At 58.2% G+C, this 53,966-nt stretch carries 54 protein-coding genes and 2 rRNA genes; 23 read left to right on the top strand and 33 right to left on the bottom strand.

Features of this window, described 5'->3' with window-relative positions; translation table 11 throughout:
- The 5 genes from DA373_RS12970 to DA373_RS12990 form a co-directional block, all read left to right on the top strand.
- Nucleotides 1-302, top strand: a 302-nt coding sequence (locus DA373_RS12970) for a helix-turn-helix domain-containing protein (protein ID WP_198650314.1), incomplete at its 5' end; no start/stop codon positions are given.
- A gap of 4 nt (nt 303-306) precedes the next feature.
- A complete protein-coding gene (locus tag DA373_RS12975; RefSeq protein WP_107852258.1) occupies nt 307-825 on the top strand; it encodes an IS630 family transposase in 519 nt (172 codons plus the stop codon).
- Nucleotides 826-968: 143 nt separating this feature from the next.
- Nucleotides 969-1,388 carry a PGPGW domain-containing protein gene (locus DA373_RS12980; protein ID WP_107852733.1) on the top strand — a complete coding sequence of 140 codons (420 nt, stop codon included), beginning with the start codon at nt 969-971 and terminating at the stop codon, nt 1,386-1,388.
- Between the two features lie 452 nt (nt 1,389-1,840).
- Nucleotides 1,841-2,935: an adenine-specific methyltransferase EcoRI family protein gene (locus tag DA373_RS12985; protein WP_107852734.1), complete on the top strand. Its 1,095-nt coding sequence runs from the start codon at nt 1,841-1,843 to the stop codon at nt 2,933-2,935.
- Complete coding sequence (locus DA373_RS12990; RefSeq protein WP_107852735.1) at nt 2,932-4,062, top strand: HNH endonuclease family protein; 1,131 nt, start codon at nt 2,932-2,934, stop codon at nt 4,060-4,062. The genes DA373_RS12985 and DA373_RS12990 overlap by 4 nt, the downstream gene beginning before the upstream one ends.
- 152 nt (nt 4,063-4,214) lie before the next feature.
- On the opposite strand, the gene norR is transcribed toward DA373_RS12990, so the two are convergent.
- The gene (norR, locus tag DA373_RS12995) at nt 4,215-5,747 is read right to left on the bottom strand and encodes a nitric oxide reductase transcriptional regulator NorR (RefSeq protein ID WP_107852736.1); all 1,533 of its coding nucleotides are present in this window, start codon (nt 5,745-5,747) and stop codon (nt 4,215-4,217) included.
- A 156-nt stretch (nt 5,748-5,903) separates the two neighbouring features.
- On the opposite strand from norR, the gene ytfE reads away from it, so the two are divergent.
- The 3 genes from ytfE (at nt 5,904) to DA373_RS13010 (ending at nt 9,877) form a co-directional block, all read left to right on the top strand.
- Nucleotides 5,904-6,581 carry an iron-sulfur cluster repair protein YtfE gene (gene ytfE / locus DA373_RS13000; protein WP_107852737.1) on the top strand — a complete coding sequence of 226 codons (678 nt, stop codon included), beginning with the start codon at nt 5,904-5,906 and terminating at the stop codon, nt 6,579-6,581.
- On the top strand, nt 6,574-8,874 hold the full coding sequence (locus DA373_RS13005; protein ID WP_107852738.1) for a nitric-oxide reductase large subunit: 2,301 nt from the start codon (nt 6,574-6,576) through the stop codon (nt 8,872-8,874). Before ytfE ends, DA373_RS13005 begins: the two co-directional genes overlap by 8 nt.
- Before the next feature lie 121 nt (nt 8,875-8,995).
- Nucleotides 8,996-9,877 carry a pirin family protein gene (locus tag DA373_RS13010; protein WP_107852739.1) on the top strand — a complete coding sequence of 294 codons (882 nt, stop codon included), beginning with the start codon at nt 8,996-8,998 and terminating at the stop codon, nt 9,875-9,877.
- 10 nt (nt 9,878-9,887) lie between these two features.
- Here the strand turns inward: DA373_RS13010 and DA373_RS13015 are convergent, their stop codons facing one another.
- The gene (locus DA373_RS13015) at nt 9,888-10,883 is read right to left on the bottom strand and encodes a sensor domain-containing diguanylate cyclase (protein WP_107852740.1); all 996 of its coding nucleotides are present in this window, start codon (nt 10,881-10,883) and stop codon (nt 9,888-9,890) included.
- Nucleotides 10,884-11,091: 208 nt separating this feature from the next.
- Between DA373_RS13015 and DA373_RS13020 the strand changes: the two genes are divergently transcribed.
- From DA373_RS13020 to DA373_RS13045, 6 genes are all read left to right on the top strand, one after another.
- Nucleotides 11,092-12,072 carry an NAD(P)/FAD-dependent oxidoreductase gene (locus DA373_RS13020; RefSeq protein WP_107852741.1) on the top strand — a complete coding sequence of 327 codons (981 nt, stop codon included), beginning with the start codon at nt 11,092-11,094 and terminating at the stop codon, nt 12,070-12,072.
- A gap of 96 nt (nt 12,073-12,168) precedes the next feature.
- The gene (locus tag DA373_RS13025; RefSeq protein WP_107852742.1) at nt 12,169-12,582 is read left to right on the top strand and encodes an arsenate-mycothiol transferase ArsC; all 414 of its coding nucleotides are present in this window, start codon (nt 12,169-12,171) and stop codon (nt 12,580-12,582) included.
- Nucleotides 12,576-12,932, top strand: coding sequence for a metalloregulator ArsR/SmtB family transcription factor (locus tag DA373_RS13030; RefSeq protein ID WP_107852743.1), 357 nt, complete (start codon nt 12,576-12,578; stop codon nt 12,930-12,932). Before DA373_RS13025 ends, DA373_RS13030 begins: the two co-directional genes overlap by 7 nt.
- A gap of 18 nt (nt 12,933-12,950) precedes the next feature.
- Nucleotides 12,951-13,472, top strand: a complete 522-nt coding sequence (locus tag DA373_RS13035; RefSeq protein WP_107852744.1) for a M48 family metallopeptidase — start codon at nt 12,951-12,953, stop codon at nt 13,470-13,472.
- 132 nt (nt 13,473-13,604) lie between these two features.
- Complete coding sequence (locus DA373_RS13040; protein ID WP_107852745.1) at nt 13,605-14,219, top strand: c-type cytochrome; 615 nt, start codon at nt 13,605-13,607, stop codon at nt 14,217-14,219.
- Between the two features lies 1 nt (nt 14,220).
- The gene (locus DA373_RS13045) at nt 14,221-15,288 is read left to right on the top strand and encodes a c-type cytochrome (protein ID WP_107852746.1); all 1,068 of its coding nucleotides are present in this window, start codon (nt 14,221-14,223) and stop codon (nt 15,286-15,288) included.
- 61 nt (nt 15,289-15,349) lie between these two features.
- Here DA373_RS13045 and DA373_RS13050 read toward each other — a convergent pair whose 3' ends face one another.
- The 7 genes from DA373_RS13050 to DA373_RS13080 all read right to left on the bottom strand — a co-directional run bounded on the left by DA373_RS13050 (nt 15,350) and on the right by DA373_RS13080 (nt 21,150).
- Nucleotides 15,350-16,333, bottom strand: coding sequence for a transporter (locus tag DA373_RS13050; RefSeq protein ID WP_107852747.1), 984 nt, complete (start codon nt 16,331-16,333; stop codon nt 15,350-15,352).
- Nucleotides 16,330-17,583, bottom strand: a complete 1,254-nt coding sequence (locus DA373_RS13055) for a VpsR-related response regulator (RefSeq protein ID WP_107852748.1) — start codon at nt 17,581-17,583, stop codon at nt 16,330-16,332. Before DA373_RS13055 ends, DA373_RS13050 begins: the two co-directional genes overlap by 4 nt.
- Before the next feature lie 347 nt (nt 17,584-17,930).
- Nucleotides 17,931-18,389, bottom strand: a complete 459-nt coding sequence (locus DA373_RS13060) for a hypothetical protein (RefSeq protein WP_107852749.1) — start codon at nt 18,387-18,389, stop codon at nt 17,931-17,933.
- Between the two features lie 10 nt (nt 18,390-18,399).
- Nucleotides 18,400-19,074: a C39 family peptidase gene (locus DA373_RS13065; RefSeq protein ID WP_107852750.1), complete on the bottom strand. Its 675-nt coding sequence runs from the start codon at nt 19,072-19,074 to the stop codon at nt 18,400-18,402.
- 1 nt (nt 19,075) lies between these two features.
- Nucleotides 19,076-19,387, bottom strand: a complete 312-nt coding sequence (locus tag DA373_RS13070; protein WP_107852751.1) for a hypothetical protein — start codon at nt 19,385-19,387, stop codon at nt 19,076-19,078.
- Between the two features lie 52 nt (nt 19,388-19,439).
- Entirely contained in the window at nt 19,440-20,030 is a 591-nt protein-coding gene (locus tag DA373_RS13075) for a hypothetical protein (protein ID WP_157953726.1), read from the bottom strand.
- Nucleotides 20,031-20,463: 433 nt separating this feature from the next.
- Nucleotides 20,464-21,150: a glutathione S-transferase gene (locus tag DA373_RS13080; RefSeq protein ID WP_107852753.1), complete on the bottom strand. Its 687-nt coding sequence runs from the start codon at nt 21,148-21,150 to the stop codon at nt 20,464-20,466.
- 183 nt (nt 21,151-21,333) lie between these two features.
- Between DA373_RS13080 and DA373_RS13085 the strand changes: the two genes are divergently transcribed.
- Complete coding sequence (locus tag DA373_RS13085) at nt 21,334-22,797, top strand: DUF3360 family protein (protein WP_107852754.1); 1,464 nt, start codon at nt 21,334-21,336, stop codon at nt 22,795-22,797.
- A gap of 75 nt (nt 22,798-22,872) precedes the next feature.
- On the opposite strand, the gene DA373_RS13090 is transcribed toward DA373_RS13085, so the two are convergent.
- Both DA373_RS13090 and sbcD read right to left on the bottom strand, forming a co-directional pair.
- A complete protein-coding gene (locus DA373_RS13090) occupies nt 22,873-26,271 on the bottom strand; it encodes an SbcC/MukB-like Walker B domain-containing protein (RefSeq protein WP_107852755.1) in 3,399 nt (1,132 codons plus the stop codon).
- Nucleotides 26,268-27,485: an exonuclease subunit SbcD gene (gene sbcD, locus DA373_RS13095; RefSeq protein ID WP_107852756.1), complete on the bottom strand. Its 1,218-nt coding sequence runs from the start codon at nt 27,483-27,485 to the stop codon at nt 26,268-26,270. The genes DA373_RS13090 and sbcD overlap by 4 nt, the downstream gene beginning before the upstream one ends.
- A gap of 125 nt (nt 27,486-27,610) precedes the next feature.
- Here sbcD and DA373_RS13100 point away from each other — a divergent pair, with 125 nt between their 5' ends.
- Nucleotides 27,611-28,507 carry a DMT family transporter gene (locus DA373_RS13100; protein ID WP_107852757.1) on the top strand — a complete coding sequence of 299 codons (897 nt, stop codon included), beginning with the start codon at nt 27,611-27,613 and terminating at the stop codon, nt 28,505-28,507.
- 7 nt (nt 28,508-28,514) lie between these two features.
- Here DA373_RS13100 and DA373_RS13105 read toward each other — a convergent pair whose 3' ends face one another.
- Nucleotides 28,515-29,135: a glutathione S-transferase family protein gene (locus DA373_RS13105; protein WP_107852758.1), complete on the bottom strand. Its 621-nt coding sequence runs from the start codon at nt 29,133-29,135 to the stop codon at nt 28,515-28,517.
- 179 nt (nt 29,136-29,314) lie between these two features.
- Entirely contained in the window at nt 29,315-29,836 is a 522-nt protein-coding gene (locus DA373_RS13110) for a MarR family winged helix-turn-helix transcriptional regulator (RefSeq protein ID WP_107852759.1), read from the bottom strand.
- A gap of 173 nt (nt 29,837-30,009) precedes the next feature.
- On the opposite strand from DA373_RS13110, the gene DA373_RS13115 reads away from it, so the two are divergent.
- Nucleotides 30,010-30,471: a c-type cytochrome gene (locus DA373_RS13115; RefSeq protein WP_107852760.1), complete on the top strand. Its 462-nt coding sequence runs from the start codon at nt 30,010-30,012 to the stop codon at nt 30,469-30,471.
- 107 nt (nt 30,472-30,578) lie between these two features.
- On the opposite strand, the gene rep is transcribed toward DA373_RS13115, so the two are convergent.
- Complete coding sequence (gene rep, locus DA373_RS13120; RefSeq protein ID WP_107852761.1) at nt 30,579-32,603, bottom strand: DNA helicase Rep; 2,025 nt, start codon at nt 32,601-32,603, stop codon at nt 30,579-30,581.
- A gap of 122 nt (nt 32,604-32,725) precedes the next feature.
- Here rep and DA373_RS13125 point away from each other — a divergent pair, with 122 nt between their 5' ends.
- Both DA373_RS13125 and csdE read left to right on the top strand, forming a co-directional pair.
- Nucleotides 32,726-33,940, top strand: a complete 1,215-nt coding sequence (locus DA373_RS13125; RefSeq protein ID WP_107852781.1) for an aminotransferase class V-fold PLP-dependent enzyme — start codon at nt 32,726-32,728, stop codon at nt 33,938-33,940.
- Nucleotides 33,940-34,362, top strand: coding sequence for a cysteine desulfurase sulfur acceptor subunit CsdE (csdE, locus tag DA373_RS13130; protein WP_107852762.1), 423 nt, complete (start codon nt 33,940-33,942; stop codon nt 34,360-34,362). Before DA373_RS13125 ends, csdE begins: the two co-directional genes overlap by 1 nt.
- 231 nt (nt 34,363-34,593) lie before the next feature.
- Here the strand turns inward: csdE and DA373_RS13135 are convergent, their stop codons facing one another.
- The 3 genes from DA373_RS13135 to ilvC all read right to left on the bottom strand — a co-directional run bounded on the left by DA373_RS13135 (nt 34,594) and on the right by ilvC (nt 37,426).
- Nucleotides 34,594-34,875 carry a GIY-YIG nuclease family protein gene (locus DA373_RS13135; protein ID WP_198650315.1) on the bottom strand — a complete coding sequence of 94 codons (282 nt, stop codon included), beginning with the start codon at nt 34,873-34,875 and terminating at the stop codon, nt 34,594-34,596.
- Nucleotides 34,876-34,935: 60 nt separating this feature from the next.
- The gene (tcdA, locus tag DA373_RS13140) at nt 34,936-35,730 is read right to left on the bottom strand and encodes a tRNA cyclic N6-threonylcarbamoyladenosine(37) synthase TcdA (protein ID WP_107852763.1); all 795 of its coding nucleotides are present in this window, start codon (nt 35,728-35,730) and stop codon (nt 34,936-34,938) included.
- 211 nt (nt 35,731-35,941) lie between these two features.
- Nucleotides 35,942-37,426: a ketol-acid reductoisomerase gene (gene ilvC, locus DA373_RS13145; protein ID WP_107852783.1), complete on the bottom strand. Its 1,485-nt coding sequence runs from the start codon at nt 37,424-37,426 to the stop codon at nt 35,942-35,944.
- A gap of 136 nt (nt 37,427-37,562) precedes the next feature.
- On the opposite strand from ilvC, the gene ilvY reads away from it, so the two are divergent.
- Together ilvY and ubiK are read left to right on the top strand one after the other, a co-directional pair.
- Nucleotides 37,563-38,462, top strand: coding sequence for an HTH-type transcriptional activator IlvY (gene ilvY / locus DA373_RS13150; RefSeq protein ID WP_107852764.1), 900 nt, complete (start codon nt 37,563-37,565; stop codon nt 38,460-38,462).
- A 48-nt stretch (nt 38,463-38,510) separates the two neighbouring features.
- A complete protein-coding gene (gene ubiK, locus DA373_RS13155) occupies nt 38,511-38,777 on the top strand; it encodes a ubiquinone biosynthesis accessory factor UbiK (protein WP_107852765.1) in 267 nt (88 codons plus the stop codon).
- 172 nt (nt 38,778-38,949) lie between these two features.
- On the opposite strand, the gene fre is transcribed toward ubiK, so the two are convergent.
- The 4 genes from fre to trxA all read right to left on the bottom strand — a co-directional run bounded on the left by fre (nt 38,950) and on the right by trxA (nt 43,405).
- Nucleotides 38,950-39,645 (bottom strand): NAD(P)H-flavin reductase, encoded by a 696-nt coding sequence (gene fre, locus DA373_RS13160; RefSeq protein ID WP_107852766.1) that lies wholly within the window; start codon nt 39,643-39,645, stop codon nt 38,950-38,952.
- A 2-nt stretch (nt 39,646-39,647) separates the two neighbouring features.
- Entirely contained in the window at nt 39,648-41,147 is a 1,500-nt protein-coding gene (gene ubiD, locus DA373_RS13165) for a 4-hydroxy-3-polyprenylbenzoate decarboxylase (RefSeq protein WP_107852767.1), read from the bottom strand.
- A 484-nt stretch (nt 41,148-41,631) separates the two neighbouring features.
- Nucleotides 41,632-42,897: a transcription termination factor Rho gene (rho, locus tag DA373_RS13170; RefSeq protein WP_107852768.1), complete on the bottom strand. Its 1,266-nt coding sequence runs from the start codon at nt 42,895-42,897 to the stop codon at nt 41,632-41,634.
- Between the two features lie 181 nt (nt 42,898-43,078).
- On the bottom strand, nt 43,079-43,405 hold the full coding sequence (trxA, locus tag DA373_RS13175) for a thioredoxin TrxA (protein ID WP_107852769.1): 327 nt from the start codon (nt 43,403-43,405) through the stop codon (nt 43,079-43,081).
- A gap of 115 nt (nt 43,406-43,520) precedes the next feature.
- On the opposite strand from trxA, the gene rhlB reads away from it, so the two are divergent.
- On the top strand, nt 43,521-44,825 hold the full coding sequence (rhlB, locus tag DA373_RS13180) for an ATP-dependent RNA helicase RhlB (protein ID WP_107852770.1): 1,305 nt from the start codon (nt 43,521-43,523) through the stop codon (nt 44,823-44,825).
- 7 nt (nt 44,826-44,832) lie between these two features.
- The gene (gppA, locus tag DA373_RS13185) at nt 44,833-46,314 is read left to right on the top strand and encodes a guanosine-5'-triphosphate,3'-diphosphate diphosphatase (protein WP_107852771.1); all 1,482 of its coding nucleotides are present in this window, start codon (nt 44,833-44,835) and stop codon (nt 46,312-46,314) included.
- A gap of 28 nt (nt 46,315-46,342) precedes the next feature.
- On the opposite strand, the gene hemB is transcribed toward gppA, so the two are convergent.
- The 12 genes from hemB to DA373_RS13245 all read right to left on the bottom strand — a co-directional run.
- Nucleotides 46,343-47,356 carry a porphobilinogen synthase gene (hemB, locus tag DA373_RS13190; RefSeq protein ID WP_107852772.1) on the bottom strand — a complete coding sequence of 338 codons (1,014 nt, stop codon included), beginning with the start codon at nt 47,354-47,356 and terminating at the stop codon, nt 46,343-46,345.
- A gap of 2 nt (nt 47,357-47,358) precedes the next feature.
- Nucleotides 47,359-48,144: a 3'-5' ssDNA/RNA exonuclease TatD gene (tatD, locus tag DA373_RS13195; protein WP_107852773.1), complete on the bottom strand. Its 786-nt coding sequence runs from the start codon at nt 48,142-48,144 to the stop codon at nt 47,359-47,361.
- Nucleotides 48,141-48,887, bottom strand: a complete 747-nt coding sequence (gene tatC / locus DA373_RS13200; RefSeq protein ID WP_107852774.1) for a twin-arginine translocase subunit TatC — start codon at nt 48,885-48,887, stop codon at nt 48,141-48,143. Before tatC ends, tatD begins: the two co-directional genes overlap by 4 nt.
- Complete coding sequence (tatB, locus tag DA373_RS13205; RefSeq protein ID WP_107852775.1) at nt 48,884-49,237, bottom strand: Sec-independent protein translocase protein TatB; 354 nt, start codon at nt 49,235-49,237, stop codon at nt 48,884-48,886. The genes tatC and tatB overlap by 4 nt, the downstream gene beginning before the upstream one ends.
- Before the next feature lie 3 nt (nt 49,238-49,240).
- Nucleotides 49,241-49,495 carry a Sec-independent protein translocase subunit TatA gene (tatA, locus tag DA373_RS13210; protein WP_107852776.1) on the bottom strand — a complete coding sequence of 85 codons (255 nt, stop codon included), beginning with the start codon at nt 49,493-49,495 and terminating at the stop codon, nt 49,241-49,243.
- Between the two features lie 83 nt (nt 49,496-49,578).
- The gene (gene ubiB, locus DA373_RS13215) at nt 49,579-51,216 is read right to left on the bottom strand and encodes a ubiquinone biosynthesis regulatory protein kinase UbiB (protein ID WP_107852777.1); all 1,638 of its coding nucleotides are present in this window, start codon (nt 51,214-51,216) and stop codon (nt 49,579-49,581) included.
- A complete protein-coding gene (locus DA373_RS13220; RefSeq protein WP_107852778.1) occupies nt 51,213-51,830 on the bottom strand; it encodes a ubiquinone biosynthesis accessory factor UbiJ in 618 nt (205 codons plus the stop codon). The genes ubiB and DA373_RS13220 overlap by 4 nt, the downstream gene beginning before the upstream one ends.
- The gene (gene ubiE, locus DA373_RS13225; RefSeq protein ID WP_107852779.1) at nt 51,830-52,585 is read right to left on the bottom strand and encodes a bifunctional demethylmenaquinone methyltransferase/2-methoxy-6-polyprenyl-1,4-benzoquinol methylase UbiE; all 756 of its coding nucleotides are present in this window, start codon (nt 52,583-52,585) and stop codon (nt 51,830-51,832) included. The genes DA373_RS13220 and ubiE overlap by 1 nt, the downstream gene beginning before the upstream one ends.
- A 58-nt stretch (nt 52,586-52,643) precedes the next feature.
- On the bottom strand, nt 52,644-53,030 hold the full coding sequence (gene crcB / locus DA373_RS13230) for a fluoride efflux transporter CrcB (protein ID WP_107852780.1): 387 nt from the start codon (nt 53,028-53,030) through the stop codon (nt 52,644-52,646).
- 70 nt (nt 53,031-53,100) lie between these two features.
- Complete coding sequence (locus tag DA373_RS13235) at nt 53,101-53,301, bottom strand: tautomerase family protein (protein WP_019935205.1); 201 nt, start codon at nt 53,299-53,301, stop codon at nt 53,101-53,103.
- Between the two features lie 223 nt (nt 53,302-53,524).
- Nucleotides 53,525-53,639, bottom strand: a 5S ribosomal RNA gene (gene rrf / locus DA373_RS13240).
- 85 nt (nt 53,640-53,724) lie between these two features.
- A 23S ribosomal RNA gene (locus DA373_RS13245) occupies nt 53,725-53,966 on the bottom strand; the annotation flags it as partial.

Here is a 53,966-nt window from a genome sequence, read left to right on the forward strand (position 1 = left end):
GCCATCCACCCAAACTGCCAGACGCCGCTGTCCCGCTGATCCTGAAAGCATTGGAAGAGTTGGGCCCAGAAGGCTTTGGCTATGAAGATCAGCGCTGGACGACACAGCGGATCGCCGATGCCATTGCTACTCTGACCAAGATTCAGTACAGCCAGTCACACATGAGCAAGTTGCTGCGACGCTGGGGATGGTCCTGGCAGAAACCGAAACGCCGTGACATTCGGCGTGATGAGACCGCCATTACCCATTGGCAGCAGCAGATCTGGCCGGCGTTAAAAAAAACAGGCGAAGGAACAGGATGAAACCTTGGTATTCATTGATGAGTCCAGCTTTCACCTGTGCTCGCATCATGCCAAGACCTTCGCTCCGATAGGACAGACGCCGGTTGTAAAAGGCAAGCGAGGGCAAACACCCCGCTTTATGGTCACGGGCGCCGTTTCTCCCGAAGGACGAACGTATTTTAGCTGGACGACCGAGCATGTGACCGGTGAGACCGTGGTCGAGTTTTTGAAGAAACTGCTTCGTTACTGGCCTGGTAAGCTACGGGTCATCTGGGATAACGCTCCCGTGCATAGAAGCAAGGCCGTTAAATCCTGGTTATCGATGCCTGAGGTTCAGCAGCGTTTGTCGCTGGAAGCGTTGCCACCGTACGCCCCGGAGCTGAACCCGGCAGAAGCGCTATGGAGTTGGCTCAAACGGCAACGTGCGAACCTGGCCTTCAAAGACGGCTTGGCCTTACGGCAATGGTTGGAGCAGAAAACGAAGTGGCTAAAACGGCAGCGCAGTTTTGTAACGAAATTGATGAAGGCTTCGCCAATATATTAATCAGTAATAATTAGGTCAGTAGTCGCAACAACAGTACCGGCGCGCCACTTGGCCGCCGTTTTTTTTGTGCCTTTAATCCGTGCTCTTTTCACGCATAATGGCACCATTCAACGGGCATGTTTACGTTAAAGAGCAACCGATACGTGGATGAACTTCTTCAATTATTCAGCAACCCAACCCTGCTATGGGCACTGGGCATCTCCAGCCTGGTGTGCTTTATCGGCTCCCTGCTGCTGATCCCCTGGCTGGTGGTGCGCATTCCGGTAAATTACTTTTGCGATGAATACCGCCACCGGGTGCCCTGGGCCAGACGGAATCCGCTGCTGCGCTGGCTGCTGCTGATCCTGAAAAACCTGCTGGGGCTGGTGTTTCTGCTGATGGGCATCGCCATGCTGGTGTTACCGGGGCAAGGGCTGCTGACCATACTGATCGCCATGGTACTGCTGAACTTTCCGGGAAAATACCGGCTGGAACGCCGGCTGTTCAGGGTGCCCTCGGTGCGCAATGCCGTGAACTGGCTGCGCAAAAGGGCCGGACGGCCGCCGTTAAGGTTTGATGGTTAAGTATCAGAACGTGCTTCTTCGCTTTCCGCCTCTCGCCTTCCCCTCAATGTTTCGCCGGCCGGCACGCACTTCTGGCGACAGTGCAAGGAAATCTCTTACCCCCTTATGATTAGAAAATCACCGGCCGAGCGTTTTGCATCCTGAATCCCGCCTTTTGCAATTGCCCTTATCCAACCCAGCGGCCAAAATAGACGCGTTTGAACACAGTCGTGGCTGGGATTAGCGACATGAAACACCCGAACGGTAGCCCTCTGGACCCGAACAATAGTTCTATGACAACCCACACCGTAAAGGGGCATAAAGATTTACTTTGTGTTCTTCGCTGAAATGCGAGGGGAAATAGGATGGGGCGATGGGATTCATTTTTCCGCCATTGCTAAATTCAGGCCGAGAGTTATCGAAGTCGGCCGGTCGTTTTTATTCAACTGTAGGCGAAGAAGGACTCTACACGAATGGCAGGTAATAAGGCGCTTAGCGCGAGAAACCGGAACTCGGCAGATGAGTTCTACACCCAACTTACAGATATAGAGGACGAACTGAGGCACTACCGTTCCCAGTTTCAGGGCAAGGTCGTGCTGTGCAACTGCGACGACCCGTTTGAGAGCAACTTCTTCAAGTACTTCGCCATGAACTTCAATCACCTCGGTCTGAAGAAGCTCATATCCACCAGCTATGCAGGTTCGCCTATCACCGGCAAACAACTGCCCCTCTTCGATGTTGAAGGGCTGCGCGCCACTCGATCTGTACGCGACGTCTACAAAGTCGAGATTACAGAAGTACCTGATCTCAACGCCGATGGCGCTATCGATCTCCTCGATGTTGAGCATCTCCTGCGCCACGACTCCAATGCGGTCACTCCACTGGAAGGTGATGGTGACTTTCGCAGTCCTGAGTGCGTCGCTCTGCTGGACGAGGCTGACATCATCGTAACGAATCCACCCTGGAGCCTGATACGCGATTTCATCCCGCTGATTGCTGAAAGCAAAAAACAGTTCTTAGTTATCGGTGACCAAAATTTCATCACCTACCGAGAGGTCTTCGAGCAGATTATGGCTGACAACCTCTGGTTTGGTTACAACAACGGCGGTACTAAATGGTTTCGGGTCCCCGATGACTACGAGATCAAAACAGAATCGCGCAAGAAGATTGTTGATGGCGTCAAATACTTCAGCATGGGTCGGGCCTACTGGTTCACAAACCTCGATACCACCAAGCGTCACGAGCCTCTGACCTTATTCAAGCGATACACCCCTGAGGAGTATCCGACCTACACGAACTACCCGGCAATCGAAGTATCGAAGGTAGCGGAAATTCCTATGGACTATGACGGCGAGATGGGAGTGCCAATAACATTCTTGGATAAGTACAACCCAGAACAATTCAAGATCATCGGAAACAGCAAATGGCTCGGTAAACCAATGTCGGAGGTTGCAGAGAAAGGTACTTACCAGGCTGGAGGAATTAGGTTCTACGTCCCCAATGGCGACGGAACTCACCGACGCTTGTACGAACGAGTTGTCATCCAACGGATTGGAGCTACATCATGAAAATAGAGCTAAAAAGAGTGACCGTCCGCGACGTCAGTGAGAACTTCGTCGATAACGACGAACAGGGCGTGATCGGCTACGACGGCAAGCTTAACATCAGACCCAAGTACCAGCGCGAGTTTGTATACGATGAGAAGAAACGTGGCGCAGTCCTGGATACCATCCGCCGTGGTTTCCCGCTCAACGTCATCTACTGGGCTCTTAACGAGGATGGATCTTACGAAGTCCTTGATGGTCAGCAGCGGACGATATCGTTCTGCCAATATGTCGCCGGCGATTTCTCGATCATGATCGACGGCCACCCGATGGCCTTCCACAATCTCAATCAGTCGCAGAAAGACGCAATTCTCGACTACGAACTGATGGTTTACGTTTGCGAAGGTAACGAGACTGAAAAGCTCGACTGGTTCCGCACAATCAATATCGCCGGAGAGAAGCTTACCGACCAAGAGCTGCGCAATGCCGTCTACACCGGCCCTTGGCTGACCCACGCCAAATCTATCTTCAGCAAGTCCAGCGGCCCGGCCTACGGTCTGGCCAGCAAGTACGTCCCCGGCTCACCAATCCGTCAGGAGCTACTGGAGAAGGCTCTAAAGTGGAGATCAGAGGGCAAGATCGAACACTACATGTCGGACCACCAGCACGATGCCACTGCCAACGAACTGTGGACCTACTTCCAGAACATCATCTGGTGGGTGCAGCAAACCTTTACGACCTACCGAAAGAAGGAGATGAAGGCGGTCGAATGGGGACCGCTCTATGACCAGTTTAAGGATGAACCTTACGATCCGGCTGCTCTAGAGAAGCGTATCGCCGAGTTGATGCAGGATCCCGACGTAACCAATAAAAAGGGGATCTACACCTATGTGCTCACCGGTGAAGAGCGGCAACTGAGCATCCGCCAGTTCGACGACCGCATGAAGCGTACCGCCTACGAGGCCCAGAACCGAAAATGTGCCAACGGAGCCAAGTGTAAAACTGCCGGTAACGAGGATGGTAACCGCCTTTTCGAGCTTGCTGATATGCAAGGCGACCACATCACCCCTTGGTCCAAGGGTGGCAAAACTATCGCCGAGAACTGCCAGATGCTCTGCATTACTTGTAATCGCGACAAGAGCGGCTTGTAACTCGTCAGCCTAGAACACTTCAAAAGCGAAGAAATGCCAAGGCATCAGTCAGCAGACTTATACTCTCAGGGTGAGCAAAGTCTGCTCCTTCACACCGGTCTGTGCCCCCTCCCCCCGCTGCTCCCGCAGCGGGCCTTTTCCCCAAAAAAACTTCACTTCATCCCCAACCTCTTAGCCAGTTTATGCAGGTTGCTGGGGTCTACTTCCAGCAATCGCGCGGCGGCGGCCCAGTTGTGTTCGGTGGCGGCCAGTGCTTGTTTAATGGCCTGTTGCTGGGCCTGATTGGTGGTCTGTTGCAGGCTGGTCAGCGGGTTGGGTGCCACCGGCACGGGCTTGCTTTCTGCCTGAGCAGGTTTGGTTAATGGCATGTCGCCGGCGAGATCCAGCAGCTCCGGCTCCAGGGTGATGATATCGGCGCGGTTGGCGCCACGGCTCAGGGCCTTGATGGCGGCGCGGCTGATCACATGCTCCAGCTCGCGCACGTTGCCGGGCCAGGCGTAGGCGCACAGGGCCTGTTCGGCGGCGGGCGACAGCCGCAGACTGCGCAGGCCCAGCCGGCCCCGGTTCAGCTCCAGAAAATGGCCGGCCAGCACCAGCACATCCCCTTCCCGCTCGCGCAAAGGCGGTATCGGCACCGGATACACCGACAGCCGGTGATAGAGATCGGCCCGGAAATGGCCATCGCGCACGCTGTCGTGCAACTGGCGGTTGGTGGCGGCAATCACCCGCACATTGACCTTGCGCGGCGCGTCTTCCCCCAGCCGCTGAATTTCCCCGTTTTGCAGCGCCCGCAGCAGCTTGGCCTGAATGCCCAGCGGCAGCTCCCCCACTTCATCCAGAAACAGGGTACCGCCGTCGGCGGCTTCAAAGCGACCGGGCCGGTCATTGCCAGCACCGGAAAAGGCGCCCTTTACGTGGCCGAACAGTTCGCTTTCGGCCAGGGATTCCGGCAGGGCGGCGCAGTTCACCTGTACCAGTGGCCGATCCCGCCGGGGCGAATGCTGATGCAGCCGGCGGGCAAACAGATCCTTGCCCACCCCGGTTTCCCCGGTGAGCAGCACCGGCAGATCCGAGTCGGCCACCACATCCAGCTCGTGCAGCAGCCGCTTCAGCCCGGTGCTCTGCCCCAGTATCTCCCCTTCCAGCCGTTCGCTGAGTGGCGCTGGTGCGTCCTGCCGGGCCAGGCGCAGGCCACGGATATCCTGCTCCAGCCGGGTCATGCGCACCGCGGCGGCGGCGGTGAGCGCCAGCCGTTGCAGCTGATCCCGTGCGTCCTGATCAAAGGTGCCGGCGGTGAGCGCGTCCAGGGTCAGGGCGCCCCATTGTTCACCGTTCACATACAGGCTGATGCCCATGCAGTCATGCACCGGCAGCGCCTCGCCCACATGATGTTCCAGCAGGCCGTCGTAGGGGTCTGGCAGGGGGGAGTCGGGAGCAAAGGCCACGGTGCCGCGGCTGGCCAGAATGGCCGCCAGCCTGGGGTGCTGGGCCACCACAAAACGCCGTCCCAGCGCCTCGCGTACCAGGCCGTCTACCGCCACCGGGCTGAGCACACCATCCTGCAGCCGCAACAGGCAGACGGCGCCGCAACCAAAATGCTCCCGCAGCAGGCGCACCAGGCTCTGCAGGCGCACGGCACTGGGCAGCTCGGCGGCCAGATCCGCCAGCAAAAGATCATACAACATAGGGTTAATTTCACCATAACAGGGTTTTATTCACCCTAATCGAAAAGGGTAAAAAATACCACAAAATAATAATAAACCTTAAAAATCATAAACTTAAAAAGTGGCACATTGATTGCAGCTTATGGAGCAAGAATACCATGAACAAGGAGCCACATCATGAGTCTGCTCAACCACTCCCTGGGCGCACTGGCCAGGGATATTCCGGGGGCCACCCGGGTATTTCATCATTACCGGCTGGATTATTGCTGCGGTGGCCACACCCTGCTGAGCGAGGCGCTGGCGGAGCGGGGTCTGGACGCCGCCGAGGTGATCGCCCGGCTGGAATCCCTGCCGGCCCGTAACGAAAGCGACATCAACTGGGCCGAGGCCGGGACCGATGCGCTGATTGATCATCTTCTTGCCCGCTACCACCAGGTACATCGCCTGCAACTGCCCGAACTGGTGCAACTGGCCCACCGGGTGGAAACTGTACACGAAGACAATCCGCTCTGCCCTGCCGGGCTGGCGGAGCACCTGGAAGCCATGAGCCAGGAGCTGGAAAGCCATATGCAGAAGGAGGAGCAGGTTCTGTTCCCCATGCTGCGCCGTGGCCTGTTTGCCCCGGCTCAAGGGCCGATCAGCGTGATGCGCATGGAGCACGACGACCACGGCGAGGCTCTGGCCCGGCTGGCCCGGCTTACCCACGACTTTTCCCTACCTGCCGGGGCCTGCGCCAGCTGGCAGGCACTTTATACCGGCATTAACGAGCTGCAAAATGATCTGATGCAGCACATTCATCTGGAAAACAACATTCTGTTCAACTCTGCTCAGCGCCAGGAGGTGCAGCATGGCTAATTATCGTCGCCTGTGGATCCTGCTCATCGTGATCCTCGGCATTACCTTTTCCGTTCTTGGCTATTTTGGCCGCGAAGTGTACCGGGTGGCTCCCCCCATTCCCGCTCAGGTGGTCACCGAAAGCGGCACCCTGCTCACCACCCACGATGGCATTCTCGACGGCCAGACCGCCTGGCAGTCGGTAGGTGGCATGCAACTGGGCTCTATCTGGGGCCACGGTGCCTACCAGGCGCCGGACTGGACCGCCGACTGGCTGCACCGGGAGCTGATGGCCTGGCTGGATTCGGCCGCACAGGAAGAGTTCGGCACCGGCTACGCCAACCTCGACGGCGAGCAGCAGGCCGTGCTGCAACACCGGCTGAAGCAGGAGTACCGCAGCAACGGCTATGATGCCGAGGCCGATGTACTGGTCGTCTCCGAGCGCCGTGCCCAGGCCATGGCCGACACCGCCGCCTACTATGACAAGCTGTTCAGCGACGATCCGGCGCTGCAGGGCACTCGCCAAAGCTTTGCCATGAAGGAGAACACCCTGCCGAGCGCCGAGCGCCGGGCCGACATGACCAACTTCTTCTTCTGGACCGCCTGGGCCGCCGCTACCGAGCGCCCCGGCAGCGAGGCCACCTATACCAACAACTGGCCCCACGAGCCGCTGATCGACAACAAGCCCACCGCCGAGAACATCGTCTGGTCCATCGTCAGCGTGGTGCTGCTGATCGCCGGCGTGGGTGGCCTGGTCTGGGCCTGGTCGTTCCTGCGCAAGGAAGAGGAAGCCGAGCCCAAGGCCCCAGCTAGGGATCCGCTCACCAGCTTTAAACTGACCCCGTCACAAAAGGCGCTGGGCAAATACGTATTCCTGGTGGTGGCGCTGTTTACCTTTCAGGTGCTGCTGGGTGGTGCTACTGCCCACTACACAGTGGAAGGCCAGCATTTCTACGGAGTGGAGCTGTCGAAGTGGTTCCCCTATTCGCTGCTGCGCACCTGGCACATTCAGAGTGCCCTGTTCTGGATTGCCACCGGCTTTCTTGCTGCCGGCCTGTTCCTCGCCCCCATCATCAACGGCGGCAAGGATCCCAAATACCAGGCGCTGGGCGTAAACGTACTGTTCTGGGCACTGGTGGCCGTGGTGGTGGGCAGCTTTGCCGGCAACTATCTGGCCATTGCTCAAGTCATGCCCGCCAACCTCAACTTCTGGCTGGGTCACCAGGGTTATGAATACGTGGATCTGGGCCGGCTGTGGCAGATTGGCAAGTTTACCGGCATCGTACTGTGGCTGGTGCTGATGCTGCGCGGCGTGGTGCCGGCGCTGCGCCAGCCCGGCGACCGCAACCTGCTGGCCCTGCTTACCGCCTCCTGCGCCGCCATTGGCCTGTTTTACGGCGCCGGTTTCTTCTACGGCGAACGCACCCACATTTCAGTGATGGAGTTCTGGCGCTGGTGGATTGTGCACCTGTGGGTGGAAGGCTTCTTTGAAGTGTTCGCCACCACCGCCCTGGCCTTTATCTTCTGCAGCATGGGCCTGGTATCGCGCAAGGCGGCCACCACCGCCAGTCTGGCCTCGGCCTCACTGTTTATGCTGGGTGGTATTCCCGGTACCTTCCACCACCTGTACTTCTCCGGCACCACCACTCCGGTGATGGCGGTGGGCGCCACCTTCAGCGCCCTGGAAGTGGTGCCCCTGATAGTGCTAGGTTACGAGGCCTGGGAAAACTGGCGCCTGAAGAACAGCGCGCCCTGGATGGAAAATGTGAAATGGCCGCTGATGTTCTTTGTGGCGGTGGCATTCTGGAACATGCTGGGCGCCGGTGTGCTGGGCTTTATGATCAACCCCCCGGTCGCGCTCTATTACATTCAGGGTCTGAACACCACGGCCACCCACGCCCACGCGGCCCTGTTCGGTGTGTATGGCTTCCTGGCCCTGGGCTTTGCCCTGCTGGTGCTGCGCTACATTCGCCCCAACATGGTGTTTAACGAGTCGCTGATGAAAACCGCCTTCTGGTGGATGAACGGTGGCCTGGTGCTGATGCTGTTTACCAGCGTGCTGCCGGTGGGCATCATTCAGTTCGTGGCCAGCGCCAGCGAGGGCCTCTGGTATGCCCGCAGCGAGAGCTTTATGCAGCAGGGCCTGCTGCAAACCCTGCGCTGGGTGCGCACCTTTGGAGACGTGGTGTTTATCATCGGCGCCCTGGCGGTGACCTGGCAGGTGATTATCGGCCTGCGCCAGCCTGCCGGCCAGGCCACCAACCTGGCCATTGAACCTCAGGAATGTGACGTACCCGAGCTGATGTCAAAGTAATTCTGGAGGTTGTTAGTCTGGTTTGGCCCCGCCTGGCGGGGTCTTTTTTGTGCCCGCCGCCTTTATCGACCCTTGGCGCTATGCTCAACAAAGGCGCATTCACGTTATTCAAGGAGTCACGATGAGTTGCTTTGAGCGGTTTCCCGCCCGCATGGCGGACGTGGGCGGCATTCCGGTGGCACGTTCGCTGCCGGTGCGCCAGCGCCGGCTGATTGGTGCCTGGTGTTTTCTCGATCATGCCGGCCCCTCACACTTTGCCGCCGACGAGCCGGGCCTGCGGGTCGGCCCCCATCCCCACATCGGTCTGCAAACCTTTACCTGGATGCTCAGGGGCCGGGTGCTGCACCGGGACAGCCTGGGCCACGAGCAGATCATTCAGCCCGGCCAGGTGAACCTGATGACTGCCGGCCACGGCATTGCCCACAGCGAAGAGTCGGTGGCCGGCGAGCGTGAACTGCACGCGGCCCAGTTGTGGATTGCCCTGCCCCACGCCGACCGGCACACGCCGCCCCGCTTTGATCATTACCCCCGGCTGCCCATGTGGTCGCAACGGGGCGTATGTTTTACCCTGCTGGCGGGCGAATACGCCGGTCACAAGGCGCCGACGCTGTTGTTTTCCCCTCTGGTGGGGCTGGATTTGCACGCCCGTCAGTCCACCACCCTGACTCTGGCGCTACGGCCGGAGTTTGAATACGGCCTGCTGGTGCTGGAAGGCGGTATGGAGCTGGACGGTGAGTGGACCGGCCCCAATGAGCTGGTCTATGTGGGGACGGCGCAAGACCGCCTTGAGCTCAGCCTGGAAGAAAGCACCCGGGTGCTGTTGCTGGGCGGCGAGCCGCTCAAGGAGCACATTTATATCTGGTGGAATCTGGTGGGCCACAGCGAGGCCGAGATTGCCGAAGCCCTGGCCGACTGGCAGGCGGGCAGCCCCCGTTTTGGCACGGTAAAGGGCTTTGACGGCGAGCCCATGACGGCTCCGCCCCTGCCTGCCGGTCTGAAATAACAGGGCGACGTCAGCCGGCGTGGCGCTGGCGCTCGGTCACACCAATATGGCCGGCCAAAGGCGCTGTGTTCACCGCCATGCCGTGCTTGCCGGCGCGTTTTACCTGATACATGGCGGCATCGGCCCGGGCCATGACATCGGCAAAATCGTCGCGCTCTCGCACGGCTTCAATGCCCATGCTCATGCCCACACAGGCCTCACCGTTGTCCAGCTCAAAGGGCGCATCCAGACAGTCGATACAGGCCTGCCCCAGCTCCTGAGTGCGGGCCTGATGTAATGACCAGGGCAGCAGCAGCACGAACTCGTCGCCCCCCAGACGCCCCAGCACCACTTCCGGCGGGCACAAGTGGTGCAGCCGCTCGGTAAACTGCACCAGCAGCCTGTCGCCGGCGCGGTGGCCCAGGGTGTCGTTCACCTGCTTGAAGTCGTCGAGGTCGATAAAACAGAGGGTCAGCTCGCCCTCGGTTTTGAGGGCCTTGAAGCGTGCGATCAGGCCGCTGCGATTAAGCAGGCCGGTGAGCGGATCCTTGTGGGCCAGGCGCGACAGCGCCAGTTCATATTCCTTCTCCTGGGTGATGTCGATATGGGTGCCCATCACTCTGAGCGGCCGGCCCTGATCATCCCATTCCACCACCCTTCCTCTGTCCTGCACCCAGGTGACGGTGCCGTTTTTGGCTACCATGCGGTGCTGCACTTCGTAAAAGGGAGTACGGCCATGGAGATGATCGTAAAAATTGTTGAGCACCTCTTCCCGGTCTTCCGGGTGCAGGTGGGCTTTCCATACCTCAAAGCTGGCTTCCAGCTCTTTGGGCTGAAACCCCAGCATGGAGCCCCAGCGCCGATTAAAGATAATCAGCTTGCCGCTGGGCACATGCAGCTGCCACACGCACAGTCCGGTGCCGTCCATGGCCGCTTCCAGTTTTTCCCGGGCGTCGGCGGCAATGCGCTTTAACCGTTCGTTTTCCGCCTGCAGCCTGAGCAGTTCAATTGAAGGGATCCTGTTCATCTGTACGTCTCACCTGGGGTGGAGCAGATCGGCAGCCTGCCCCATGCCGGAATATCCATGCTCATCGTTTTGTGGGCGAATCAAGGTTTCATTGTAATGCTTCGTTCTGTAAACAGGAGAGACTATCACGTCTGCTGAAATGAAATCCCGCTTGCTTCGGTCTCAAAATACTTCGTTACTTACCGGCAAACTCAAGGCAAGGATAAAAATGAAACCAAGCATCGCCATTATCGGCGCCGGCCTGGCCGGTCTGACCCTGGCCCGGGAGCTGAGAGCGCACGCCGAGATCACCCTGTTTGAAAAGGCCCGGGGCCTGGGCGGACGCATGTCCACCCGCCGCCGCGACCAGCACCGCTGGGATCACGGCGCCCAGTTTTTTACCGCCCGCTCCCGCGCCTTCAAGGCCCTGCTCAAGCCTTTTATTGAAACTGGCGCCGTGGTGGAATGGCAGCCCAATATCACCACCCTGAGCCCGGATCAGGCTCCCTACAAGCGGCCCTGGTTCGAGCCTCACTATGTGGCGGCGCCGGGCATGAACGGCCTGCTCAAGGCCATGAGTCCGGGGCTGAATATTACGCTGCAAACCCGGGTGGAAACCCTGGAGCAGCAAAACGGCCAATGGCGGCTGTTTGATGATCAGGGCAAATGCCTGGGGGAATTTGACTGGGTGATCAGCTCGGCGCCGCTGCCGCAAACCGAGGCGCTGCTGCCCCTGGCTGCCGACACCTGGGCCGGTTTTGACATGCAGCCCTGCTACGCCCTGATGCTGAAAGTGGACGATCAGGATCTGCCGGTGTGGGATGCGGCTCAGGTCAACGACTCGCCCCTGCGCTGGATTGCCTTTAACCACCGTCTGCCGGGACGGAACCGCAACCTGGGCGCCGTGGTGGCCCACAGCACCGCCGACTGGGCCGGTGCGCACCTGGAAGACGATCAGGAGCAGGTGAAACACACCCTCACCGCAGAATTCTGCGCGCTGACCGGCGTCAGCCCCCAGGCGGTGCAGGAGGCGCAACTGCACCGCTGGCGCTACGCTCTGGCCACGGAGGTGGAAAACGACCCCGTGGGCTATGTGCTGGACGCCGAGCGCAAACTGGCAGCCTGCGGCGACTGGTGCCTGGGCGGCCGGGTGGAAGCGGCCTTTAGCAGCGGCCACCGGCTGGCCGCCCGGCTGCGACAGTTGCTCTGACCCGGCACTCAAAATATGACAGCAGCGTGACAGCGGCGTTGACATGCGAAAGTCCGTATATAAGATGAGCGCATTCATCAGGAGACAGACTTCGCCATGACTTCCGTGCTTTTTGTCTGCCACAGCAATGCCGTGTGTTCACCCATTGCCGAGGCGCTGCTCAATCATCTGGCGGCCGACCGCTACCGGGTAATGAGCGCCGGCGTGCAGCCTGCCGAAACCGACGCCAACGCCCTGGCCGCTCTGTGCAAACTGGGTGTCAATACCGAGGGCCTGAGCTGCAAGGGGCTGGACGCGATCGAAGGTGAGTATTTCGATATTGTCATCAGCCTGTGCGAGCAGGCCGAGGCTGCCGCCGCCGCCGTGCCCGGTGATCGCTTTATGACCTGGCATTTCAACGATGCGCCCTGCTGCTCCCAGGCCGACGCCAATAAAGTGGTTCAGGAAATTTACGAACGCATCAAGCTGCTGGTGCTGGTGCAGGACCGGCAGGAAAAAAGTCTGTGGTAAGCGCCACTGCCCCTCTTTCCCTGTTCAAGGCGCTGGCCGACGACACCCGGCTGCAGCTGGTGTTGCTGATCATGGCCGAAGGTGAAGTGTGCGTGTGCGAAATGACCCACGCCCTGAACGAAACCCAGCCCAAGATCTCCCGTCATCTGGCGCTGTTGCGCCAGGCTGGTCTGCTGGCCGACCGCCGTGATGGCCAGTGGGTGTATTACCGGCTGTCACCGTCTCTGGATCCTGCAGCGCGAGGCCTGCTGCAACACACCCATACCCATTATCAGGACTACATAGCCCCGGCGCTGGCAAGGCTGGCTCACATGGGCAACCGTCCCGAGCGTCGCAGCTTGTGCTGCTGATACAGGCGGAGATCATCATTGCGCCCGCTCAATTACCTGGCCGGTTACCCGGAAAGCCTGCAACAACAGGCAGCAGAGTTACTGGCCAACGGCCGTCTTGGCCTTTATCTGGAACGAAAATATCCTCAGTCTCATTCAGTGCAGAGCGACAAGGCACTGTATGACTATGTGAGCGAACTAAAAAACCGCTACCTGAAAAAGGCGGCGCCGCTCAGTCAGGTGCGCTACGACAGCAAGCTGAACGTGGTTAAACAGGCGCTGGGTCTGCACACCTATCAGGCTCATTTGCAGGGCAGCAAGCTGAAAACCCGCAATCGCATCACGGTAGCCGCCCTGTTTCGCGAAGGACCGCCGGAGTTTCTGCGCATGATAGTGGTGCATGAACTGGCCCACTTTCGGGAGAAGGAGCACAACAAGGCCTTCTATCAGCTATGTTGTCACATGGAGCCCCACTATCACCAGCTGGAATTGGATACCCGTTTGTGGCTGCTTTGGCGGGATCGAGGCCAGGGGCATGATGTAAACGACTCGAATGAGTGATGCTTTATTGTTTTTCCTTTTAAAAACAACAAAGAACCTGTTTTTTATGTGGGAAATACGTATATCTGACTCTGGCACCGGGCTCTAGAATTAGCCCCGAGTGACCTTACCTCCAGACGAGGATAATAACAAATGACCAGAACCGTACTACTGGGAGCCTTGCTGACCGCCGCCGCTGCCCCGGCGCTGGCAGACATGCCACCGCAGGCCGCCACCTGTATCAGCTGCCATCAGGCCAATGGTCTCGGCATGGCCAATGTGGCGCCCTCCATTGCCGGCATGCCGGCCCCCTATCTGGCGGAACAACTGCGCCATTTTCAAAGTGGCGCACGCGACAACGCCATCATGAAACCCATGGCCATGATGCTGGACAACGCCGGCATCGAAGCCGTCAGCCAGTGGTTTGCCAGCCTGCCGGTCAACCTGCCGGAAGAACCGGCCTTTCGTGGTGAAAAGCCGGCACCGCAGGATATGCTGGCGGGCGAAAAGCTGGCCTACCAGGGTGACTGGCAGCGTGACATTCCCAGCTGTGTGTCCTGCCATGGCCCGGAAGGCGTGGGGGTGGGTGAGGTATTCCCGCGCCTGGCCGGCCAGCATGCCGACTACATTACAAGCCAGCTCAAGGCCTGGCAAAGCGGCAGTCGTGCTCCTGGCGCTCACGGTCTGATGGCGCCCATCGCCAAGCGCCTGAGCGAGGAGGATATTTCCGCCGTAGCCAGCTATTTCGCCAGCCAGGGAGGCCAGTAACATGATCAGAATTTCCGCCATCACTCTGGGCCTGTCTCTGGTCCTTACCGGCATGGCCCACGCCCAGGGCTCGGCCCAGGCCGCCCACGTTGACAAGCTGGCCATTCAGGAAGAGCTTCCCGTTGGCCAGGCTGCCGGTGAATATCCCGTTCCTCCCGGCTGGGACAAACTGCCCGAGGGCGAGTTTGGTGAAAAAGTGGTACGGGGCTACAACTACTTTGTGAACTCCCAGTCCATGGCCCCCGAGTTTGTAGGCAACGGCCTCAACTGTGTGAACTGCCATATGGACGGAGGCAAAAAGGAAAACGCCGCACCGCTGTGGGCCGCCTATATGAGCTACCCCGCCTACCGCAAAAAAAATGACCGCATCAACAGTTATGAAGAGCGTATCCAGGGCTGCTTCCTGTATTCCATGAACGGCACACCGCCCGGCCATATGGATCCGGTGCTGGTGGATCTCTCCGCCTACGCCTACTGGCTGGCCCAAGGCACCCTGACCGGCGAGCAGTTCGATCCGGCCAAAATGGAAATTCCCAGCGATGAAGACCTGCTCAAGGGCGGCAAGCGTGATGACTTCCCCTTTATGCAGGCCTATCTGGACGCGGACGGCAGCACCGAACCCAGCACCCCGGGCCGGGGTTATCCCAAACTGGCCGAGCCGGAGCAGGCCCCCGCCTTTGCCCGGGGCAAGCAGGTCTATGAGCAGGAGTGCGCTGTCTGCCACGGCGCCAGTGGCGAGGGTCAGAAGGTCAATGACCGTTACGTGTTCCCGCCGTTGTGGGGCCCGGAAACCTATAACTGGGGCGCCGGCATGCAGCGGGTAAACACCGCCGCCTACTTTATCAAGCAAAACATGCCCCTGGGGCAGCCGGGCAAGCTGACCGATCAGCAGGCCTGGGACGTGGCCATGTACCTCGACTCCCACGAGCGCCCGCAGGATCCGCGCAACCACGGCTCACTGGAAGAAACCGTGGAGAAGTTCCACGGCGGCTTCAGCCAGTATGGCAAGGAAGTAAACGGCAGCGTACTGGGTACCGCCAGCTACCCCAACCATCCGAACAAGCCATGATGAATAACAGCTACTAATGAAAGGGCCGCAATTGCGGCCCTTTTTATGTGAACAGAATAACTCAGAAGGAAATCGGCAGGCTAAAGGAAACCTCGACATCCGGCGCATCTTCGGTCAGACCCGCCTGCAGGTTCATATTAAGGGAGGTTCTCTCAGTCAGCGCCAGGCCAAAACCGGTAGACAGGCTGTCTATCTGCAGCATCTCGCCCACCTTGTTGCCATTGATACTGGATTTAAACACGGTTCTGTGGTTTACCCCCAGACTGAATGACAGCCGGTCGTTGACCGCAAAGCCCATGCCCATGCCCAGAAAAAAGCTGTTGCCCAGATTGAATTTATCGGGATTATTGCTTGGATTTTCATCCAGGTCCCTTTTTGCATCATCACCCAGATTCCAGGTATAACCGGCCGTGCCAAAAAGCACGGCCGGATCGGTGGGATAAATCAGCGTCATGCTGGGCTCAATGGACCAGGATCCCGAGCCGGTGGGAGGATCTTTGAAAATACCCTGCGTGTTCAGTTCATTGTCAAAAGGCGACTCACCGGTATCCGATTTAAACCTGACACTACCTATCCAGAAGGGTGCCGACTCCAGATTCCATTGATAACGAATGGCTCCTTCAATATCACCCAGAGCAGCCCCCTCGGAGGAAAATCTTTGCGCGCCTCCCTGGCCCACATTTACCTCACGCTTGGTAATTGTGTCATAGCGATATACCCAGGGCACCCTGAGCTCCAGCTCAATCCGGTTGGTCAGACCATAACGACCTGCCAGTGCCGCTGTAAAAGTTGCCTGATCCGCATCTTCGGCTTCAATCAGGCCGACCACCAGCGCTGGCAATACTGAATACCCCAGAATGGATATGCGGTTAGACGTATTCTGGGAGTAACTGATGGAAGGTTCCAGTTCAAAACTGCCTTTTGGAGTAAGCAGACCGCGCGACTCCAGCGTGTTGGCGATGGAATCTACTACCTGTTTATCCTGTGCCTGAACGGTCGCTACCATGGAAAGCAACAAGCCGGTACAAATAATCCCTTTTTTCATGATTCTCTCCTTATTCCATACCTTGCTATCAACCGGTGCAACGACGATCTTGATATGCACAGCAGCTCGGCTGCTCTTTCTGTTTTTCCCGGCACCATATTCAGCACCCTTTTTATTGCCAGAGCTTCCGCTTCCTCTCTTGCCTTTTTTAAGCTGAGATCATTACCATTGGCAATCACTGCGTCATTATCAAGCCCCATCATTTCCGCACTTAAATAATGATTTTCGCAGCGTGAAACTCCAATCATAATCCGTTCAGCAAGCTCATTTATGTTTCCCGGCCAGCCATAGTTCATCAGCACCAGCTCTGTATCGGAAGTAAACCCAAGAATGCTTTTATCCCACTTTGAGCTGACACTATTAAGGAAGTACCTGGCAAGAATAATTTTATCCTGCCCCCGTTCTCTTAGCGGCGGCAAAACAACTCTGTTTTTGCTCAGCAGAGCTTTCATCTCAGGTATCAACCTGTCTGGCTCACTTGTTTCTTCACCAGTAAGCTCATTTAAAAAAACCACCTCAGACATTATTCCACCACCCAAAAAAGCCTGACAGAATTCGTTTTGCCAAGTTTTGGGCAGGCTGTTAATACAATCTATAAGAAAAGCAACCTTCCTTTCTGATGAAACAGGGAGATCATTATTCCCAAAAAGCAAGTTACCACTTAATGGCTTTTGACTTGGACACATATCAACAATAGTAATGTCATAAAGTTCCGCCCACTTCTTCGCCAGAAAATGCTTGCCTACTCCACGCTCTCCTGCAAGGGTAAGAATGCCATTTTTAAACTCATATATTTTCCTTAAAGATTCCTTGAAAAACTCACTCTTGCCAAGTACTTCCCCCTTTTGAAAAGGGATGGTCAGCATATCTTTCAGCTTATTCATGCCATAAGCTCTTCCCAATGTAATCAAAAGCCGTTCTTTGACTACCGGAACAGTATGAAAATCATAACAATAACGGGCAATGAAACGTTGCCACTCTATTTTCTCCAACTGCTCTTTGGATAATAAGGCAATCCAGGCAACACCTGCATAACGATTTAAAAAGTGCTCCACCTCTACTGCGGGCACCTCCGCCTGACCTGCATCAATAATAGCAATCAGTGCATCTGTGTTATCCAGATAACCGGCCGCCGCCTCCAGGTTGGAATATCGTATTAACGACCAATGACACTGTTCATCTCCAAGACCGCTTAAACAGGCAGGCGCACAAGAACTCTGAACAAGCAAAATCTCCCTATTCAAGATCATTCACACCACCACAATGATCATCCTGTTGTGTTCATCACTATAGAACAGAAAGGAAAGCACGACCAAGACAGACCAAAAAACAAACAAAAACAAACACAACGCATTGAAATAGTTAGATAAAAATCACAACAAGACAGCTTTAAATCCATTCTAAATAACAGAAAGGATTCGTATGAGATTTAACCAATGAGGAGTATTACAACGAGATGAGGACTCAATAGAGTTCAAATAAGTGACGATAATGAGATATCTATATAACAAATAATAATAAAAGACTCGATAAACCAATTATCCGGCTACCGAGTCTTAGAGAACACTCCCGAGTAAAGCGATATAAAAAGACAAGGCTAATATCCAACTCTCTTTGTGGCAGCCCGAATCCGACTGGATATCTTTTGCTGCACTTGGTAAGGCCTCAGATCAGGCGTACCCACATCAAGGTCTATGGTGGCATCTGTACGAACACCACTCGCCGAGTTCTTCAAGATAAAGCCAATTTTGCCTTTATCAATTACTGGGGTTACAGCAACCTCACCTCCGTTTATCCTTCTGATGATTTCCCTGTTGGCATCGGCTGGCAAGCCACTCGATAAGTCTATCAACCTCCAGTCAAAAAGCGGAGCGCCATCCAAAAGCACCTTCATTTTCAGCCCAATCGAATAATTGATGCCTGGTAATACGAAACCACCTCGCTGCCTGTCCAGCATGCTTTTCGACATTGGTGTTATGTTATTAAATATAACATCCACATTTTTAGAAAATGCTGCGGGGTGTAACAGCACCAAGGCCAATATCAGCCACTTCATGATGCACCTCCTAATAGTCATACTCCGAAGGCAGCATGAGATCCGACAGATGGGGAAGACGCTGCATCAAAGCCATTCTTGTAGGCGCATCAGGGGCAGAGTGCCTCCAGTCTTCTTCCTGGTTAAAACTAGCCCTGGCCACTTCAATCTTATCCCGCACAAAAAGATATATGCCATTACTACTTTTATCGAAGTCCTCCGCGTTCATAACATGCAACCCCAAGGCTGGATCTCCAACCAGCACCTTGTTTTCCTTTACTCCCTTAACTACAACAAAGTGGTTATAACCACTGTAGTTAACCAAAGCGATTGCCGGTATACCAAGTTCAGAAAGGTCTTCTCTCCCCAACTTAAATCCGTCGGCTTTCATTCCTCTCCTGGCAAGAAAGTTTTTCATATCCAACATTGAAAAACCTTTTTCCTCTATTTTACTCTTATCTCCAAACCGGAACATCTCCTCAAATATTTTCTCTTCGGTCATTGGCATATTGTAGTGATGACTTAATAACGATGCCAAAGCAGCCGAGCCACAACTGAAATCATATTTTTGTTTTACCACCTCCCCGAATTTTATTTCAGAAAAACTCTGAACCGGCACTCTCAGCCGGCTCCCACCGGCACCAGGAAAGTTCAATGCAAAACTTACGGCCGGAAAAAACACCACCATCCAAAGTAGCTTTTTCATATCACTTAGCCGATACAATGTTAACGTTGGCGCTCATGTTGGTTATGTTAGCGTTACCTGAAACCAAGTTCACCATCATTATGCCATGAGCATTATAGAAAGCGCTCGGAGCAATAGTATTATTGCCAGTAATAACATCATTCAGATGTGTATCACCAATGGTACCATCCTGCTCGCTATCGTTTTCCTGGACAATTCCTGTCCCCCTGCTGGTATCAAGAGCTGCTTCGGTAGCACTGCTGTACAAATCCAGCTCTGTGGCGGCAAAAACCGAGCAGCTAAAAAAAGCAGATAAATATATCAACTTTCTCATCTCTCCTCCTTAAAGCCTCCGGCCCAAAAGAGCCGGAGACCATATACCAAAGTTAGAAATTTGCTGCATTCACATTAACACTGTTTTGCACACTGACATTCATACCAGAAACAGCTGTTTGTGCACCAATACCATGGAAAGCACCGCTGTTGTCATTGGTATTATTACCGGTTTTTACTTTCATGCTGGCAGACATCATCGCACGAGCAGTACCACCGTTAGCAGAATTGCTGTCCAGGTCGGCTTCACTGGTTGGGTAATGATGATAACGTCTCTTTTTACTATAACTAGAAGTCAGGTCAGGATTCGCCTTGGCATCTGCATCGGCTTTTACCTTGTTGTCCTTTTGATCCCAGTTGAAATCAACGTCACCCAATTCAGCCCGCTGAGTAGAATCAATACGCTGACGAACATTAAGGCTTTTAGAGGTATAGGTAATATCCCCGGTTCTAATACCGGAGCCATAACGCCCCCTTTTGTTTTTCCAGTAATAATTATGAACCTCCTCGTGTTTCACAATCTTATGCTTTTGATGACCAAGTCCATTACTGTGACCAGTATCACTGCCATTCGCCAAAGCACCAAAGGAGGCACCCACACTCAGAGCAACCATCACCGCCAGTGTTTTCTTTTTAATAGACATAATAAATTCCCTCTTCATCTTTACCACTCTCAAGCATTTTTCCAAGCCCGAATACCGGCGTGTCTATATGTATGGTATTCGAGCCATCAGGGTTTTATTTAACAACCCTGATTTAAAGGTTAGCCAAGTAATAAAAAAGGGATGTAGCAAGAATGAGTTAAAGTGTATCAATTTAGAATATGGAAGTTAGAAAGCATACTGCACGGTAATAACCATTATCATTTTTAAGACAGTGACTGAGGACAGGATCAAATGACACTTTATTTAGTCCACACCATGATAATTATGGACACTCATGAATCTGGCCATTCCTTTACGAAAAAATATTTCGTATTTTCTCCGGGTGATGGTGTTGATAACGGCGTAAAGCTCAAAGGAAATGCCTGCACTGCCCGGCTCAGACTGAGGGTGATGCACCGGCTGACCGGTAATATCAGCCGCTATTCTCCCCAGGACCATAGCGGTACTCCCCCCCGGCCTTGAGCGCCTTGTGGTAGGCCGGTCTGGCCTGAAGTGCAGCTACATAGGCCCGCAACCGGGGAAAGCTGTCGGCCAGCTCCGGGCTGTGCATGGCGGTTTCAAGCGGAAAGCTCATCTGAATGTCGGCGGCGGTAAAACGGTCACCGGTGATCCACTCGTGGCAGGACAGGTGATCGGCCACAAAGTTGAGATGGGTATGGATCTGATTGTCGAGAAAGGCCCTGTTCACGCCGGCCACGATCTTGCCCACCAGGGGCCGCACAAAAAACGGCATGGGGGCCTGCTTCACCCGCTCAAACACATAGCGCATCAGCAACGGCGGCATCAGCGAGCCCTCGGCGTAGTGCAGCCAGTATACATATTGCCACCAGACATCCGTGTCGCGCTCGGGCAGCAGGGTGGCTGCACCATGCCGCTGGGCCAGGTAGTCGATAATGGCCCCCGACTCGGCCAGGGTGAGCTTGCCATCGGTGATCACCGGCGACTTGCCCAGCCCATGTATTTTTTTAAGACTCTTTGGCGCCAGTCCGCTGTCGGCATCGCGCTGGTAACGCACCAGTTCGTAGTCCAGCTCCAGCTCTTCCAGCAGCCACAGAATGCGCTGGGCACGGGAATGTTCCAGGTAATGTAGAGTGATCATTGCATCCTCCACGGCTCAAGGGGTCAGTGCTTTTCAGAGTGGCACAACATTCATGCCAGCGGGCACCACCCGGCAAATGTAACAATAATGTTTACGACTTATGTCCAATGGTTACAAACTTGGACTGGCGATAGGATTTCAGGTGCATAAACAGGGAAAGTACTATTCATCGAGGAGATGACCATGTCTGAAGCACCCTCCCAGAGCTACCGCTCCCAGCGCAAGCCCCGCAGCCATTTCGACAGCCGGGCGGCCTACCTGGAGCATGAACTGTCGATCATGTCCCCCCGCCGCTGGGGAATCAACCTGCCGTTTCGTGATTACAGCTTTGAGCTGGAAGACCTGGTGCCGGCACTGGCGGCCACCATTGGAAAAATCGTGATGGTCGCCGCCGTGGTGGCGGCCTTTGCCGGCCCGCTGGGGCTGAGCGATGCCTTCGTGGTGGAAAACGTCCGCTTTGAAATGCTGATCGCCGCCCTGTTGTTCGTGATCCTGTTCTCCGGCTTTATCAATCCCAACGCCAATCTGGCCGGTACTCACGGCCCCATGATCCCGCTTATTCCGCTGATTGTGGCGTCCGGCGGCCACCCACTGGCACTGGGACTGATGGTGGGCTTGCTGGGTCTGCTGCTCAGTATCAGTAAAGGGGGCAGCAAGCTGATGGCGCTCACCAGTGACGGGGTGCGCGGCGGCCTGCTGATTTACCTGGGGGCCATGGGCCTGCTCAGCCAGATCAAGGCGCTCACCGCCTGGGCCAATGGCCTGGACATGGGACATATCGCCTTTGTGGTGATCCTCGCCACCATCATCATGTATGCTCTGCTGGCCCGGCTGGAAATGCGCTGGCTGTCGATTCCGCTCGGCTCCGGCATCGCTTTCGTGATCGCCATTGCCCTGGGCGCCCCCTTTGAATTCGTCACCGAGCCCGGTATGCCGCACCTGAGCCCGTCCTACTGGTGGGGCGAGAACTCCGGCTGGCAGATGGGCTGGCCCGGCCTGCAGCACTTTATCAGCGTGGCGCCCTTTGCGGTGCTGGCGGTGGCCATGTGGTCTCCCGATTTTATGGGTCACCGGGTGTTTCAGGAGCTGAACTACCCGAAAAAGGCCAACAAGGTACTGATGAACGTGGACGACACCATGGCCGTGGCCTCGGTGCGTCAGGCCGTGGGCAGCGTACTGGGTGGCGGTAACCTGGCGTCTTCCTGGGGTACCTATATGATCCCCGCCGCCATCGCCAAGCGGCCCATTCCTGCCGGTGCCGTGCTTACCGGGCTGTTCTGCGTGATCGCAGCGCTCTGGGGCTATCCCATGGATCTGGCGGTATGGGCGCCGGTACTGCGGGTGGCGCTGATTGTGGGCGTGTTTATGCCGCTGCTGGAAGCGGGCATGCAGATGACCCGCAACACCACCAGCAGCCAGTCTGCCGGCATAGTGGTGTTCGCTTCCGCCTTTGTGAACCCGGTGTTTGGCTGGTCCATGACCATGCTGCTGGACAATCTGGGCCTGATCGGTGACAAGGAGCGGGGCAAGAAGCTGCGCCTGATGGACCGCTGGGTGATTCCGGGTGTGACCTTTGTCATTCTGCTGGCCATTATGGCCGCCGTGGGCATGCTGCCGGGCATTCCGGCGCTGATCACCGCCGAGTAACCCGCAGTGAGGGGTGAAGGGGAAGGCGTGAGGAGGCCCCTCACTCTTTACTCCTCACCCCTGTCCCCTCCCCCCTCACCCCTCACCGTTAAACGCGAACTCCGGCGCCAGCCGGCTCAGTCCCAGCCCCTGCCCCTTGCTCAGTTTGATCTGCACCGGCACCCGCTCCTTCAGTGCCTCGATATGGCTGATCACGCCGATCATCTTGCCGCTGGCATTAAGGGCGTCCAGGGCATCCAGCGCCACCTCCAGGGTCTCGGCATCCAGGGTGCCGAAGCCCTCATCCAGAAACAGCGAGTCGATACGAGTTTTGCTGCTCACCAGATCCGACAGCGCCAGCGCCAGCGCCAGGCTCACCAGAAAGCTTTCACCCCCGGACAGGGTCTGGGTATCACGGCTGACATCTGCCTGCCAGGTGTCGATCACCGACAGCTCCAGCTCGGTGGCATGATTGCGGGCCAGCCGGTAGCGGCCGTGCAGCCGCTCCAGCCGGCGGTTGGCCAGATAGACCAGATGCTCCAGGGTCAGCCCCTGGGCAAAGCGGCGGTAACGGGCGCCGTCGGCAGAGCCGATCAAACTGTTAAGCAACTCCCAGCGCTGCAGCCGGCGGCGCTCCTGTTCAATATTTTGCAGCAGGCTTTGCTGCCGCTCGCGCTGAGCGGCATCATGGGCCAGACGTTCATCGAGCCGGCCCAGTTGTTGCTGGGCGACGTTTTCTGCCTGTTGCTGCGCCTGCTGTTGTTGCTCCAGTTCGTTCAGAGACTCGGGCCCAGTGTCACCCAGCTGCTGCCGGGCCTGTTTCGCCTGCGCCAGCCGGTCGGCCGCCAGTGCCAGCGCCTGCTGCAGCGCCTGCAACCGTGCTTGCAGCAGGCGGCGTTCGTCGTCTTCCAGGTGAGCGGCCAAAAAGGCGGCTTCGTCGGCAAAGGGGCTCTCGGCCAGCGCCTGTTGCCAGCGGGTCTGTGCCTCGGACAGCTCCTGCTGCAAGGCTGCCTGTTGCTCTTGCTCCTGCTCCAGCAGAGCATGCTGACGCTGCAGCTCGTTGTTCAGGGTGGCCAGCCGTGTTTCCGCTTCATTGGCTGCCACCAGCGGGTTAGCCGCCGTCACTGGCTCGTTATCGGGCAACGCCAGTGCCTGCCCGCGCTGTTGCCAGCGGTTAAGCATGGTGGCCGCTTCGCCGAGCGCGGTGGCCAGCTGCTGGCGCTCTTCTTTCAGCCGGCTGGCCGTTTGCTGCTGCTGCCGCCAGTGCTGCCATTGCTGCTCGGCCTGTTGCAGCCAGTCCTGCCAGCTTTCCGGTATATGGCCGACGCTGGCGGCCAGCTGTTGCTCCAGTTCGCGGTGCTGCTGCTCAAGCGTCCGGCAGTCTTCCTTCAGCCGTTGCTGTGCCTGCAGCAGGGTTTGCCGTTGCTGCTCCAGCAACTGCTGCCGGTGGTTAAGCTCTCCGCTCTGGGCAACAGCGGCCTGTCTGGCCTGCTCTGCCTGGTTCAGGGCGGCTTTGGCCACATCCAGCTGCTCGGCCTGCTGCTCCAGCCGGGCCAGCTGCTGGCGACGTTCATCCAGCTGCGCCGGCCAGCGGGCGCTATCAAGAGACAGCGCCTGCATCAATGCGGTTTGTCTTGTATCTTGCTCGGCCATGGCCGTATTCAGCTGTTGCAGCCGTTGCCGGGTTTGCTCCAGCACCGCCTTGCGTTCCGCCTGCTGATTGCCCAGACGCGTACCCTGTTGCTCAACGGCTTCCAGCTCGGCTCGCTTTTTCTGCAGCGCGTCTGCGGTGCTGTTGTCCAGGCGCTGATAATCCGCAATGGCCGGGTGCGACTCGCTGCCACACAAAGGACAGGCCTCGCCGGGCTGCAGGCGGGCTCTGTGCTGTTCCAGTGAGCGGATCAGGTTTTCCTGCTCCAGCAACCGGGTTTTGTCCTTCACCTGCTCCTGAAGCACCCGGTATTGCTCCCGGGTATGTTCCAGCTGTTGCTCCCCCTGCTGCCACTCAGGCTCCATCCGGGCCAGTGCCTGCTGTTGCTGTTGCCGCTCGCTCTGCAGCTCTTGCAACCGCTCAGCACACTGTTGCAGTGTCTGCCAGTCAGGCTGTTGCCCGCGCCATTGCTGAAGCCGGGCCTTCAGCTCCGGCTCGGTAAGCGCCCCCAGTATGCCGGCCAGCCCCTGCTGTTGCTGCCGGTATTGTGCGTCGGCCTGCTGCTCGGCCTGAGCGGCCTGCTGTAACTGCTGCAACAGAGCCTGCTGCTGTTGCTCCAGCCGTTGCTGTTCCCGGTTGTTTTGCTGCAGCTGACCATGCGCCTTGTGCACTTGCTGATGCAGCTGACCCAGCAGCTTTATATCGGCCCGCCAGCCCGCCAGTTGCTCGCCCAGCCGTTCCCCGGCGGAGTTGACGGCCATGGCCTCACTCAGCCGTTGCAACTGTTGTTCCAGGGCCTGATCCTGCGCCTGCAGGGCCTGATAATGCTGCCGGCTGAGCGACAGCCCTTGCCAGCTGCATTGCTGGTGTTGCGCCGTCAGGCTGGTCAGTCCGGCCTCGCGTTGCGTTATTCGGGCATTCAGGGCGCTCAGCTTGCTCTGCTGCTGTTGCAGCTGCTGCCACTGAGGCTGAAGCCGGGCTGCCGGCTCGCTTTGTTCCAGTTTGTGCTGCTCGGGGGCCGCTTCGCGCAACGCCGCCTGCGCCTGCTGGTGTGCCTGGCCGGCCTGAGCCAGCTGCTGCTCACACCGATCCCACTGCTGTCTTTGTTGCAGAGCCGCCCGGGTGTGCTGCAGCGCTCGCTGTATCTCGCTCAGCTCTTGGGCGGTATGGGTGCGCTGCTGCTCAATCTCGCTACGCTCTTCCTCACTCTGCAGCGATACCCCTTTGACCCGGGCTTCCTGCTCCGCTAGGGCCTGCCTGTGCTCCCGGGTCAGCTCAAACACCCGTTGGGAAATACGGGCATAAATATCGGTGCCGGTGAGCTCTTCCAGCAGCTCGGCACGCTCGTTGGCATCCGCATGCAAAAAGGCAGCAAAGCCTCCCTGGGCCAGCATCATGGATTTGGTAAAGCGACCGAAGTCGAGACCGGTGAGCGCCTCCGTGTGCCTGAGCTTGTCGTTGATTTTGTCGGTAAGGATCTCGCCGTCACGCCTGGCCAGCTCCACTCTGGGAGCCTGCAGCTTGCCGTCCACCTTGCCTCTGGCCCGGCGCTGGCTCCAGAAGGCCCGGTAGCCCTCACCCTTTACCTCAAACTCCACTTCCGCCAGGCAGTCGGCGGTATGCCGGGTCATGAGTTCGTTGCTGCCGGCAGACACGGTTTTCATGCGCGGGGTCTGGTGATACAACGCCAGACAGATGGCATCGAGCAGGGTGGTTTTGCCGGCGCCGGTAGGGCCGGTAATGGCAAACAGGCCGTTGTCGGCAAAGGGCGACCGGGTAAAGTCGATTTTCCATTCTCCGCGCAGGGAGTTCAGGTTTTTCAGCCGCAGGCTCAGGATTTTCATGCTTGCTCCTCAAGATCCGCCAGCACTTGCGCATACAGCCGGTTCAGCTCGTGCTCGTCGCCCCCGGCCAGCTCCTCGGTCGCCAGCCGCCGCTCAAACACCTGCACCGGAGTCAGTTCACTCAGGGTTTCCTTTTGCTCGGCCATCAGACCCCCATTGCGCTCCTGCCGTCCCCGGCGCACCATCAGTACCTCGACGTTCAGCCCGTCGCACAGCGCCTGCACTCTGGCCTGCAGGTCACTCAGATAATCGTCTTCGGTCACGGTCACTTCCAGCCACACCGGTCGCTCGCCCGTGGCTGTCGCGGCCGCTTCGGACAGGCGGCCGGCCAGCTCCTTCAGGCTGCCTTTTATCCGCTTCATCGGCTGAAACACCGGTACCGGCACCGGCGTGACCTCCTTCAGGCCGGCGCTGCTCAGCTCAACCAGCAGCACCTCTTTTTGCTGGCCCGTTTCATCAAAGCCCAGCGCCAGCGGTGAGCCGCTGTAACGGATATGCTCATGCCCCCCCACTTTTTGCGGCCTGTGTATATGTCCGAGGGCGATATAGTCGGCGGGCGGAAAGGCGCTGGCCGGAAAGGCTTCCAGGGTTCCGATATAAATTTCCCGCACCGAGTCGCTGCTGCTGGCTCCGACCGTGGTGAGATGGCCGGTGGCGATAATGGGCAGCCCGCCGCCCAGTTGGGCGCTCCGGCCCTGAGCACGCTCGAAAATGTCCTGATAATGGTCCGCAATGGCCTGTTGCAGGGCCCGGCCCTTGTGGTCGGCACTCTCGCCGGCCCGGCTTTCCAGCAGATCACGAGGCCGCAGAAAAGGAATGGCACACAGCACCGCCCCCGGCTCGCGGTTACGCTTGTGCAGGGTGATCAGCTGCTGTTCCGGCTCTGCCTGTGCTCCCGGTATCACATTCACTTTCAGTGCTTTCAGCAGTTCACGGGACTCATTCAGCATGGCCACCGAGTCATGATTGCCGCCCAGCAGCACCAGGCTGGCGCCGGTGCGGCTCATGGCCACCACAAAGTTGTGGTAAAGCTCCCTGGCATAGCTGGGCGGCGTGCCGGTATCGAAAATATCACCGGCCACCAGCACCGCATCCACCCGGTGCTGCTCCACCTGAGCCACCAGCCAGTCGAGAAAAGCGCTATGTTCATCGAGCCGGGTTTTACCCATAAAGTGCTGGCCCAAGTGCCAGTCGGAAGTATGCAGAATGCGCATGGAAGCCCTTGTGTGAAAGCGGGTTTGCCGGCTATTAAACCCCCTCGGCGGCGGCAGTGCAATTGACCTTGGTCTTCTCGCAAAACTTGCTAGACTGGCGCCTTTCTTCTTTTGTCTGTTGCAAAATGCCGTTTTCCTACGACTTTCTCGCCCTGGCCGCCGCCGCCTGCTGGGCCGTGTCCAGCCTGCTGTCGGCCAGCGCGGCCCGTCATCTGGGGGCGTTTGCCTATTCCCGCTGGCGCATGTTCTGCGTCAGCCTCATGCTGTGGGCCGCCGCCCTGTTCACCGGCGGCTGGGCCAGCCTCGGCTCCCCGGCGCTGGGGGTGATGGCGGCCTCCGGGCTGATTGGTATTTTTGTCGGCGACACCGCCCTCTATGCCGCCATGAACCGGCTGGGACCACGCCGGGCCAGCGTGCTGTTTGCCACCCATGCGCTGTTTTCGGTGGTGCTGGGTTATGCGCTGTTTGACGAGCACATGGGCAGCCAGGCGCTGGCCGGCGGCGTACTGCTGGTGGGCGGTGTGATGACCGCCATTTTCTTTGGCAAGCGGGACAATGAAAGCCATGCCTGGGAGCAGGACAACGGCAGTCCCTGGCCCGGCATTGCGCTGGGGTTGCTGGCGGCCCTGTGCCAGTCGGTGGCGACCCTGATGGTCAAGCCGGTAATGGAAGGCAATGTGGATCCGGTGGCGGCCTCGGCGGTGCGCATGACCACGGCCTTTGCGGCACACCTGGCCCTGCTGTGGTGCGGGCTGGCGGTGGCAAAACCGCTGCAGCGCATTAACTGGCCGGTGTTTGGCATGGTGGCGCTGAACGCCTTTCTGGCCATGGGGGTGGGCATGACCCTGATTTTGCTGGCGCTGCGTTACGGCGAAGTGGGCATGGTAGCCATGCTGAGCTCGGTCAGCCCGGTGCTGGTGCTGCCGCTGTTGTGGCTGATAATGAAACGGCGACCTGCCGGTGGCGCCTGGATTGGCGCCCTGGCCACCGTGATTGGCACGGCGTTGATTGTGACACGCTGAACGGCTGTTAGATGTTCAGCCCTTCCTGGCTGAGCGCCAGACGCACGCCCGGGTCTTCCTTCATGTCCTGAAAATGACGAGCCAGGTGCGGATAGGGTGTCAGCCCCTGAGGCAGCACCTGCGTGGCCCAGTATTCATAGGCAAAGGCGCAGGCATCCACAATACTTCTGTGCTCGTCCATATACCAGGTGCGGCTGGCCAGGTGGTTGTCCATGCGCTGTAGGAATGGCGCCACACGGGTGGGTACTGCCGCCTTGATGGCGTCGTGAGCGGCAAAACTGCGATCCGAGGTATATTTACGCGGTGCGAAAAAGGGCACAAAGGCGTTATACACATCGGCATTGAGAAAGCTCAGCCAGTAGTCGCACTGATATTGCAGCACCGGATCTGTGCCCGGCCCCAGATGCTCACCGTCCGGCAGCCGGGCCAGATAGCGCAGAATGGCGCTGTTCTGATAGAGCGCCCCCATATCATCCGTCATCAGCACCGGCACCGCCGCCATGTAATTGATCTTGAGAAACTCCGGATCCTGAGTGTCGGCCAGCTCCAGCTCAAAAGGGGCTTCCAGCCAGCACAGCACAATATGCGGCGCCAGCGAACAGGCGCCGGGTTTGTAGTACAGCTTCATCGAATACAACCTCCTTGATACAACAGAAAATAAACGGCGACGGCTGATTGCGCCGGTTCCGAGACCGGCCGCAGGCACATGACACCGAAGACTTCACTCAAGTATTGGCGGGGAATGGGAAATTGGCGACGCATGGATAAAATTGTCGCCAATTGAGTATTAAAAGAGTGAGGTAGCCCTCAGTCCTCGATGGTCAGCAGCATTTTCTTTAGCAAGGCGGAAAGCTGTTTTTGTTCATCCGCAGTCAGGGCGCCGGCCAGCTCGGCTTCGGCAGCCAGATGGTTTTTGACCGCTTCTTCCACCACTCTGAAACCTTCATCAGTCAGGGTCACGATCACACCGCGCCGGTCGTGATCCGCCTGGGCCCGGGTAACCAGGCCCCGGCTTTCCAGCCGGTTGATGCGGTTGGTGAGAGCGCCGGAGGAGATAAGCACCATGGACTGCAGCAGATTGGGAGACAGCTGAAAACCGGGCGGATGCCGGCGCAGTGCCGCCAGCACGTCAAATTCGCCCACATTGAGATCGAAGCGAGCCAGGTCCTGCAATACCCGACGGGTGATAAAATACTCCAGCCGCACTACCCGGCCGATGACCTCGGTGCTGTCAAAGTCCAGATCCGGACGGACCCGTTGCCACAGGGTCACGATGCGATCGATCTGATCCATGATGCCGTCGGTGCGTTGCGTGTGGTTGTCGTTCATTCTGCCTGCTTCTTCCTGAAAGCCATTTTGATATCAAGACATTCTGTATAGTACCACAAAGCCCGCCCCGTAAACCCCGGTACAATATCAGGATATTCGTCACCCACGGCCCTACCCAGAGCGTTTAATGAGCATGATTCTTGGGGTATACTCGCCGGGTTTAACGGAAAATAATGAAAGCCAACTGGGAGAATGAAAAGGTGAGCCTGTTTAAAAACCTGTTGCTTGCCGGTGTTGCCGCTGCTTCGCTGAGTGGTATGGCCTACGCCGCCAATGATATGTCGCCTGAAGCTGTTGCCGAGCGCACCAAGCCGGTAGGCAGCGTGTATACCGCCGCCGATCTGGAAGGCATTGTCGACTCTGCCGCCGCCGGCAGCAGTGACGAGCCCGCCGAGCCCCGCAGCGGCGAAGCCGTGTATACCGCCGCCTGCTCGGCCTGTCATGGCACCGGTGCCGCCGGCGCCCCCATCAAGGGCGATGCCGATGCCTGGGGTCCGCGTGTGGCCAAGGGCCGTGAGACACTGCTGAACCATGCTCTTAACGGCTTTAACGGCATGCCGGCCCGCGGTGCCTGTGGCAACTGCTCCGACGAAGAGATCGCCAACGCCGTTGACTACATGATGAACGCCATCTGAGTCATCTGCTCAGGCAATGAAAAAAAGCCGCATTGTTGCGGCTTTTTTATTGCTTGATTCGTGAGGAGTAAGGAGTGAGGAGTGAGGTGAGGTTTTCTCCTCATCCCTTACACCTCACGCTTTTTATTAAGCATGGCCCGCAGGCTGGCCACACCGGCCTGCCCCTTCTGCATGCGTTCGCCCTCGCTCTGGGGCTTGCGGTTGTGCTCCCAGTCCAGATCCTGCTGGGGCAACTCCAGCAAAAAGCGGCTGGGCTCGGGGCGAATGGTTTCACCGTACTGGCGCCGTTCCCGGCACAGGGTAAAGGTGAGCGCCTGCTGGGCCCGGGTAATGCCCACATAGGCCAGGCGGCGCTCTTCCTCGATATTGTCTTCGTCAATACTGCTCTGGTGGGGCAGCAGGCCCTCTTCCATGCCCACCATAAACACAAAGGGAAACTCCAGCCCCTTGGAAGCGTGCAGGGTCATCAGCTGTACCTGCTCGCCGTCATCCTCGTCTTCGCCCCGCTCCATCATGTCGCGCAGGGTCAGGCGGGTAACTACCTGGGGCAGGGTCATGGCCTCTTCCAGCTCGGAGCCTTCCAGCATCTGGCTGACCCACTTGAACAGGGTGGAGACGTTCTGCATGCGCATTTCTGCGGCGCGGGGGCTGGGTGAAGTCTCGTACAGCCACTCTTCGTAGTGAATGTCCTTGATCATGTCGCGCACCGCTTCCACCGCGTTACCCCGCATCGCCTCATCCCCCAGTCGCACCAGCCAGTCGCTGAAGGCGCGCACCGCCACCAGCCCGCGGCCGGTGAGGGTCTGCTCCAGCCCCAGTTCAAAGCTGGCGGCAAACAGGCTCTTGCCCCGGCCATTGGCATAGGTGCCGAGCTTTTCCAGGGTGGTGGGGCCGATTTCCCGCCGGGGCGTGTTCACCACCCGCAGAAAGGCGTTGTCGTCGTCCGGGTTCACCAGCAGCCGCAGGTAGGCCATGATGTCCTTGATTTCGGCCCGGGAGAAAAACGAGGTGCCGCCGCTGATCTTGTAGGGAATGCGGTTGGTCATCAGCGCCTTTTCCAGCAGCCGGGACTGATGATTGCCCCGGTAGAGAATGGCGTATTCGCCGAACTTGCTGGCGTTCATAAACTTGTGGCCCATGATCTCGGCCACCACCCGCTCCGCCTCGTGTTCTTCGCTCTTGGCGAACAGCACTCTGACCGATGCCTCGTACTCCATTTCCGAGAACAGCTCTTTCTCGAACACATGGGGGTTGTTGGCAATGAGTATGTTGGCGCACTGCAGAATGCGCCCCCGGGAACGGTAGTTCTGCTGCAGCTTGATCACCTTCAGGCTGGGGTAGTCCTCCTTCAGCAGCACCAGGTTCTGGGGCCGGGCGCCCCGCCAGGAATAGATGGACTGATCGTCGTCTCCCACCACGGTAAAGCGGGCCCGCTCGCCGGCAATCAGCTTGACCAGCTCATACTGGCTGGTGTTGGTGTCCTGATATTCATCCACCAGCAGATAGCGGATTTTATTTTGCCAGTATGACCGCACCTCGGCGTTGGTCTTGAGCAACAGGGTGGGCATCAGAATGAGATCATCAAAATCCAGCGCGTTGTAGGCCTTCATGTGCCGCTGGTAGCGCTCATAGCACTGGGCAAACAGCACGGTTTCGGCATCGGTGGCCAGCCGGGCGGCACGGGGTGGCAGCACCAGATCGTTTTTCCAGTTGGAAATGGTGGACAGCAGCCGGGAGATTTTTTCCTTGTCGCCCTGCAGCTCCTTGTCGGTGAGTTCCTTGATCAGCGCCAGCTGATCCTGATCGTCAAACAGGGAAAAGCCCGATTTCAGCCCCAGGGTTTTGTGCTCCCGGCGAATGATGTCCAGACCCAGAGTGTGAAAGGTGGACACCATCAGGCCGCGGGCTTCGCGCTTGCCCAGGGTTTGCGCCACCCGCTCCTTCATTTCCCGCGCCGCCTTGTTGGTAAAGGTCACGGCGGCGATGTGCCGGGCCTGATAGTCGCACTGACGCACCAGATAGGCGATTTTGTTGGTGATCACCCGGGTCTTGCCGGAGCCGGCGCCAGCCAGCACCAGGCAGGGTCCGGCAATGTAGCGAACGGCTTCATCCTGGGCGGGGTTCAATTTCATGGCGGCTCCTCGGGCATTAAACGGCCGGTGATTTTACCGCCATGGCCGCCCGGGGTGAAGGGTGCCTTGTCATCGGCCCGGCTTTGGCTCATGATCCCGGGAGTTTTTTCTTATGGTTGTGCATAAACGTGGATATTCGAGTACTCAGACGCGACTTCCCTACCCTGGCGCAAATCGTTAACGGCCATTCGCTGGTGTATCTCGACAACGCCGCCACTACCCAGAAGCCGCAGCCGGTGCTGGATGCGCTCAATCATTATTACCGCGACACCAACGCCAATGTGCACCGGGCCTCTCACGCCCTGAGCGGCCAGGCCACCCGCGCTTTTGAGCAGGCCCGGGAAAAAGTGGCGCGCTTTATTCATGCGCCCTCGGCCAAGGAAATCACCTGGACCCGGGGCACCACCGAAGCCATTAACCTGGTCGCCTTCAGCCTGGGCCGGCATTTTCTGAATGCGGGCGACGAAATTCTGGTATCCACCTCGGAACACCACGCCAATATTGTGCCCTGGCAGCAGGTGGCCGCCGCCACCGGCGCCGTGCTCAGGGTCATTCCCCTTACCGACAGCACCGAGCTGGATATGGCCGCCGCCGAGCGGCTGATCAGCCCCCGTACCCGGTTGCTGGCCGTAGGTCATGTGTCCAATGCCCTGGGGCAGGTCAATCCGGTGGCCGAGCTGATTGCCATGGCGAAAGCCGTGGGCGCGGTGACACTGATCGACGGCGCTCAGGCGGTGGGCCATTTTCCGGTGGATGTGCAGCGGCTCGGCTGCGACTTTTATGCCTTTTCCGGCCACAAGATGTTTGCGCCCACCGGCATTGGCGTGCTCTATGGCAAAACCGAGTGGCTGGAAAAAATGCCACCCTGGCAGACCGGCGGCGAGATGATTAAAACCGTGAGTTTTGAACACTCCACCTTTGCCGCACCGCCGTTCAAGTTTGAGGCAGGCACCCCCAATATCGCCGGCGCCATCGCTCTTGGGGCGGCGGTGGATTACCTGCAGGGGCTGGACAGAGCCGCACTGCAGCGCCATGAACAGGCGCTGTTGACGCAACTGCTGAATGGGCTGACCGCCATGGACGACATTCGCGTGATTGGCCGGCCTCAGGCCGGATCTGTGTCCTTTACCATGGACGAGGTGCACCCTCAGGATCTGGCCACCCTGCTCGACATGCAGGGCATTGCGGTGCGCACCGGCCATCACTGTGCCATGCCGCTGATGCAGGCGCTGGGGCTGAAAAATGGCACTGTGCGCGCCTCGCTTGCCTTCTATAACACCGAAGATGACGTGGCCGCCCTGCTGGCCGGCATCGACAAGGCCCGGGAGCTGCTGTAATGACCCACCCCTTTGGTACCGAGATCACCGACACCGAAATTCGCGCTCTGTTCGCCGCTGCCCAGGGCTGGGAAGCCCGCTACAAGCAGCTGATCAAGCTGGCCAGGCAGCTGCCGCCAATGGCAGACGAATCCAAAGTGGATGCCAACGCCATTCATGGCTGTGAAAGCCAGGCCTGGCTGGTGGCCGAACAGGATGCAAAGGGCCGCTGGCAGTTTCACTGCGACTCCGACGCCCGCATTGTAAAAGGCCTGATGGCGGTGGTGCTGGCGGCCCTCAGCAACAAAACCAGCGCCGAGATCGCCGCCTTTGATATGGATGCCTACTTTGAAGAGTTACAGCTGCTCAACCACCTGAGCCCGTCCCGGGGCAACGGCCTGCGGGCGGTCGTTTCGGCGATTAAAGCCAAAACCGAAACCTGAACCGACCCTCATGCGAAGCATCAGTGCGGTTGCACTCCGCCGACACGCTTCGAGCCCATCCATGGGGCGCTCGGCACCTGCCTTCCCTGGCAGGTGACGGTCGGCTCCGGCAATCCCCACTGCTGCTTCGTTCAACTCCGGCATTGCCTGCCGCATACTGACAGACGGCTCAGTGTACTTTTAGGAGGATAAAGAGCGTCTGCTTCGCCGTGCTCCGGTCATGACAGGACATCAGGGTCGAAACTTAGGCCAACGATTGTAACCAATATCGGGATTATTGGATTGATATTCCCTAATAAACTCCGATTCTCGGCGATTGATTTCCGCAGCATCGTCTGACTCAAGCAGAATGTCTTTTCTGATAGTCATGCTCTGCCGTTGCTCACGGGTAAAATCTTTGGCGATCAGCTCGTCACTGGCGCTACCAAAGTAATTGATGCTGTCGGTCAGGTCCTTACCAATGTAAATTTTTCCGTTCGGATAAGTAATCTTGTAAATCACTTTCAAGGACATATCCCTCTCCCTGTCATAGCCTTGGCACTGCGTTTACACACAACTCGAACGACTTACAGCTTATAGCTGATCGCTTACAGCTGCTGGCGCAGCCAGCTTTGAAAGCACCCGGCTGACCATAAAGAAGCCGAAGGTGGCGGTGATATGGGTGACGGCACCAAAGCCCGAGGCGCAGTCCATTTTCATGGTACCGTCCGATTCCTGCTTGGCGCTGCAGATGCCGCCCTCGCCGTCCGGGTAGCGGGGCTGTTCGGTGGAGAACACACAGTCGACGCCAAACTTGCGCTTGGGGTTCTTGCTGAAGTTGTAGAAGCGGCGCAGCTCGCCCCGCACCTTGGCCGCCAGCGGATCCTGAATGGTCTTGCTGAGATCCTTTAACTGGATCTGCGACGGATCTATCTGGCCGCCGGCACCGCCGGCGGTGATCACCGGGATCTTGTTGCGCTTGCAAAAGGCGATCAGCGCCGCCTTGGCCCGCACCGAGTCGATGGCATCGATCACGTAATCAAAGCCCGCCAGCAAATGCTCGGCGAGGTTGTCGGCAGCGATAAAGTCATCCACCACAGTCACTTTGCAGTCCGGGTTGATCAGCGCAATCCGCTCGGCCATGGCCTGGGTCTTTTCCGCGCCGATCTGATTGCTGAGGGCATGGATCTGCCGGTTGGTGTTGGTAATGCAGATATCGTCCATGTCGATCAGGGTAATGGCACCAATGCCCGAGCGTGCCAGGGCTTCCGCCGCCCAGCTGCCCACACCGCCAATGCCGATCACGCACACATGGGCCTCGGCAAACCGGGCCAGGGCCCGGGCACCATACAGGCGGGCAATGCCCCCGAAACGCTCATCAAAACTCATTATTCACTCCCCTCGCTTGAGCGGAGCATTATATCAAGCTCATCGCCCGTGAGGAGTGAAAGGTAAGGGGTGAGGAGAATTGCGCCCGTTGAAACCGAGCTTCCCTCACGCCTATCTCCTCACTCCTCGCCCCTGCCCCCTCACCAATAAGCAAACAAAAAAAGGGAGACCTAAGTCTCCCAGTTACAGCTCTGTTTATTGTTTTGTTTGTTTAACCGCCAACGGCGATGTTTTTCATGTCGGTCATGTAGGCACGCAGGGTCTTGCCGATTGTTTCCACCGGGTGGTTGCGAATGGCTTCGTTGACGTCGATCAGGCGACGGTTATCAACGGAGTTGGACTCAACGCTGATGGTCTTGCCAATCACGTCGGTGCCTACCTTCGGCATGAAGTGCTCGCGCAGCAGGGGTACCGCAGCGTTGGCGAACAGGTAGTTACCGTATTCGGCGGTGTCGGAGATAACCACGTTCATCTCGTACAGGCGCTTGCGGGCAACGGTGTTGGCGATCAGCGGCAATTCGTGCAGAGACTCGTAGTAGGCAGACTCGTCGATGATGCCGGAGGCGGTCATGGCTTCAAACGCCAGCTCAACACCGGCCTTGACCATGGCCACCAGCAGAATGCCGTTGTCGAAGTATTCCTGCTCGCCGATAACTGCGTCGGTGGCCGGGTACTGCTCGAAGCTGGTGCCGGCAGTTTCTTCACGCCAAGTCAGCAGATCGTGGTCGTCGTTGGCCCAGTCGGCCATCATGCCGGCAGAGAAGTTGCCCTGAATGATGTCGTCCATGTGCTTGTTGAACAGCGGACGCATCAGCTCTTTCAGCTCTTCGGCCAGGTCAAAGGCCTTGATCTTGGCGGGGTTGGACAGGCGATCCATCATGTTGGTGATGCCGCCCTGCTTCAGGGCTTCGGTGATGGTTTCCCAGCCGAACTGGATCAGTTTGCCGGCGTAGCCAGCGTCGATGCCGTCGGCCACCATCTTTTCGTGGCACACGATGGCGCCAGCCTGCAGCATGCCGCACAGAATGGTCTGCTCACCCATGAGGTCGGACTTCACTTCGGCCACGAAGGAAGACTCCAGCACGCCGGCACGGTCGCCGCCGGTGGCAGAAGCCCAGGCCTTGGCGATGGCCAGACCTTCGCCCTTGGGATCGTTCTCGGGGTGAACGGCGATCAGGGTCGGTACACCGAAACCACGCTTGTACTCTTCGCGAACTTCGGTACCCGGGCACTTGGGAGCAACCATGACTACTGTGATGTCCTTGCGGATCTGCATGCCTTCTTCAACAATGTTGAAACCGTGGGAGTAACCCAGGGCGGCACCTTCCTTCATCAGGGGCATAACGGCATTAACGGCAGAAGTGTGCTGCTTGTCGGGAGTCAGGTTCATGACCAGATCGGCGGTGGGGATCAGCTCTTCATAGGTGCCCACCTTGAAGCCGTTCTCGGTGGCCTGCACGAAGGACTTGCGCTTCTCGGCGATGGCTTCGGCACGCAGGGCGTAGGCCACATCCAGACCGGAATCGCGCATGTTCAGACCCTGGTTCAGACCCTGGGCGCCACAACCGACGATAACGACCTTCTTGCCTTTCAGGTAGTTACAACCATCGGCGAATTCCTCGCGGCTCATGAAACGGCACTTGCCGAGCTGCTCGAGCTGCTGACGCAGGTTCAGGGTATTGAAATAGTTAGCCATGACCTTTTGCTCCAATTAATCCGTTATTTTTGAATGCTTGCACCGTTTTCGGTGACGACCCCAGCACTATACCCCAGGCTATTCGTTGCCGGAAATGATATATTCGAAATAGTGTATTTCATTTGGTGCAACGTTAATGGAACTGCGCAACCTGGAACTCTTTGTTCATCTCAGCCAGAGCCTGCACTTTGGCCGCACCGCCGACGCCATGGCGGTGAGCCCGTCCACCCTGAGCCGGGCCATTCAGCGGCTGGAGCAGGAAATGGGCTGCGAGCTGCTGGTGCGGGACAACCGCAGCGTGGCGCTGACCCCGGCCGGGGTTCGGCTGCAGCAGTTTGCCGAAGGCTGGCTGGCCGACTGGCAAACCATGCGCGACCAGCTCAGGCACAACGACAGCCCGCTGCAGGGCCGGCTGCGGCTGTACTGCTCGGTCACCGCCAGTTATTTTCTGCTGCCCGACATTCTGGCTCGTTTCCGCACCCGCTACCCCCAGCTGGAACTTCGGCTGGAAACCGGGGATCCGGCCCTGGCCATCGACAAGGTACTGAACGAGGAAACAGATCTGGCCATTGCCGCCCGCCCCGATGCCCTGCCCGCCAAGCTGGAATTCATTCGGCTGCAGACGGTGCCGCTGGTGTTTATCGCGCCGCGCATTCCCTGCCTGGCCAACGAGCTGCTGCAGCAAAGCCCGGCCGACTGGGGCCGGATTCCGGTGATTTTGCCGGAGCAGGGGGTAGCCCGCAAACGCACCAATCAGTGGTTTCGCAACAAAGGCATCAGCCCGCACATTTATGCCGAAGTGGCCGGCAACGAGGCCATCGTCGGCATGGTGGCCCTGGGCTGCGGCGTGGCTCTGGTGCCCACGGCGGTCATTCGTCACAGCCCCATGGCGGATAAAATCCGCCAGCTGGCGGTGACCCCGGATCTGAAACCCTTTGAGGTGGGCGTCTGTCTGCTTAAGAAGCGGCTGGAGGATCCGCTTATTCGCGCCTTTCGCCAGATTGCCCTGCAGCAAGCCAATCCCGAGTCCCCATGAGTGACGGGATTGGGTTACAATGGCAGCAATATTTCAAGGAGAGCGACCATGCTGGACCCGAAAAAACTGGAAGAGATCGCCAAACAGATCCAGAACAACATGCCCGCCGGGCTGAAAAACATGGGCGAAGAAGCTGAAAAACGCATTCGCACCGTGCTGCAATCCCAGCTGGGCAAGCTGGACGTGGTAACCCGGGAAGAATTTGATGTGCAGACCAAGGTGCTGCTGCGCACCCGGGAAAAACTGAACGAGCTGGAAACCCGCCTGGCCCAGCTGGAACAACAGCTGGCCGATGGCCGCAGCGACCAGGAATAATCCTCACCGCTGAAAAGCACAATGCCGGGCAAGCCCGGCATTATTTTGCACTGAAAGAAGGGTAAAGGAGACAGCTTCGAGACCGATCAAATGCCATGGATGGCATTTGCCGAGCGACACAGGGAAGTGCTTGAAGCGTGTCGAGAAGCTGCTCCTTTACCCGACGAGCTGTTTAGATAAACTCGTAGGCGTCGCCAAACAGGCGTTCGGCGTCCACGCCCTTCTCCTTGAAGGCTTCCCGGGCCACGCCCGCCATTTCAAAGCGGCCGGCTACATAAATGTCGTAACCGGTCAGGCTGGGGAAATCTTCCATAATGGCTTCATGCACCAGGCCACTGCGGCCCTGCCAGTGCTCGTTGCCGTTCTGCACTACGGGCACATAGGTCAGCTCCTTGTGCTCGGCGGCCAGGCCCTTCAGTTCCTCATCCGCATACAGATGGTCTTCATGACGCACGCCCCAGTAGATAAACACCGGCTTGTGCAGGCCATCGGCCAGCATTTGCTGCAGAATGGAGCGGGTGTAGGCAAAACCAGTGCCGCCGGCCATCAGGATCACCGGGTGGCGGGACTCGCGCAGGTAGGCCTTGCCCGCCGGCAGCTGCACTTCGATCTGCCCCTGCTCCTGCATGCGCTTGAGCACCTGCATGGCATAGGTGTTGTCGGGCGAGGCACCGATATGCAGCTCGATTTCGCCGTTTTCCTGGGGCATGTTGGCTATGGAAAAAGGACGCTTGTCGTCATCCGCCATCACCACCAGCAGGTATTGTCCGGCATTAAAATCTACCGCCTGTTCCGGCTTCAGCCGCACATACCAGAGGGTGTCGGCCATCTCATGAAGCACTTCGACATTACAGCTTATTTTTTGCATGACTATCCTTTGTTCTCACTCTGTTCTGCACTCGCATTGAGGATCCCGAGTTGATCCCACAGCGTATCGACCCGTTGTTTGACCTCGTCCGTCATCACTATGGGTTCGCCCCACTCCCGGTTGGTTTCTCCCGGCCACTTGTTGGTGGCATCCAGGCCCATTTTGGAGCCCAGACCGGAAACCGGCGAGGCGAAATCCAGGTAGTCGATGGGGGTGTGCTCAATCAATGTGGTATCCCGCGCCGGGTCCATTCGGGTCGTAATGGCCCAGATCACGTCGTTCCAGTCTCTGGCATTGATGTCGTCGTCGCACACGATAACGAACTTGGTATACATGAATTGTCGTAAAAACGACCAAACGCCCAGCATGACACGTTTGGCATGCCCGGGGTAGCGTTTTTTCATGGTCACCACCGCCATGCGGTAGGAGCAACCTTCCGGCGGCAGGTAGAAGTCCACAATTTCCGGAAACTGCTTTTGCAGTATGGGTACAAACACTTCGTTCAGCGCCACGCCCAGCACCGCCGGCTCATCGGGGGGACGGCCGGTATAGGTGGAATGATAGATGGCGTCCCGGCGCCGAGTGATGCGCTCCACGGTAAACACCGGGAACTCGTCAATTTCGTTGTAATAGCCGGTGTGATCGCCGTAGGGTCCTTCCGGCGCCATGTCACCGGGGTAAATATGGCCTTCCAGCACAATCTCGGCGCTGGCCGGCACTTCCAGATCGGAGCCGATACACTTCACCACCTCGGTGCGGCTGCCCCTGAGCAGGCCGGCAAAGGCGTATTCCGACAGGGTGTCGGGCACCGGGGTCACGGCGCCGAGAATGGTGGCCGGATCGGCACCCAGCGCCACCGCCACCGGATAGGGCTGGCCGGGGTTGGCCTCCTGCCACTCGCGAAAGTCGAGTGCGCCGCCGCGGTGGCTGAGCCAGCGCATGATCACCTTGTTCTTGCCCAGTACCTGCTGGCGGTAAATGCCGAGGTTCTGACGTTTTTTGTAGGGGCCACGGGTAATGGTCAGGCCCCAGGTGATCAAGGGTGCTGCGTCACCGGGCCAGCAGTGCTGCACCGGAATACGGGTCAGGTCGACCTCGTCCCCTTGCTGAATCACTTCCTGACAGGGGGCGCTTTTCAGCCGCTTCACCGGCATGTTGAGCACCTGCTTGAAGATGGGCAGCTTTTCCATCAGCTCTTTCAGGCCCTTGGGCGGCTCGGGCTCTTTCAGGTAGGACAGCCAGCGGCCCACTTCCCGCAGGGCGCTCACATCCGGCTGGCCCATGCCCATGGCCACTCGCTTGGGGGTGCCAAACAGATTCCCCAGCACCGGCATGTCATAGCCCTTGGGGTTTTCAAACAGCAGCGCCGGACCGCCCGCCTTCAGGGTGCGGTCGCAGATCTCGGTCATTTCCAGGTAGGGGTCAATTTCCTGGTGAATGCGCTTCAGCTCCCCCTGGGCTTCGAGTTGCGCGATAAAGTCTCGTAAATCCTTGTATTTCATAGGTTGTTCCGAGTGTATCGAGTGGCTTTAAGGCTGATGCCTGCTCAAAGGCTGCAACCGTCTGTGATGCCGTGCAGCTTCGTCGGCCAGAGGTCACTGTGTCGCCGACACGCCGTGAACCCATCCATGGGGGCTCCGCTGCGCCTTCCATGGCGCAGAGGGTGCGGCGACACAGACGCCCCCTGACCTCCTGTCTCATCCCGGAGCTGCCAGCTACAAACAGCTCCGATGGCAACAGGAAGCAGCAGCAGGGATTGCCGGAGCCGACCGTCACATGCCAGGGATGGCATGTGCCGAGCGCCCCACGGATGGGCTTGCAGCGTGTCGGCGCAGCGCAACCCTGCTGCTGATTCCAGTGGCACGAATTCAGCCGACAATATTACACAGCGTTCAGGTGGCCGGATTATACCCGCTTCGCTTTGCAGCTGCTTGTATTACAACAAAAAACCGCGGCAAGCCGCGGTTTTTTCGTGCTGGGTAACGGTTACTTCTGCTGACGCTTCATGGCGTCGAAGAACTCGTCGTTGGTCTTGGTCATGGCCAGCTTGTCGATCAGGAACTCGATGCCGTCGATCTCGCCCATGGGATGCACGATCTTGCGCAGGATCCACATTTTCTGCAGCTCGTCGGCGGTGGTCAGCAGCTCTTCGCGACGGGTGCCGGAGCGGGTGATGTCGATGGCCGGATATACACGCTTCTCGGCGATCTTGCGCGACAGGTGCAGCTCCATGTTGCCGGTGCCCTTGAACTCTTCGTAGATCACGTCGTCCATCTTGGAGCCGGTGTCCACCAGGGCGGTGGCGATAATGCTCAGGCTGCCGCCTTCTTCCACATTACGGGCCGCACCAAAGAAGCGCTTGGGACGGTGCAGGGCGTTGGCGTCCACACCACCGGTGAGCACCTTGCCGGAGCTGGGCACCACGGTATTGTAGGCGCGGGCCAGACGGGTGATGGAGTCGAGCAGGATCACCACGTCCTTCTTGTGTTCTACCAGACGCTTGGCCTTTTCGATCACCATGTCGGCCACCTGCACGTGACGGGCCGCCGGCTCGTCAAAGGTGGAAGCGATTACTTCGCCCTTGACCATGCGCTGCATCTCGGTCACTTCTTCCGGACGCTCGTCAATCAGCAGCACGATCAGCACACACTCGGGGTGGTTGTAGGCAATGCTCTGGGCGATGTTCTGCAGCAGCATGGTCTTACCGGCCTTGGGCGGCGCCACAATCAGGCCACGCTGGCCCTTGCCGATGGGCGAGGCCAGATCCAGCACCCGGGCGGTAATGTCTTCGGTGGAGCCGTTACCCCGCTCCATCTTCATGCGCTCGTTGGCATGCAGGGGGGTCAGGTTTTCAAACAGGATCTTGTTGCGGGAGTTTTCGGGCTTGTCGAAGTTGACCTGGCTTATCTTGAGCAGGGCGAAGTAGCGTTCGCCTTCCTTCGGCGGCCGGATCTTGCCGGAAATGGTGTCGCCGGTACGCAGGTTGAATCGACGGATCTGGCTGGGAGACACATAGATATCATCCGGGCCGGCCAGGTAGGAGGAGTCGGCGCTGCGCAGAAAGCCAAAGCCGTCCTGCAGAATTTCGAGCACGCCGTCGCCGAAAATATCTTCACCACTTTTGGCATGGGCTTTGAGGATAGCAAAGATGATGTCTTGCTTGCGCAGACGGGCGAGGTTTTCCAGGCCCATGTTTTCCCCAAGCTTTATCAGCTCAGATACAGGGGTATTCTTGAGTTCAGTCAGATTCATAGTGGTGAGTGTCTATCAACCAGGAATGTCAAATGGTCAGAAAAATCTGCCGGATTGATGTATTGATTAGAAAGCGCCTTAGCGGCATGAAACAGGCTAGCAAACGAACAACAAACTAGCACCAAAAAGAAAAAGCGTCTAGCAAAAACCACAAGGGGTGCCTTGCGCACCCCTTGCTGAATTACAGGTTGGCGTCCAGAAACTCTTTGAGCTGAGTCTTGGACAGGGCGCCCACCTTGGTGGCAGCCACTTCGCCGTTCTTGAACAGCAGCAGGGTGGGAATGCCACGAATGCCGTACTTGGGAGCGGTTTCTGCGTTCTGATCGATATTCAGCTTGGCGACGGTCACCTTGCCTTCATATTCTGCGGCAATTTCATCCAGAATGGGGGCGATCATCTTGCAGGGACCACACCATTCAGCCCAGAAATCAACCAGAACCGGGCCCTCGGCCTTGATGACATCAGCATCAAAGCTGGCATCGGTCAGCTGAACAATTTTGTCACTCATCTCCAACTCCAGTCAGTGTTTGCCCCTCAAAACATACAACGCCAGGGCAATTTAGTTGCCCTATTTCAAATGATCCTGTTTATTATTGCAAGTCTAACCTGATAATCTGAATGCTATGAGCAAGACACATCTCACCGAGACCAAATTCGACCAGCTGGGCCTGCATACGCAGGTACTGGCCGGACTGGAAGCCAAGGGATTTCACAACTGCACGCCCATTCAGGCGCTGTCGCTGCCCCATCTGCTCACCGGCCGGGACATCGCCGGGCAGGCCCAGACCGGCACCGGCAAAACCATTGCCTTTCTTGCCGCCACCTTTCATCACCTGCTGACCAAGCCTGCTCCCGCCGACCGCAAAACCAATCAGCCCCGCGCCATCATCATGGCCCCGACCCGGGAGCTGGCGGTGCAGATCCACAATGACGCCGACACTCTTAGTGAGCACACCGGCCTCAGGATGGGGCTGGCCTACGGCGGCGACGGCTATGAAAAGCAGACCCAGGTGCTGAACGAAGGCGTAGACATTCTGGTGGGCACCACAGGGCGCATTATCGACTTCTTCAAGCAGAAGGTGATCAGCCTGGACGCCATTCAGGTGGTGGTGCTGGATGAAGCCGATCGTATGTTTGATCTGGGCTTTATCAAGGACATTCGCTTTCTGTTCCGTCGCATGCCGCCGGCCACCCAGCGCCAGAACATGCTGTTTTCCGCCACCCTGTCACTCAGAGTGCAGGAACTGGCCTACGAGCACATGAACGATCCCGAGCATGTGCAGGTGGAGCCGGAGCGCAAGACCGCCGGCCGAATCAAGGAAGAGCTGTTCTATCCGGCTCAGGAAGACAAGATGCGGCTGCTGCTGACCCTGATGGAAGAAGAATGGCCCGACAAGGCCATTGTCTTTGCCAACACCAAACACAGCTGTGAGGAAGTTTACGCCTGGCTGAAAGCCGATAATCACAGGGTGGGGCTGCTCACCGGTGATGTACCCCAGAAAAAGCGCCTCAAGATCCTGGAAGACTTTACCAATGGGGCCCTCGACATTCTGGTGGCCACCGACGTGGCCGCCCGCGGCCTGCACATTCCCGATGTCAGTCATGTGTTCAACTACGATCTGCCCGACGACGCCGAAGACTATGTACACCGTATTGGCCGCACCGGCCGGGCCGGCGCCAGCGGCAGTTCCATCAGCTTTGCCTGTGAAGAATACGTATTTAATCTGCCGGCGGTGGAAGCCTATATCGAGCATGAAATTCCGGTGAGCAAATACGACCGTGATGCCCTGCTTGGTGATATTACTCCTCCCCGGCATATTCATCATCACAGAGCCGGCATGAACCGTAATGTGCGGGATCGTCAGGGTAGCGGCCAGCGTCGTCCACCGTCCAACCGCCGCCGCCGGCCCCAGAACAACCGGAGCTGACGCCAGCGTGAAAAACCCCTCCCTGTACGCGGCCATCGATCTGGGCTCCAACAGCTTTCACATGCTGGTGGTGCAAAAGGTGGAAGGCGCCTGCCGTACCCTGGCCAAGGTCAAGCGCAAGGTGCGTCTGGCCGCCGGCCTGCAGGACGATGGCAGCCTGGATCTGGCCGCCATGGAGCGTGGCTGGGACTGCCTGCGGTTGTTTGCCGAACAGCTGCAGGACGTCCCCGCCGACCAGGTGCGCATTGTCGGCACCGCCACCCTGCGCCTGGCTACCAATATCACCACCTTTCTTGAGCGCGCCGAGGCCATTCTCGGCCACCCGGTGCGGGTCATTTCCGGCGAGGAAGAAGCGGCCACCATCTATCAGGGCGTGGCCTGGACCTCGTCGGGCACCGGCCGCCGGCTGGTGATCGACATTGGCGGAGCCAGCACCGAGCTGGTGATCGGTGAGGGCACCTCGGCCGGGCTGCTCAACAGCCTGCACATGGGCTGCGTCACCTGGCTGAAACGCTATTTTCCCGAAGGCAGTCTGTGCGAGGCCAACTTCGACCGGGCCATTGCCGCCGCTCAGCACGAGCTGTCTGCAGTGGCCGCCAGCTACCTCAAGCTGGGCTGGCAGCACTGCATCGGTGCCTCGGGCACGGTGCAGGCCATTCAGGAAATCATGATAGCTCAGGGAGAAAACGAACAGATCACCCTCGACAAACTGCTGCAACTGAAAACCCGGGCGGTCGCCTGTGGCCATGTGGATCAGTTGCAGCTGCCCGGCCTCACCCCGGAGCGCACGCCGGTTTTTGCCTCGGGTCTGGCCATATTGATCGCCCTGTTTGACACCCTTGGCATTGAACACATGGTGCTGGCCGGTGGCGCCCTGCGCGAGGGGTTGGTGTATGGCATGCTGGGCTCACGGCAGGAGTGCGACGCTCAGGACAGAACCATCGACAGCCTGATCGCCCGTTACCAGCTGGACCGGGAGCAGGGTGAACGGGTGCGCAACACGGCATTGCAGGCCCTGAAACAGCTGCTGCCCGAGGCCGACGGCGATACCACCTGTATGCTGGCCCGGGCTGCCATGCTCTATGAACTGGGCCTGTGCATCGAGTACAAACGCGCCCCCGAGCATGCCGCCTATATTATTCGTCATATCGATCTGCCGGGCTTTACCGTTCCCCAGAAAGGTCTGCTGGCCGCCCTGTTGCTGAACCAGCGGGACGACTTTCAGCTGGAGGAATTGCAGGCTCAGTGCGCCCTGGATGCTAGTCGTGCGGTGTTGCTGGCCCGGTTGCTGCGCCTGGCCATTATTCTTTGCCTGCGCCGCACGCGAGGTACCGTGCCCGAGTTTCAGTTAACGCAACAGGGTGAACGCCTCACCCTCACCCTGCCCGCCGGCTGGAGCACCGGTCATCATCTGCGTGCCAGTGAACTGCTCGCGGAAGCCAGGCGGCAGAGTGCGCTGGGCTGGGCACTGGAAGTGGTGGAAGCCTGAATTTGAAAAAGCGCCTTTCGGCGCTTTTTTATTGCTCTTCCTTCAGCCACTGGGCCACGCGCTTGGCAAAGTAGGTGAGAATGCCGTCGGCACCGGCACGCTTGAAGCACAGCAGCGATTCCATGATGCATTCCCTTTCCTTGAGCCAGCCGTTCTGAATGGCCGCCATGTGCATGGCGTATTCGCCGCTGACCTGATAGGCAAAGGTGGGCACACCGAACTGATCCTTGACCCGGCGCACCACGTCCAGATAGGGCATGCCCGGCTTCACCATCACCATGTCGGCGCCTTCCTCAATGTCAAAGGCCACTTCCTGCAGGGCTTCGTCGGTGTTGGCGGGATCCATCTGGTAGGTGGCCTTGTTGCCGCCCTTGAGGTTGCCGGCGGAGCCGACCGCGTCGCGGAACGGGCCGTAATAGTTGGAGGCATACTTGGCGGAGTAGGCCATGATCTGGGTATTGATAAAGCCGTGCTCTTCCAGCGCTCGGCGAATGGCGCCGATACGGCCGTCCATCATGTCGGACGGCGCCACCATGTCGGCACCGGCGGCGGCATGGCTCAGCGCCTGCTTCACCAGCACCTCTGTGGTCACGTCATTCAGTACATAGCCGTCTTCGTCGAGAATGCCGTCCTGACCGTGTACCGTGTAGGGATCCAGGGCCACGTCGGTCATAATGCCCAGTTCGGGAAAGGCCGCTTTCAGTTCCCGCACTGCTTCCTGCACCAGGCCATCGGGATTGTACGCTTCTTCCGCCAGCAGGGTTTTCTCGGCAGCGTTGACCACCGGAAAAAGAGCCAGCAGCGGAATGCCAAGCGCGACCAGCTCGGCGGCTTCTTCCAGCAACAGATCAATGGACAGACGCTCGATGCCGGGCATGGAGGCCACCGCTTCCCGGCGCTGAATGCCGGGCAGCACGAACATGGGATAGATCAGATCGTCCACGGTCAGAGTGTGCTCGCGCACCAGGCGACGGCTGAAATCGTGCTTGCGCAGACGGCGCAGGCGGCGGCCGGGAAAGCCACCCATCACTTGTTTGGTCATGTTCACTCCTGAAGTTGGAAAAAGGCCCGGCTGGTCGCGCTGGTGACGGCGATCAGGCCGGCGGTGTCCTCGCCCCGGCAGGCGGCAATGCGCCCGGCGATATGGGGCAGATAGGCAGGTTCGTTGCGGCGTGAGCGCGGCTTGGGCGACAGATCCCGCGGGATCAGATAGGGGCTGTCGGTTTCGATCATCAGCCGCTCGGCGGGAATAAGCGACACCAGCCGCTGCAGCTCGGCGCCACGGCGCTCGTCGCAGATCCAGCCGGTAATGCCGATGTGCAGATCCAGTGCCAGGCAATCTTTCAGCTCGGCCTCGGAACCGGTAAAGCAATGCAGCACCGCCGCCGGAAGCTTGTCGCGCCAGGGCGCAAGCATCGCCATAAAGCGCTCGTGAGCATCGCGGCAGTGCATAAACACCGGCAACTGCAGCTCTGCGGCCAGGGCCAGTTGGGCCTCAAAGGCGGCTTCCTGCTGCGGGCGGGGCGAAAAGTCCCGGTTAAAGTCGAGGCCACACTCGCCCACGGCCACCACCTGAGGCAATGCCGCCAGCTCGCGCAGTTCATTCAGGGTGCGATCGTCAAAGGTGCTAGCATCGTGAGGGTGCACCCCGGCGGTGGCATAACACAGGCCGGGGTAGGCCGCGGCCAGTTCGGCTACCGCCCGGCTTTCCGCCAGACTGGTGCCGGTCAGCACCAGGCCGGTGACGCCGGCAGCCAGTGCCCGCTCCAGCACCGCTTCTCTGTCTTTATCAAACTGGGAGCTGGTGAGGTTGACGCCAATGTCGATCACGCCGAGGGCTCCTGCTCGTCACCTTCTCTTTCGCGCACATAGAAGCGGCCAAAGAAGACGCCGATTTCAAACAGCAGCCACATGGGGATAGCCAGCAAGGTCTGGGAAATCACATCCGGCGGGGTGAGCAGCATGCCCACGATAAACACCACCACCACCACATAGGGCCGTTTGCCGGACAAGTCTTTGGGTGTGGTCACCCCGGTCCAGCACAGCAAAATGGTGGCGATGGGGATTTCAAAAGCGATGCCAAAGGCAATAAACAGCCCCAGTACAAAGTCCAGATAACTGGCAATGTCGGTGGCAATGGTCACCCCTTCCGGCGCCATGCTGGTGAAAAAACCAAAGGCCAGCGGAAAGACCACAAAGTAGGCAAAGGCCGCACCGGCGTAGAACAACAGGGCACTGGAAAACACCAGAGGAGCGATCAGCCGTTTTTCATGCTTGTAGAGGCCGGGCGCAATAAAGGCCCAAACCTGATAAAGCACAATGGGAATGGCGGCAAAAAAGGAGACGATCAGCGTCAGCTTGATGGGCGTCAGGAAGGGCGTGGCCACGCCGGTGGCGATCATGCTCGCCCCTTCCGGCAGTTGCTTCAGCAGCGGTGTGGCCAGCAGGGTATAGATGTCATTGGCAAAATAAACCAGCCCCAGGAACACCACCAGCACGGCGGCAAAGGCGCGCAACAGGCGCGACCTCAGCTCCACCAGATGGCTGATCAGAGGCTGCTGTGATTCACTCATTCAGAAGGTTTCCGGGGCTCTGTGTTAGCGGTGTTATCCGCATCCTGATCGGGGCGCTTTTCATAGGGCCGGTTGACCGAGGCGGCGGCGTCTTTCAGTTGATCGATGGACTGCTGCAGCTCGGGGCTGAGATCCTTCATGCCGAGTTGTTCGGCCTTCTTCAGATCCCGGTGCAGCTCTTCCATTTTCAGCTCCTGGGACAACTCGGTTTTCACCGCATTGGCGGTATCCCGTACCGTTTTTACCATACGGGATACGGTGCGAATGGCCACGGGCAGGCGCTCGGGGCCGAGCACCACCAAGCCGATGACCGAAATTACCACCAGTTCCCAAAAACCGATATCGAACATGGTTTATACCCGATCTTTGTCTTTGGCCTTGTCCTGCTCCTGCTGGTTCAGAGGCTCGGCCTGCTCTTTTTTGTCGGCCAGTTTCTGTTGCTCGAAGTCCGCATCCTTCTTGCCCTGTTCGTCGTCGCTCATGGCCTTTTTAAAGCCCTTGACCGCCGAGCCCAGATCGCTGCCCATGCCGCGCAGTTTCTTGGTTCCGAACAGCAGCACCACAATGAGTACCACGATAAGCAGTTGCCAAATACTGATTCCACCCATAACACACTTTTCCTATGCAAACAGAGAACGATAAAGGCCCATTATATTGCAGACAAATGACGAAAATCTGACACCAGATCAAACTATCGGGCAATACGCCGCCAGCCCAGCCACCATACAACCAAAGTCAGCACCAGACCAGAGCCGGCCAGCCGGCTTTCATCCATGCCCAGCAGCAGGGTGCTGGCCAGCAGAAGGGAGGCCCCCACCGCCAGCAGGAACTGCCCCTGGCCGCGCCGGCGGTCATGTCCGGCATAACGATCATACAGGCCGGTCATTTGCCGTTGCTGCAGCTTGGCCTGACGAAGAGCGTCGTAGATCAGCTCGGGGATCTCCGGCAACTTCTCGGCCCAGAAGGGCGCATTTTCCTTTACCCCGTTGATCACCGCCTTGTAGCCCACCTGCTTCTGCATCCAGTCTTCCAGAAACGGCTTGGCGGTTTTCCACAGATCCAGCTGGGGATAGAGCTGGCGGCCCACCCCTTCCACATAGAGCAGGGTTTTCTGCAACAGCACCAGTTGCGGCTGCACCGCCATATTGAAGCGGCGGGCGGTGTTGAACAGGTTAAGCAGCACGTGACCAAAGGAGATTTCGGACAACGGCTTTTCAAAAATGGGTTCCAGCACGGTACGTATGGCGGACTCGAATTCCTCCACCTTGGTGTCGGCCGGCACCCAGCCCGACTCTACGTGCAGCTCGGCCACCTTGCGGTAGTCCCGGTTGAAGAAGGCCAGAAAGTTTTCCGCCAGATAGCGTTTGTCGTCCCGGTTGAGGGTACCGACAATACCGCAGTCGATGCCAATCCACTGGGGATCTTCCGGGTGGTCGTAAGACACGAAAATATTTCCCGGGTGCATGTCGGCATGAAAAAAACTGTCGCGGAACACCTGGGTGAAGAACACCTCCACGCCCCGCTCGGCGAGCAGCTGCATATTGGTGCCGTTGGCTTTCAGGGCGTCAATATCGGATACCGGAATGCCGTAGATACGCTCCATCACCAGCACATTTTCGTGGCAGTAGCTGGAATAAATCTCGGGCACATAAAGAGTGCGTGAACCCTCGAAGTTGCGCCGCAGCTGAATGGCGTTGGCCCCTTCCCGCAGCAGGTTGAGCTCGTCAAGCAGCGTCTTGCGGTATTCCTCCACCACTTCCACCGGCCGCAGGCGACTGCTGCGCTCGGGCACCAGACGGGCAATCAGGGTAGCCATGGAATGCATCAGGCTGACATCGGCCTCGATCACCCGTTCTATCCCGGGCCGAATGACCTTGATCACGATTTCCTGACCGGTCTTGAGCCGGGCGGTGTGTACCTGAGCGATGGACGCCGAAGCCAGGGGCTTTTCATCGAACTCGTCAAACAGGGCTTCGATGGGCTGACGCAGACTGTGCTCAATCTGCTGCCGGGCCAGCCGGCCGTCAAAGGGCGGCACTCTGTCCTGCAGCAGGGCCAGCTCTTCGGCAATGTCCGGCGGCAACAAATCCCGGCGGGTGGAAAGCATCTGGCCAAACTTGATAAACACCGGCCCCAGACTCTCCAGAGCCAGACGAATACGCTTGCCCCGGGAAAGCGTCGGGTGCTTGTTCTTCAGCCAGAACAGGCTTTTACGAGCCATACGCGCCGGCCAGATCTGCAGCCGCGCCGGGATCAGCTCGTCCAGACCATAGTCAAACAGGGTACGGCCAATCTGGTAAAGGCGGCGCAGCTCCCTCAGTTTTCTCATGAATGGGTCACCTTGTCGGTCAGTGCAGCCAGACGTCCCTGCAGGCGGTTAAGTCGCTTGTTCAGCGCTCCCACTTCGTCACCAAAGTCGGCCAGCTCCAGCGGCCCGACTGCCAGCCGGGCTTCTTCCCGGACAAAATCGCCCAGATGTGCTCTGGCCCCGCTCAGCCGTGCTGTCATGGCGGTTCTGGCTTCGCGGCCATGACGGCACAGCAGGTGAGCCAGGGCATCCCCGGTGTAGGGCACCAGCCACTCCTCGATATCAAGGGGGTTATCCCGCATCAGCGCGCTCAGATCCTGCCAGGGCTGAGGGTCGCCTTCCAGATCGATGCGGCCATCGCGAATGTACTGCATCAGCAGGCCCTTGTCCTTGAGCAGGCCAAGGGCATTGAGTGACAGACTGAGATGACTGTCCACCCGCCCTTCGTAGTGACCCAGCAGTTCAAGGCGCTCACCGGTAAATACCAGATAAAAACTGGTCAGCTCGGTCAGTGTCAGCTGCAGCACTTTTCCGTAAAGAGGTTTCAGCTTCTGTGCACTGCCTGTGCTCTGCAGCAACCGGTTGATAGCGGTTTCCAGGGTGCCGTTCAGCAACGGCAGCAGCAGTGCCTTCATCAGAACTTGAACCCGCGATGCAAGGCCACCACGCCGTCAGTCAGGTTGAAGTATTCCACCTGCTCCAGCCCGGCCTCTTCCATCATTTGCTTGAGGGTTTCCTGATCCGGGTGCATGCGAATGGACTCGGCCAGGTACTGGTAGCTGTCACTGTCCTGGGCGACCAGCGCACCCATTTTGGGCAGCACATTGAAAGAATAGAAGTCGTACAGCTTGCTCATCACCTCATGCTGAGGCTTGGAAAATTCCAGCACCAGCAGGCGGCCGCCGGGCTTCAGCACCCGCTGCATGGAGGCCAGCGCCTTGTCCTTGTTGGTGACGTTGCGCAGACCAAAAGCAATGGTGATCAAATCAAAGTGATTATCGGGAAAGGGCAGCGCCTCGGCGTTGGCCTGCACGTAGGAGATATTGCTGCCCAGCCCCATGTTGCGCAGCTTGTCACGGCCCACCTTGAGCATGGAGTCGTTGATGTCGGCCAGCACCACCTGACCCTGCTCGCCGACCATGCGGGAAAACTTGGCGGTCAGGTCGCCGGTGCCGCCGGCCAGATCCAGCACCTTGTGGCCCGGACGCACGCCGGAACAGTCGATGGTAAAGCGTTTCCACAGGCGATGAATGCCAAAGGACATCAGATCGTTCATCACGTCGTACTTGGCCGCCACCGAATGGAATACGCTGGCCACCATCTGCTCTTTCTCATCCGCATTCACGGTCTGGTAACCGAAATGGGTCGTCGACTTGTGCTGTTCTGACATTCTCAAGACACCTGTAAAAATCGAAGTAAGCCAGTGTACTGCAAATGCACGGGCCGGACTAACGGGAAGCCAGCAGGCTCTGAGTGATCTGCATTCCCAGAAAAGTGAATATCATACAGCAAACCACATTCAGGCACACATTCAGCCCGGCCTTAAACCATTGACCGTGCTCAAGCAACAGCACCGTATCCAGGGAAAAGGAAGAAAAAGTGGTCAGGGCACCGAGCATGCCCACCATCATAAAGGGGCGCCAGGAATGGGCGCTGATCGCCTGCTGTTGTACCAGCACGAACATAATGCCCATCAGCAGGGAGCCGATCAGGTTAACGGTGAGAATACCAAAGGGAAAGGAGCGACCGAGCAGACGGCCCATCAAGTCGGTAATAACAAAACGCAGCACGGCGCCGGTGGCGCCGCCCAGGGCGATAAACAGCAGGGTTTTCATGATCAACCGGCGTAAAACAAGGTGGTGTCAGTTTACGCCGGTCGGATTCAAAAACCCATACTCGAATGGATCAGGCCTGACGTTCCCGCTTGGCCCGTACCGACTCGCCGGCTACGCCGAAGTCCTGAGTAGCGATGTCCTGCAGCAGAATGCGCACGGTTTCCGGTTTTACGTCCAGAGCGCGCACGCAGGCATCGGTGACTTCCTTGATCAGGGCTTCCTTCTGCTCGTTGCTGCGACCTTCGATCAGGGCGATATTGAGAATCGGCATGACGTGTTCCTTAATATGTCTGAAAAACGAGCCGACATTAGAGTAAAAAGTGTGAACTGAGTCAAATTGGTAGGCCCGACTTCAGTCGGGAAAACCCAACTATTTACGGCATAGCTACCTGCCTGAATTTATCTAGAGTAATACACAGAGAAACTAAAAAAGCCCCTTGCGTAAGCAAGGGGCTTTCTCTTGCCCGAATAAATTCGGGCCTACAAATTAGAGTGCCTGGCAGTGTCCTACTTTCACATGGCAGCTGCCACACTATCATCGGCGCGGTTGCGTTTCACTGCTGAGTTCGGCATGGAGTCAGGTGGTTCCACAACGCTATGGCCGCCAGGCATAAATCGTAATTCGAAAAAAGCTTTGTATTGATGAAGAATTCGTAGTCTCGACCTGCAAGGTCTCACACTTCTTGGGTGTTGTATGGTTAAGCCGCACGGGTCATTAGTACAGGTTAGCTGCACGCCTCACAGCGCTTCCACACCCTGCCTATCAACGTCCTGGTCTCGGACGGCCCTTTAGAGGTATCAAGTACCTGGGGATGACTCATCTCGAGGCTCGCTTCCCGCTTAGATGCTTTCAGCGGTTATCGATTCCGAACTTAGCTACCGGGCAGTGCCACTGGCGTGACAACCCGAACACCAGAGGTTCGTCCACTCCGGTCC

The sequence above is a fragment of the Oceanimonas marisflavi genome (genome assembly GCF_003049725.1).
Lineage (GTDB): Bacteria > Pseudomonadota > Gammaproteobacteria > Enterobacterales > Aeromonadaceae > Oceanimonas > Oceanimonas marisflavi.

Coding starts and splice junctions, on each gene's coding strand:
- DA373_RS12985 (WP_107852734.1), top strand. CDS start 1,841: ATGGCAGGTAATAAGGCGCTTAGCGCGAGAAACCGGAACTCGGCAGAT.
- DA373_RS12990 (WP_107852735.1), top strand. CDS start 2,932: ATGAAAATAGAGCTAAAAAGAGTGACCGTCCGCGACGTCAGTGAGAAC.
- norR (WP_107852736.1), bottom strand. CDS start 5,747: ATGTTGTATGATCTTTTGCTGGCGGATCTGGCCGCCGAGCTGCCCAGT.
- ytfE (WP_107852737.1), top strand. CDS start 5,904: ATGAGTCTGCTCAACCACTCCCTGGGCGCACTGGCCAGGGATATTCCG.
- DA373_RS13005 (WP_107852738.1), top strand. CDS start 6,574: ATGGCTAATTATCGTCGCCTGTGGATCCTGCTCATCGTGATCCTCGGC.
- DA373_RS13010 (WP_107852739.1), top strand. CDS start 8,996: ATGAGTTGCTTTGAGCGGTTTCCCGCCCGCATGGCGGACGTGGGCGGC.
- DA373_RS13015 (WP_107852740.1), bottom strand. CDS start 10,883: ATGAACAGGATCCCTTCAATTGAACTGCTCAGGCTGCAGGCGGAAAAC.
- DA373_RS13020 (WP_107852741.1), top strand. CDS start 11,092: ATGAAACCAAGCATCGCCATTATCGGCGCCGGCCTGGCCGGTCTGACC.
- DA373_RS13025 (WP_107852742.1), top strand. CDS start 12,169: ATGACTTCCGTGCTTTTTGTCTGCCACAGCAATGCCGTGTGTTCACCC.
- DA373_RS13040 (WP_107852745.1), top strand. CDS start 13,605: ATGACCAGAACCGTACTACTGGGAGCCTTGCTGACCGCCGCCGCTGCC.
- DA373_RS13045 (WP_107852746.1), top strand. CDS start 14,221: ATGATCAGAATTTCCGCCATCACTCTGGGCCTGTCTCTGGTCCTTACC.
- DA373_RS13050 (WP_107852747.1), bottom strand. CDS start 16,333: ATGAAAAAAGGGATTATTTGTACCGGCTTGTTGCTTTCCATGGTAGCG.
- DA373_RS13055 (WP_107852748.1), bottom strand. CDS start 17,583: ATGATCTTGAATAGGGAGATTTTGCTTGTTCAGAGTTCTTGTGCGCCT.
- DA373_RS13060 (WP_107852749.1), bottom strand. CDS start 18,389: ATGAAGTGGCTGATATTGGCCTTGGTGCTGTTACACCCCGCAGCATTT.
- DA373_RS13065 (WP_107852750.1), bottom strand. CDS start 19,074: ATGAAAAAGCTACTTTGGATGGTGGTGTTTTTTCCGGCCGTAAGTTTT.
- DA373_RS13070 (WP_107852751.1), bottom strand. CDS start 19,387: ATGAGAAAGTTGATATATTTATCTGCTTTTTTTAGCTGCTCGGTTTTT.
- DA373_RS13075 (WP_157953726.1), bottom strand. CDS start 20,030: ATGTCTATTAAAAAGAAAACACTGGCGGTGATGGTTGCTCTGAGTGTG.
- DA373_RS13080 (WP_107852753.1), bottom strand. CDS start 21,150: ATGATCACTCTACATTACCTGGAACATTCCCGTGCCCAGCGCATTCTG.
- DA373_RS13085 (WP_107852754.1), top strand. CDS start 21,334: ATGTCTGAAGCACCCTCCCAGAGCTACCGCTCCCAGCGCAAGCCCCGC.
- DA373_RS13090 (WP_107852755.1), bottom strand. CDS start 26,271: ATGAAAATCCTGAGCCTGCGGCTGAAAAACCTGAACTCCCTGCGCGGA.
- sbcD (WP_107852756.1), bottom strand. CDS start 27,485: ATGCGCATTCTGCATACTTCCGACTGGCACTTGGGCCAGCACTTTATG.
- DA373_RS13100 (WP_107852757.1), top strand. CDS start 27,611: ATGCCGTTTTCCTACGACTTTCTCGCCCTGGCCGCCGCCGCCTGCTGG.
- DA373_RS13105 (WP_107852758.1), bottom strand. CDS start 29,135: ATGAAGCTGTACTACAAACCCGGCGCCTGTTCGCTGGCGCCGCATATT.
- DA373_RS13110 (WP_107852759.1), bottom strand. CDS start 29,836: ATGAACGACAACCACACGCAACGCACCGACGGCATCATGGATCAGATC.
- DA373_RS13115 (WP_107852760.1), top strand. CDS start 30,010: ATGAAAGCCAACTGGGAGAATGAAAAGGTGAGCCTGTTTAAAAACCTG.
- rep (WP_107852761.1), bottom strand. CDS start 32,603: ATGAAATTGAACCCCGCCCAGGATGAAGCCGTTCGCTACATTGCCGGA.
- csdE (WP_107852762.1), top strand. CDS start 33,940: ATGACCCACCCCTTTGGTACCGAGATCACCGACACCGAAATTCGCGCT.
- DA373_RS13135 (WP_198650315.1), bottom strand. CDS start 34,875: ATGTCCTTGAAAGTGATTTACAAGATTACTTATCCGAACGGAAAAATT.
- tcdA (WP_107852763.1), bottom strand. CDS start 35,730: ATGAGTTTTGATGAGCGTTTCGGGGGCATTGCCCGCCTGTATGGTGCC.
- ilvC (WP_107852783.1), bottom strand. CDS start 37,426: ATGGCTAACTATTTCAATACCCTGAACCTGCGTCAGCAGCTCGAGCAG.
- ilvY (WP_107852764.1), top strand. CDS start 37,563: ATGGAACTGCGCAACCTGGAACTCTTTGTTCATCTCAGCCAGAGCCTG.
- ubiK (WP_107852765.1), top strand. CDS start 38,511: ATGCTGGACCCGAAAAAACTGGAAGAGATCGCCAAACAGATCCAGAAC.
- fre (WP_107852766.1), bottom strand. CDS start 39,645: ATGCAAAAAATAAGCTGTAATGTCGAAGTGCTTCATGAGATGGCCGAC.
- ubiD (WP_107852767.1), bottom strand. CDS start 41,147: ATGAAATACAAGGATTTACGAGACTTTATCGCGCAACTCGAAGCCCAG.
- rho (WP_107852768.1), bottom strand. CDS start 42,897: ATGAATCTGACTGAACTCAAGAATACCCCTGTATCTGAGCTGATAAAG.
- trxA (WP_107852769.1), bottom strand. CDS start 43,405: ATGAGTGACAAAATTGTTCAGCTGACCGATGCCAGCTTTGATGCTGAT.
- rhlB (WP_107852770.1), top strand. CDS start 43,521: ATGAGCAAGACACATCTCACCGAGACCAAATTCGACCAGCTGGGCCTG.
- hemB (WP_107852772.1), bottom strand. CDS start 47,356: ATGACCAAACAAGTGATGGGTGGCTTTCCCGGCCGCCGCCTGCGCCGT.
- tatC (WP_107852774.1), bottom strand. CDS start 48,887: ATGAGTGAATCACAGCAGCCTCTGATCAGCCATCTGGTGGAGCTGAGG.
- tatB (WP_107852775.1), bottom strand. CDS start 49,237: ATGTTCGATATCGGTTTTTGGGAACTGGTGGTAATTTCGGTCATCGGC.
- tatA (WP_107852776.1), bottom strand. CDS start 49,495: ATGGGTGGAATCAGTATTTGGCAACTGCTTATCGTGGTACTCATTGTG.
- ubiB (WP_107852777.1), bottom strand. CDS start 51,216: ATGAGAAAACTGAGGGAGCTGCGCCGCCTTTACCAGATTGGCCGTACC.
- DA373_RS13220 (WP_107852778.1), bottom strand. CDS start 51,830: ATGAAGGCACTGCTGCTGCCGTTGCTGAACGGCACCCTGGAAACCGCT.
- ubiE (WP_107852779.1), bottom strand. CDS start 52,585: ATGTCAGAACAGCACAAGTCGACGACCCATTTCGGTTACCAGACCGTG.
- crcB (WP_107852780.1), bottom strand. CDS start 53,030: ATGAAAACCCTGCTGTTTATCGCCCTGGGCGGCGCCACCGGCGCCGTG.
- DA373_RS13235 (WP_019935205.1), bottom strand. CDS start 53,301: ATGCCGATTCTCAATATCGCCCTGATCGAAGGTCGCAGCAACGAGCAG.